We start from the raw sequence: 55800 nt of genomic DNA on the forward strand, positions 1-55800 counted from the left end.
GCCCACCCAGGTGTCCAATACGTACGCCGGCCGCCATCCATAGGCTGGAGATATGGATCAGCGACTCGAGCTCCGGCACCTGCGGTACTTCCTGGCGCTGGCCGAGGAGTTGCACTTCGGTCGTGCCGCCCGGCTGCTGCACATCGCCCAGCCGGCCCTGTCCCAGCAGATCAGGCAGTTGGAGAGGATCGTCGGTGTCGAGCTGTTCCGGCGGACCTCCCGGAGCGTCCACCTCACGGACGCCGGAGTGACGTTCCGGCCGCGGGCGAGGGACATCCTGGGCCGGCTGGCCGCCGATCTGGACGAGGCCGGCCGGGTCGGCCGCGGTGAGGCGGGCCGCCTGGACGTCGCCTTCATCACCTCCGCCACCGCGATCGTCAGTGAACGGCTCCGCGCCTTCTCGCTCCGCCGCCCGGACGTCCAGGTCAGGCTCCACGACGGCTTCACCGTCGACGTCCTGACAGCCCTGGAACGCGGCACGGCCGACATCGGGATCGTCCGGGACGCCGAGGAGCGCGACGACATCGACCTCGCCCTCCTGGCGACGGAACGGTTCGTCGCGGTCGTCCCCGCCGACCACCCCGCCGCGCGGGGGGAGCGGGTGCAACCGGCGGCGCTGGCCGCCGACCCCCTGATCCTCTTCCCGCGCTCGGCGGGGGCCCGCGCCTTCGACGTGAACACCCGGCCGATCCGGGACACCGGCAACGAGGTCCGGGTCGCGCAGGAGTGCTCGAACTGGCACACCATCACCATGCTGGTCGCCGCCGGTCTGGGCGTCACCATCGCCCCCCACAGCGTCACCACGCTGCTCCCCGAGGGCGCCCGGAGCCTCGAACTCGACGGTGCCTCCGCCGTGAGCCGGGTCTTCCTGGCCACCCGCCGGGGAGACGACCGCCCCCTCGTGCGGGCCTTCGTCGCGGTGTCCGAATCCGTGGCGGGCCGGGGTGAACGGTCGAACGGCGGGGGAGCGTGGGCCCGTTGAGCGGTCCGGTTCCTCGGTCGCCGGAAGGCCCCGTCGGTGTCTCCGGAGCCGGAGCCGGAGCCGTCGCCCGAGCCCGAGCCGTCGCCGGAGCCGTCGCCGCGACCGGACGGGCCGCCCGGCGGTGTCAGTGCCGCCTGCTTCGATGGCGGGGACAGACGGCGGCACCCTTCAGAGGAGACCTCGTGGGCACGTGGGGCAGTGGGAACTTCGAGAGCGACACGGCGCTGGACCACCTGTCGGTCCTCATCGACCGGCTCGTCACCGAGGTCGCCGAGGCGATGGCCGGCGATCCCGTCGAGCTCGAACCGGACGAGTACTGGGGCGTCGCCGTGCCGTGCAATCTGGAGCTGCTGCACGTCATGGCGCGGGCCGGCCACGGTGTCCACCAGCTGCCGGAAACCGACGTGATCACGGGCTGGAAGACGGCGTTCATGGCCGTCTGGGAGCGGACCGTCGACGACCTGGAACCCTCCCCGGGCTACAAGGACGAACGCCGGTCGGTACTCAACCGCACGTTCGACCAGCTGGCCGAGGTCACCGCCGGGGTCGGGGCGGAGGAGTCCGGACGGTAGCGGAACGCACGGCCGGCGCCGGCGGGGACACCGCGGCGGGTGGGCGGGGCGCTCCGTGAACCGCCCCGCCCACCCGCCGTCCGTCCGATCGTCAGGCGCTCATGACCAGTGGCGGTTTCAGCCGTACGTCGGTGCTGCCCCGTGCGGTGTGCTGGTCGGCCCAGGTGAGCAGGGCGCTGCGGCAGGCGTGGTCGAGGTGGCGCAGTTCGCTCCAGTCGAGGTCGACCGCGCGGTCCGTCGGCAGCGACTCCAGCGTGTCCAGCAGGCGGGGCAGCCGCAGGAAGGTGGCGTTGCCGCTCAGCCGGACCTGCAGCGGTCGACCGTCACCGTCGTCGGTGAGATCGATGTGCAACCGGGAGGTCTGCCAGGCGCTCTTGGCGACGGCGAGGGCCACCCCGAGCAGCACGCCCTCGAAGAGGTTGGTGACGACGATCGCGCCCGCGGTGGCGGTCAGCACCACGACCTCGCCGCGGTGTGCCCGCCACAGGTCCGCGCCCTGCCGCAGCGGGATCAGCTTGCCGCCGGCGTGGATGAGGACGCCGCCGAGGACGGCGAGCGGGATCAGTCCCAGGACGGCGGGCAGCAGTGCGGCGAACAGCAGCAGCCAGACACCGTGCAGGACGCGGGAGGTCCTGGTCCGGGCGCCGGCCTGGACGTTGGCGGCGCTGCGGACGATCACGGCGGTCATCGGCAGCGCGCCGAGCAGCCCGCACAGGGCGTTGCCGACGCCCTGGGAGGTGAGCTCCCGGTCGTAGTCGGTGCGGCGTCCGTCGTGCATCTGGTCGACCGCGGCGGCGCTGAACAGGCTCTCGGCGGAGGCGATGACGGCGAACGCGAGTACGGTGCCGAGGCCCGCCGCGCTCGCGACGGCCCCGAAGCCGTCCGCGGTCGGGACGGCGACGGCGCCGAGCAGGCCGTCCACGTCCACCCTGGGGACGTCCAGGTCGAACAGCGCGGTCGCACCGGCGGCGAGGGCGACCGCCGCCAGCGGGGCGGGCACCGCGCGGACGGGGCCGGGCAGCTTCTTCCAGCACATCAGCAGGGCCACCGTGGCGGCGGTCATGAGGACGGCGGTCATCGCGGCCCGGCCGGTCAGCCAGTCGCCGAGCAGTGCGGGGAGCCCGGCCACCTTGGCGGGGCCGGTGCCCGGCGCGGAGCGGCCCGAGACGGCGTACAGCTGGCCGAGGATCAGGATGAGACCGATCCCGGCGAGCATGCCGTGGACGACCGACAGGGAGATGGCGCGGAACCAGCGGCCCATCCGCAGCAGGCCCATCGTGACCTGGAGGACCCCGGCGGCGAGGACGAGGGGCCCCAGGGAGGCGAGCCCGAACTGCTGGACGGCGTCGTAGACGAGAACGGTCAGTCCGGCGGCCGGCCCGCTGACCTGGAGGCTGCTGCCGGGGAGCAGGCCGACGACCAGGCCGCCGACGATGCCGGTGATCAGGCCGCGTTCGGCCGGCACGCCGGAGGCGACGGCGACGCCCACGCAGAGCGGGACGGCCACCAGGAAGACGACCAGCGAGGCGGGCAGGTCCTGGCGCCAGTGCGCGAAGGGGCCGCGCGGCGCGGACGCGGCGGAACGGTCGGAGCCGTCGGGAACCCGGTTGCGGCCACGGGACCCGGAGCCGTCGGGAACCCGGTTGCGGCCACGGAGCCCGGAGCGGTCGGGGATGCGGTTGCGGTCGGGCGTGTTCACAGCGGCAGGAACCCCCGGTCCGAGCCGGCCAGGACGGTGCCGGTGTGCACCTCGTAGTACCAGCCGTGCAGGCGCAGGGTGCCCTCCGCCAGGCGGCGGGTCACGCCCGGGTAGGTGTGCAGTCGGTCGAGCTGGGCGAGCACGTTGCGCTGCACCGGCCCCGCGACGTCCGCCTCCTGGTCGTGGGCCGGAACGGGGGCGAGGTGGCGGGTCGGCGGAGCGGCGTGTTCGAGCCAGGTCCGCACGGCGGGGACGGGGGCCAGGTCCTCGGCCCGGACGAGGGCACCGATGGCCCCGCAGTGGGAGTGCCCGCAGACGATGATGTCGGGGACCCTGAGGATGTCGACGGCGTACTCGATGGTGGCCGCCTCACCGCTGGGGGCGGTGGTGTCGTAGGCGGGGACGATGTTCCCGGCGGTGCGCAGCTCGAACAGCTGCCCGGGGCGGGATCCGGTGATCAGGGCCGGAACCACGCGGGAGTCGGAGCAGGTGATGAACAGGGCTTCGGGGGCCTGCCCGGCCGAGAGCCGGCCGAGGTCGTGGCCGCCGGTGGCGAGCCGGTGCGGGAAGACGCGGGCGTGCGTCACGAGGGACTGCATGAGAGGTCTCCTTCTGCCCGCCCGGGTGGTGCCGGGCGGGCAGCTGCTGTCATGGGGCAGCGGCGGGCTGACGCGGGTGCGGCGGAGCGGTGCGCCGGTCCGGGCCGCGGATCGCCGGCCGAGGGCATGGCGGGGCCGCGCGTGCCCGTACCGGGCGCGCGCCGGATCGCGTGCGGGGAGCGTCAGCTCGCGGGAGCTGTCAGCAGCGGAACACCTGGAGGCGCGCGAGCGCGGCCGGTCTCGACCCGTTCGCTTCCGGTACCGGCCCGGTGGGCACCGTGGCGGGTGTGGCCGCGACGCCGGTGCCGACGGGGGCGAGGAGGGCCGTGCGGACGGCCGTGCCGCCGCACGCGCGGTGGCGGACCGCGGCCCGGCCGGTCAGGGACTCCGCGGCGTGGTGGGCCTTGCAGGTCGGGTCCCCCTCGGCAGCCGCCGCGGGTTTCGGCAGCGGCTCGGCGGCGTACGCCTGGGCGCCGGTCCCGAGGACGGCGAACAGGGCCGAGACGAGCGCGGCGAAGAGGAGGGCGAGCCGCTTGCCGCGCGAGATGCGCCGTGCCGTCACCGCCGCCTCCCCTCGGGTCCGTTGCCGATCACCGTTGTCCCCCAGCGTACCGACGGTGTGTAACCACGACGTTAGCTCCGGGCTCCGCCGAGGTGAGATTTCCCCAACATCGCGTGAAGGTTCTGTCAGGGCCAATCGAGCTTCTTCCACAGGAATATGAGGATCCGTCATCAATTTTCGGAAGCCGCGGCCGATGCAGTAGCCGGCGGCGCCCGCCGAGGGAATCCGCTGGCCGGGCGGTGGACCCGCCGTCATGATGCGGACATGCGTACCTTCGAAGAGCTGATCGCCGAGGCGGAGTCCGTGTCCGTGGACGGCTGGGACTTCTCCTGGCTGGAGGGCCGGGCGACCGAGGAGCGGCCCTCCTGGGGTTACCAGCGGCTGCTGGCCGGACGGCTGGGTGCGGCGACGGCGGCGCTGGACGTCCAGACCGGCGGGGGCGAGGTGCTCGCGGGCGCCGTACGGCTGGGCGGGCGGCCGCCCGTGCTCGCGGCCACCGAGTCCTGGCCGCCCAACCTGGCCCGCGCCACGCGGCTGCTGCACCCGCTGGGCGCGGTGGTGGTCGCGGACCCGGACGAGCCGCCGCTGCCGTTCGCCGACGGGGCCTTCGACCTGGTCAGCAGTCGGCACCCGGTGCGGGCCTGGTGGACGGAGATCGCCCGGGTGCTGCGCCCCGGTGGCACGTACTTCGCCCAGCACGTCGGCCCGGCGTCGGTCTTCGAGCTGGTCGAGTACTTCCTCGGGCCGCAGCCGGAGGCACGGGAGGGCCGCCGCCCCGAGGTGGAGGGTGCCGAGGCGCGGGCGGCCGGGCTGGAGGTGGTGGACCTGCGGTCCGAGCGGCTGCGGACGGAGTTCCGGGACATCGGCGCGGTGGTGTACTTCCTGCGCAAGGTGATCTGGATGGTCCCGGGGTTCACCGTCGAGGCCCACCGGGACCGGCTGCGCGAGCTGGACGGGCGGATCCGCGCCGACGGGCCGTTCGTCGCCCACTCGGCGCGCTTCCTGATCGAGGCGCGCAAGCCGTAGCCGGGCCGGGCCGGCCCGCCCGCCGGGAGGAAGCCAGGCGGGCGGGCACCGGTCCTCAGGACCGCGTGACCAGGTCCAGGTAGGTGTCGTGCCAGAGGTCCTCGTCGCCGTCCGGGAGGAGGAGCACGCGGTCCGGCCGGAGCGCCTCGATGGCGTCCGGGTCGTGGGTGACCATCACGATCGCGCCGGGGTAGCCGCCGACCGCGGCCAGGACCTCCGTGCGGGAGGCCGGGTCGAGGTTGTTGGTCGGCTCGTCGAGCAGCAGCACGTTGGCGCCGGAGTGCACCAGGGCGGCCAGGGCCAGCCGGGTCTTCTCGCCGCCGGACAGCACCCCGGCGGGCTTGTCGGCGTCGTCGCCGCGGAAGAGGAACGCGCCCAGCACGTGCCGCAGTTCGCCGTCGGTCAGGCCGGGCGCGGCCGCGGCGAGGTTGTCGCGCACGCTGAGCGCCGGGTCGAGGGTGTCGTGCTCCTGGGCGAAGTAGCCGAGCCGCAGGCCGGTGCCGGGGACGACGCGGCCGGCGTCCGGGGCCTCCCGGCCGGCCAGGACGCGCAGCAGGGTGGTCTTGCCGGCTCCGTTCGGGCCGAGCACGACCAGCCGGCTGCCGCGGTCCACGGCGAGGTCCAGGCCGGTCAGCACCGGCCGGCCGCCGTAGGACTTGGCGAGGCTGATCGCGCCCAGCGGCATCCGGCCGCACGGGGCGGGCTCGGGCAGCCGGATCCGGGCGGTGCGCTCGGCCTGCCGGACGGGTTCGAGCTCGGCGAGCATCCGGTCGGCCCGGCGGGCCATGCTGCGGGCGGTGGTCGCGGTGGCGACGTTGGCCCGCATCCGGTCGGCCTGGGTGTGCAGGGCGGCGGCCTTGCGCTCGGCGTTGGCGCGCTCCCGGGTGCGGCGGCGCTCGTCGGCGGCGCGCTGGTTCAGGTAGGTCTGCCAGCCGGTGTTGTGGACGTCGATCGTGGCGCGCTGCGGGTCCAGGTGGAAGACCCGGTTGACGGTCTCCTCGAGCAGTCCGAGGTCGTGGCTGATCAGGACCAGTCCGCCGCGGTGGGTGGCGAGGAAGCCGCGCAGCCAGGCGACGGAGTCGGCGTCCAGGTGGTTGGTCGGCTCGTCCAGCAGCAGGGTGCCGTGGTCGGCGAACAGGATGCGGGCCAGTTCGACCCGGCGGCGCTGACCGCCGGAGAGCGTGCCGACAGGGGAGTCCATCACCCGGGTGGGCAGGCCGATCCCGGCCGCGATCCGGGCCGCCTCGGCCTCGGCGGCGTAGCCGCCCCGGGACTGGAACCCGGCCTCGGCCCGGACGTACGCGTCCATCGCCCGGCGCTCCTCGGCGGGCGACCCGGCCCGGGCCATCGCGGCCTCGGCGGCGCGCACGGCGCGGACGGCGGCGTCCAGGCCGCGGGCGGACAGGACGCGGTCGGTGACGGTGGCCGACGGGTCGGCGGCGCGGGAGTCCTGCGGGAGGTAGCCGACGGCCCCGGTCCGGGTGACCGTGCCGGCGGCGGGCGCGAGCTGCCCGGCCAGGGTGGCGAGCAGGGTGGTCTTGCCGGCGCCGTTGCGGCCGACCAGGCCGATCCGGTCGCCGGGGGCGATGTGCAGGGTGACGTCGGACAGCAGCAGGCGGGCGCCGACGCGCACGTCGACACCACGGGTGGTGATCATGGGATAACGCTCCGAAAAAGCTTGCGGACACACGGGTTGCGTGGAAGTGGGTCCGCGAGCTAGGAGATTCGGGGCGTAGACATGTCGGGCAGGCTAGCGGGCGGGCGGAGCGGGCGCATCCGAATTAACCGGGCGACGAAGCGGACGGCTCGGAGCGGGGCGGCACGGTTGCGGATACCCGGTTTCGGCCACCCCGCCGGGCCGATGGCGCACGAGGCCGCCTTGTCGTGATCACGCCGCACTCGCTTGCATGTCCGCATGCCCCGACGCGATCTCGTACTCCTGACCGATCACAGCTCGACCGAAGGCAGTCGGCAGGTGCTCGCCGCCGCCGCCCGGACGCTGACCGGCCGGGAACCCGTACAGCTGGACGCCCGGCACTTCCTGACCGGCGGCAGCGGCCTGATCGAGGCCGACGACGCGGGCGGGTTCCGACTGGAGGCGGGCGGCCGGACGGTGACCGCCGAGACGGTGATCGTCTACGAGATCCCGCCGCACCGGCGCCGCGCGTTCGAGGACTTCCAGCGGCGGCTGCGCGGATTCGGCGCCCGCTCGCTCGGCACCGACGCCCAGGCGTGGCGGTCGGCCACCGAGAAGGACCTCACCGTCGCCCGCTTCGTCCGGGACGGCGTGCCGCACATGCCCAGCATCGCGCTCCGCGAGCCGAGCCCGGAGGCCGCCGCCGAGGCCTTCGCGGAACTCGGCGGCGACGTCTGGGCCCGGCCCTGCGTCGGGATGGGCGGCGACGACGTCTTCCACGTCACGACCCGCGCCCAGCTCGACGCCGCCGCGCGGCACTACGCGCGGGCGCCCTGGCTGCTCGCCCGTGACGCCCGCAACATCCTCCCGGACGGGCGCCGCCACCAGTACCGGGTGGTGGTGCTGCACGGGCGCGTGGTCCGGGTGGTCGAGCACGTCCAGGCGGACCCGGACGCGCCCTGCAACGAGAGCCGGGGGGCCGTCTCCACCGTGCTCGACTACGCCGAACTGCCGGACGGGCTCGCGGAGTCGGCCGTCGCGGCGGCCGCCTCCCTGGGGCTCGACCTGGCCGGGGTGGACCTCGCGGCCGAGAGCGGCGGCGTGGTCTTCGAGGTCAACGTCCACCCCGCCTTCGGCCTGCGCGGCCTGGAACAGGTGGCGCTGCCGTACGTCGCCGCGCACCTCGGGGCGTAGCGCTCCGGAGCGCTGCGCACCTCGGGATGCAGCGCTCCGGAGCGCCGCGCCGGCGCCGCGCCCCCTCACGCCCGGAGCGCCGCGCCGGCGCCGCGCCCCCCAAGCCCGGAGCGCCGCGCCGGCCCCTCGTTCCCGTGCCCCCTCAGGCCCGCAGGACCGCCGCGAGCACCGACGGCCGGAACAGCAGCGACGGCGGCTCCACCAGCGACATCACCTCGTGGAACGCCGCGGTGACCGCCGGGTCCCGGGTGCTGGCGGCCAGCACCTTGTCGAAGAACCGGTGTTGGAGCCCGACCAGGGCCCCGGAGGGCGCGCCGGCGGTGGCGCGGAAGCGGGCGTCCTCGGCGCAGGAGATCATCCACGGCACCGCGGAGGCCGCGGCGACGGCGCGCCGCGCGGCCCGGGCCGCGGCGTGCCCGATGCCGCCGTGCCGCTTCGCGGAGCGGCGCAGCTCCCGGGCGCAGAACAGGGCGACGGTGACGCCCTGCCCGTACACCGGGTTGAAGGTGCTCGCGGCGTCGCCGACCACCACCAGCCCGTCCGGGCCGCCGCGCTCGTAGTGCCGGCGCACGCCCGGGCCGGGGAGGAACCCCCGGACCTCGCCCGCCGGTTCGGCGCCCTGCAGCACCTCGTGCAGGAGGGGGTCGCGCAGCTGCCCCAGGTGCTCGGCGAACCCCTCCGGGCCGGCCGCCGGTTCGGCGCCGCGCATCCCGGCGAGGCTGACGATCCAGCGGTCGCCCTCGACCGGCAGCAGGACGCCCATCCGCTGCGCGTCCGGGGCCTTGGTCTGGAGGTAGACCGCCTGGTCGCCGAGGTCGGACCCGGCCGGGCGGTGGAAGATCCGGGAGGCGTACGCGACGCCCGCGTCCACCCGCTCTTCGGGCACCGGCGGGCAGCCCAGTTCGGCCAGCCACTTCGGCACCGAGGTCGAGCGCCCGGCCGCGTCCACCACCAACTCGGCCGGTATCTCCCGGACCTCGCCGCGCTCCGGGCCGCGCTCGCGGACCTTCACCCCGGTCACCGCCGTCGCCGAGCCGAGCAGCCCGACCACGTCCGTCCCCTCCAGGAACTCGATCGCGGGGTGGGCGCGGACCCGGTCCAGCACGAACGCGTCGAGCAGCGGCCGGGTGCAGGAGAGGAAGGCCATCTGCGCCGGGTACTCGGCCAGCCACCCCGCGGAGCACAGCCACCTGACGTCCGAGGCGGCCACCCGCTGCGCGCCCGCGTCCATCAGCTGCTGCTTGATGCCGGGCATCATCTCGTCCAGCAGCCGGTGCCCGGCCTCCAGCATCAGGTGGGCGTGCCGGCCCTGCGGCACCCCGGCCCGGAACTCCGTCCCCGCCGGGTACCGGTCGCGCTCCACCACGACGATCCGCTCGGCGATCCCGCGCAGCGCCCAGGCGGCCGCCAGCCCCGCGAGTCCGCCGCCGACCACCACCGCAGTACCCCGCCCCGGGGCCTTCTTCGAAGAAGTCATGACACGTAGCGTAGTGGCGTGGTCGCCGATTCGTGACGGCTTCGCTGTGGACGAACAACCCCGCCCGGTGCGGCCGTTGAGAGGGCGCGGGAGCGGCGCCGGGCGCTCCGTGGAACACCGGTGCGGGCGGTGGACGCGTGCCCAGCCCGGGGCCCTGGTCGGAGGCCGGGGCGTACGGGTACTAGACTTGGCGGGGTTGTGCTGGCGCCCCTCCCGGTGCGTGAGCGCGCGGAGCCGAGGAGGTGAGAGCCGTGGAGTGCAGTAGTACGGGTCGAAGTCGGCCCCGCCCCCGGTTGTCCCGCACCACTCGCAGCCCCCGGCACACCTCCTCCCGTACGGCTCCCGCGCGGCACTGACCTCGTCCTCCCGGCGAGGCGCCGCCGGTCGCGCCGTGCGCGTGGCGGCCGGCCGGGCGCCTCCGGTCCGCCGTGTTCCCGTACGGCGGCCGGGCATCCCCCGTGGAGGTCTCCGCCATGTCCGACTGGCGTGTGCGCGCCGTGCGCGCGAGCAAGCGTCCGTTCTCCCGTTCCGTCGTCCGGCCCTCGGACACCCAGCCGGCGCCCGAGCACTCGATGGACCCGCGCCCCGACCAGCCCGTCGAACCGGTGACGCTGGAGCGTTCCGTCGTGGACGCGGCGGTCTACCGCGACGGCCGCCGGATAGACGCGCCCACCGACCTCGCCGACATCTACCGCACGCTGCCCGACCGGCCCGGCACGATGGCCTGGATCGGCCTGTTCCGTCCGGCCGAGGCGCAGCTGCTGGAGGCCGCCGACCGGTTCGACCTGCACGAGCTGGCCGTCGAGGACGCCATCGTCGCCCACCAGCGGCCGAAGCTGGAGCGCTACGGCGACACCCTGTTCGTCGTGCTGCGCGCCGCCCGCTACCTGGACGAGGCGGAGGAGGTCGACTTCGGCGAGATCCACCTCTTCGTCGGCCCCGACTTCGTGCTCACCGTCCGGCACTCCCAGGCCCCGGACCTGTCGGCGGTGCGCCGCCGTCTGGAGGACGACCCGGAGCTGCTGGCGCTCGGCCCCGAGGCGGTGCTGTACGCGGTGCTGGACGCCGTGGTGGACGGCTACGCGCCGGTGATCGCCGGCCTCCAGCACGACATCGACGAGATCGAGACCGAGGTGTTCGGGGGCGACCCGCAGGTCTCCCGCCGCATCTACGAGCTGTCCCGCGAGGTGATCGAGTTCCAGCGGGCCACCCGCCCGCTGCTGGAGATCATGAAGAGCCTGGAGGCGGGCTTCGGCAAGTACGGCACCGACGAGGAGCTCCAGCGCTACCTGCGCGACGTCGCCGACCATGCCACCTACGCCGCCGAGAGGGTGGACGGCTTCCGGCAGATGCTCCAGAACATCCTGACCGTCAACGCGACGCTGGTCTCGCAGCGGCAGAACGAGGAGATGAAGCAGCTCGCCGAGGCGGGGCACGTCCAGAACGACGAGATCAAGAAGATCTCCTCCTGGGCGGCCATCCTCTTCGCGCCGACCCTGATCGGCACGGTGTACGGGATGAACTTCGAGACGATGCCGGAGCTCCAGTGGGCCTTCGGCTACCCGTTCGCGATCGGGCTGATGGCACTGGTGTGCACCGGGCTGTACCTGGTGTTCAAGAAGCGGAACTGGCTGTAGGCCGGAGCTCCGGACCTCCGCGGGGGTGGCCGCGTCAGGGATTCGTCAGGGCGTCGGCGCGGCGCTTGCCCGGGTGGGGGAGCGTCGGTTGGATGAGGAGCATGAACCGCCCGGTACGCCATCACGACCGTCCGCCGCATAGGCGGCCGACGGTCCGCGCTGCCGTGGCCGTCATCGCCGTGCGCTGATCCGCGCCTCCCCGCCGGAGGGCACGGTGCGCGCCGTACCCCGTCCCGGCGCCGTCGCGGCGCGGGCGGGGGCGGGCGCGCGCGGGCCTCGTCCGGGGGGCCGTCGCGATCCGTAGAAGGCGCTCGGCGTTCCTCTTCTCCTCATTCCATCGGGCCAGTTGAGCCCGCACCCCGGTCCGGTCAGGGCCGGCGGTGCCACGCACCCTGGGAACGGTCATGTCCGACTCCGTCCTGTCCATCTCCGCCGTGTCCGAAATGTCCGGCACCGTGCTGTCCGGCCGCACCGCCCTGGTCACCGGGGCCTCCTCCGGGATCGGCTGGGAGACCGCCCGGCTGCTCGCCGGGCTGGGCGCCACCGTGCTGGTGCACGCCAGGACCGCCGCCGAGGCCGAGGCGGCCGTCGGGCGCCTGGTCGCCGCGGGCGCCCGGCGGGACCAACTCCTCGAACTGGCAGCCGACTTCACCCACCTCGCGGAGATCGCCGTGCTGGCCGGCACGGTCGTCAAGCACTACCCGGCGCTGGACCTGCTGGTGAACAACGCCGCGGCGATGGCACCCGAGCGCTGCACCCTCACCGAGGACGGCAACGAGGTCTCGCTCCAGGTCAACTTCCTGGCCGCGCACCTGCTGGCGCGGCTGCTGCGGGCGCCGCTCTCGGCGGCCGGCGACGCCCGGATCGTCAACGTCTCCTCCTCGCTGCACCGCACCGCCTCGATGAACTGGTCGGACCCGCACCGGACGAAGCGGTACTCGCGGGTCGCCGCGTACGCGCAGTCGCAGCTCGCGCTCACCATGGCGACCGCCGAGATGGCTCCGGCCGGTTCCGGCATCACCGCCGTCAGCCTCAACCCGGGTCAGTGCACCACCGCGCTGCTGCCGCTGTACGGGCGTACGGGAGCGCCGGCCGCGGAGGGGGCGGCGGCCGTGGTCCGGCTCTGCCTGCCGGGTGTCGCGGTCGCCAACGGCGCCTACTACGACGGCGGTTCGGTCGCGCAGACGGCGCTGGTCGCCCAGGAGGAGCGTTCGTTGAAGCGGCTGGCCCGGCTCGCCGACCAGCTGGTCGGCCGGGCGGCCTGAGCCGGGCCGACCCGACGACCACGAGGAGGACCGCCATGTCCGAGCGCGCCCGCAAGAAGAGGGCCCGTCGGAAGAAGACGGCGAACCGCGGCGGCAGGGCCGGCCAGGGCTGAGCCGCCCGGCCCTCGCCGGAGGGTGACGGCTGCCGGGCACCGGAGGGCGCGCCAAGAGCGCGTCAAGAACGGTGCCCGGCGGCGTCAAGGAGCCGTCAGGGAGCACCTCGTCGCCGGTGACGCGGCACTAGCGTCGCGCGGCGGAAGTGGAGAAACGGTTCTGTGCTTTGGTTCCGGCCGGGGCGTCGGCAGACCGTGCGACGGGGGAAGGGACGGGTGGTCATGACGACCTCCATGGAGCACCGGGCGAGCGCCCCGCGGGAGGACGACCCTGCCGGGGAGGGCCGCGCCGGGGAAGGCCGGGGCCGGGAGGAACGGGCCGAGGAGGGCCGAGCCGGGAAGGCGCCGGGCGCCCCGACCCGCCTGGGCCGGGCCGTCCGCAGGACGGGCAGCCGGTCCTACTGGACCACCCCGCGCCTGGTCCGCGGCCTCACCGCACTGAGCCTGGCCGCCCTGCTCGCCCTGGGCGCCACCGCCACCGCCGTGCTCGGCGGAGCCCGCGACGGCACCGACACCATCGGCCACCGGGCCGCCCCGCAGGCCACCCGCGCCGCCGACCTCTACTTCGCGCTCAGCGACATGGACGCCCAGGCCGCCAACCTGCTGCTGGTCGGCGCCGACCCCGACTACACCGCGCTGCGCCGGCAGACCCTGGACGCCTACGAGCAGCGCCGCGCCCAGGCCGACGACGACCTCCAGCAGGCCGCCCAGGCCGCCGCCGACGATCCGGCCGGGCAGCGCGCCGTCCAGCTGGTGCTCGGCCGACTGGGCGGCTACGAGGCCCTGGTGGCCCAGGCCCGGCTGCTGGAGGAGCAGGCCAAGGCACCGGCCGGACAGCCCTCCCCGGCCGCCCTGGACACCTACCGGCAGGCCACCGACCTGCTGCGCCGACAGCTGCTGCCCGCCGCCGACCAGGTCACCGCCGCCAACGAGGCCACCGTCGAGCAGGTGTACTCCGGGCAGCGCCGGGCGCTCGGCGGCGGCTGGTGGTGGCTGCTCGCCGTCGGCCTGCTCGCGCTGGCCGCGCTGCTGGGCCTCCAGCGCGCCCTCGCCGTGCGCTACCGGCGGGTCCTCAGCCCGGCGTTGGCCGCCGTCACCGTGCTGACCGGCGTGGCGCTGGTGACCGCGCTCGCCCTGGCGGGCCGTGCGGACGACCGCCTGGTGACGGCGAAGAGCAACGCCTACGACTCGGTGATCGCGCTCAGCCGGGCCCGCGCCGTGGCGTACGACATGAACGCCGACGAGAGCCGCTACCTCACCGACCCGAGCCGCGCCGCCGCCTACGAGCAGGGCTTCCTCGACAAGGCGCAGGCGATCGTCCGCCTCGACGGGGCGGCACTGCCGGACTACGGCGCCCGGCTGGCCGACGCCGCCGCCCGGCACCGCGCGGACCGTACGGTGGTCCCCTTCGGCGGCTACCTGGGGAGCGAGCTGCACAACATCACCTTCGCGGGCGAGCAGGACGCCGCGGAGCGGGTGCTGGACGCCTTCCAGCAGTACCAGCGGACCGACCGCGGGATCCGCGAGCTGCGCGACGCCGGGAGGCTGAAGGAGGCGGTCACGCTCAACACCGGGCTGTCGAAGGGCCAGTCCGACTACGACTTCGGGCAGTTGAGCACCGGGATCGGGGACGCCATCGCGATCAACGCGGGTGCGATGGACCGGGCGGTCGCCGCGACCGACGACGACCTCGACGGCACCACGGCGGCGCTGGCCGGCGGGGCGCTGGTGCTGGCGCTCGGCCTCACCGCGTTCGGGGTGCGGGCCAGGCTGCGCGAGTACCGGTAGCGGGCCGCGCTTCCCGCCCCCGTTGCTCACCGTTGCTCACTGCTCGGTGACAACTCGGCCTCGGTCCAAGGACGTTCGGTGCCGCCGCGGGGCCGGCGGGGGAGTCTCCCCGGCGACGGGGAGGAGGCCCGGATGCGGGCGATCGCGGGGATGATGACGGCGGCCGTGGCGGCCGGGCTGCTGTTGGGCGGGGCGGTGGGCCTGGTGCTGTTCGTCGTCACGGACTGGTCCGAGCCGATCGTGCGGTCGCTGTACGAGCAGGGGCCGTTCTTCTGGTTCCTCGGCACGCCGTAGCTGTTCGGACCCGTAGACCTCAGCCGGGCAGCAGCCGCTGGTACTCGGCCTCCGGGTCCAGTTGGCGCCGGTACTCGACGTGCAGCCGGACGGTGCCGTCCGCTCCGGCCAGGCGGTCGAGCGGGCCCTGCCAGGCCGGCAGCGGTCGGGGCCGCGGCCACTGCTGGGCGAGGACGGCCAGCGGGGTGCCGTCGGCGGCGCGCACCACCCAGGTGGCGAGGCCGCCGCCGATCAGCGGGAGCCGGGGCCGGGGGAGCCCGAGGGCGGTGAGCGCCGCCGGGGCGTCCAGGCCGTCGGGGAGCGTGACGGTCCCGGCGTGCGGGGCGTCGGCGTCGTCGCCGGCCGCGACGCTGTCCCGGGTGAGGTGGATGCGCATGACGCGAGGATAGGCGTCGGGGCCGTGGACGCGCCCCGGGGGCGTGACCCGCAGGGGTGGCGGAGCGGTCCTCACCCGTGTGCCGGATTGACAAGGGTCCTTGCCGTACCGGCAAATGGCAGGCATGGCCGACGAAGAGTTCGAGAACGTCCTCACCACGGTGGGCCCGCGGCTGCGGGCGCTGCGCAGGGAGCGCGGCACCACGCTCGCCAAACTGGCGGCCGCCACCGGCATTTCGCTCAGCACGCTGTCCCGGCTGGAGTCCGGGCAGCGCAAGCCGACGCTGGAGCTGCTGCTGCCGCTGGCCCGGGAGTACCGGGTGCCGCTGGACGAACTGGTCGGCGCCCCGGCCACCGGAGACCCGCGGATCCACCCGCGCCCGGTGACCAGGAACGGCCAGACCATCGTCCCGCTCACCCGCCACCTGGGAGGCCTGCACGCCTACAAGCACATCGTGCCGCCCGGCCGGAACGCCGGGCCGGACCTGGAGCTGAAGGTCCACGAGGGGTACGAGTGGCTGTACGTGCTGTCCGGTCGGCTGCGGCTGGTGCTCGGCACCCACGACCTGGTGCTGGCGGCCGGTGAGGCCGCCGAGTTCGACACCCGCACCCCGCACGCCTTCGGCAACGCGGGCCCGCAGCCGGTGGAGTTCCTCAGCCTGTTCGGTCCGCAGGGCGAGCGCATCCACGTCAGGGCGCGCCCGGGAACCTCTGTTCGGTAGGTTCGTTCCTGACAGGGGGTCTTCCTACCGGCTCCCGCCAGGCCGTCGGAGGGGCCGAGGAAATGACTGTGCAGCAGAGCGCGGAGTCCGGCGAGAGCGGCGGAGCCGCGGAGCGCGAGGGGGCCGGGGACGGCCGGGCGGGGGCGGAGGCGGGTACGGGCACCGCGGTGGCGGAGGGGGCGGACGCGGTGAACGCGGGCGCCGACGCTCCCGGGAAGGCCGACGAGGAGGCCGAGCGCCCCCGGAAGAAGCGCCCGTTCTGGCAGGAGCTGCCGATCCTGCTGGTGATCGCGCTGCTGCTCTCGCTCGGCATCAAGACCTTCTTCGTGCAGGCCTTCTCCATTCCCTCCGGCTCGATGGAGCAGACCCTCGCGATCGGCGACCGGGTGCTGGTCGACAAGTTCACCCCGTGGTTCGGCGCCAAGCCCGAGCGCGGCGAGGTGGTGGTGTTCCGCGATCCGGGCGGCTGGCTGGAGGGCACGCCGGCGAGCTCCGGCGACTCCGTCATGGGCAGTGTCCAGAAGGTGCTCAGCACCGTCGGCCTGATGCCCTCGGCGGACGAGAAGGACCTGATCAAGCGGGTGATCGCGGTCGGCGGGGACACCGTCGACTGCGAGGCGGGCGCGCCGCTGAGGGTGAACGGCGTCGCGCTGGACGAGCCGTACCTGTTCCCCGGTGCGACGCCCTGCGACAACGACCCGGTGGGCACCGTCACCGTGCCCAAGGGCAAGCTCTGGGTGATGGGCGACCACCGCAACAACTCGCGGGACTCCCGCTGGCACCACAACGAGACCGGCGACGGCTTCGTGCCGGTGGACAACGTGGTCGGCCGGGCCTTCGTGGTCGCCTGGCCGCTGTCCGACTGGTCCACCCTGCCCGTCCCGGACACCTTCGACAAGGTGCCGGCCGGGGCGGCGGGCGCGGCCGGCGCGCCGTTCGAGGCGCCGCCGGCGCCGGAGGCCGCCGCGCTGGCCGGGATCGTGCCGCTGGCCCTGTGGCAGCGGCGGCGGTCGGCGCGCAGGTCGTCGGCGCGCACGCCGTCGGTGCAGGAGCCCTCGATGCGGAAGGACCGCTGAGGTCGGCTCGCCCCGGTACCCCGACCCGGCCGGTCCTCCGGCCGGGTCGATCGTCTTCGACGGAACTCCTCCCGCTGACCTCTACACGCCTGTAGAGTTCAGGAGGTGAGCTGCACCCCGGCCGTCGGCCGCCCCCGAGCGGGGCGTCCGGCGGCCGGGTCCGGGTCGGGAGACGGAGCCGTGATGGAGAGTCAGTGCAGTCCCGTGGGCGCCGGAGGTCCGGTGGGAACGGAACCGGCGGACCGGGACGTCCAGTGGGTCTACCAGCCGGTCGAGGTGGACCTCGGGGGCGGTGCCTGGGCGCTCGGCCGGATCAGCGGGTGGTGGCAGGACGCGGCCGGGCAGCGCTGGTGCCGGCTGCGGATCGGCCGCAGCGGGCAGCCCGCGCGCTGGCAGCCGTTCGATCCGGCACGGGTACTGCTGCTGCCGGTCACCGGGCTCTGATCGGGGACGGTCGAACGTTGTTGGCGGAACCGTTCGATGGGCCCTATCGTCCCTGGGAGCGACCGCTGACAGGCCATTGAGCGACCGGGGACGACGTGAGTTCGGAGATCTACTTCAGCAGCAACTACCGCGACATGTGCGAGCAGCACGGCACCGGCGCGGGCTTCCAGTTCGAGTTCTACTGCTATCGCTGCTCGGACACCTGGCGTTCGACGTTCGAACCGTTCCGGACCGGCCAGATGGCCGGCTGGATAGGCAAGGGCGTCAGTGCGGCCTGGAACCTGATCGGCGGCAACGCCAACACCATCAGCAACGCCGCCGACGGGCTGGCCGGGCAGACCTGGGGCACCTCGCGGGACGCCGCGTTCCAGCGGGCCATCACCAACGCCCAGTCCCACTTCAACCGTTGCGCCCGGTGCACCCAGTACACCTGCGGGCGCTGCTTCGACCCGGCCCAGGGCCTGTGCCACAACTGCGCCCCGGACACCGCGGCCGAGGCGGTGGCGGCGCAGCACCGCGGTCTCAACGACGCGGTCACCGAGCGCGCGTTCAAGGCCGGGCAGCAGTCCGGGGCCGGGTACGACGTCAGCACGCCGCGGCAGCTGGTCTGCCCGCAGTGCCACACCGAGACCCACGGTACGCCGTTCTGCCCGGGCTGCGGCTTCCGGCTGGCGCAGCCCGTCCAGTGCACGGGCTGCCGCCAGGACGTCCCGGACGGCGCCGCGTTCTGTCCGTCCTGCGGGACGAGGCGCTGACACCCCTCGGACGTACGACGGCGGGGCGTCTCCGGAGCGATGATCCGGGGGCGCCCCGCCGTCGTACGGGGGGACCGCTGTGCGAGCGGGCCGGGCTCAGCCGTACGAGAGGTTGGCGCAGGGGTCGTCGTCGGCCGAGCGGGCGGCGCCGCTGATGCTGGTGGGCAGCGGGGCCGGCGCGGTGGCGGCGCCACCGGAGGCCGGCGTGGCCGGGCCCGCCGGGTTGGCGGCGGCGAAGTCGTGGCCGAGGACGACGCTGACGCCCCGGCCGCCGGGCTGCACGGTCGCACCGGGGAAGAGCTTGGCGACCGACTCGGCGGCGGTGCGCTCGCCGGTGCCGTACTCGACGACGGTGGTGCTGCGCGGCTTGCCGACCGCGTTGCCGACGCCGGTGACGGTGTAGCCGGCGCCCTTGACGGTCTCCGCGGCCCGGCCGCCGAGCCCGGTCTCGCCGGTGCTGTTGAGTACGGAGACCTTCACCTCGGCGGCCTTGGCGTCCGGGGCGGCCGTCGGGGCCGGAGCGGCCGCGGGGGTGGTGGCGGGATCCGCGGCGGGGGAGGCGGAGCCGGCTTCGGCCGGGGCGCTCGCGTCCTGGCCGTCGATGGTGCGGTCGGCCTTGAGCGCGGCCCAGAGCTGGTCCACGTCCGGGTGGACCAGGGCGACCCGCGGGCCCTCGTAACGCCACGGCACGGTCAGGAACTTGATGTCGTGCAGGTCCACGTCCTTGAGTTCCATGGCGAAGGAGAGCAGCTTGGCGGCGGAGCCGAGGCCGGGGTCGACGGTCAGCGACTTCGTGGCCGCGTCGGCGAGCGGCAGCAGCGTGGTCGGGTCCATGCCGTGGGACTTCACCTCCTTGATGAGGGAGGAGAGGAAGGCCTGCTGGCGCTTGGTGCGGCCGATGTCGGAGCCGTCGCCGATGCCGTGCCGCACCCGGACGTAGTCCAGCGCGCTCTGGCCCTCGACCTTCTGCTTGCCCTTGGCGAAGAGCAGCTTCCCCTTGTGGCCGAGGTTGGGGTTGAGGTCCCCCTCGTGGATGTCGTTCGGCAGGCAGACCTCGACGCCGCCGACCGCCTTGGTCATCGACGCGAAGCCGTTGAAGTCCACCACGATGGTGTGGTCGACGCGCAGGTTGGTGAGCTTCTCGACGGCGTTCTGGGTGCAGGCCGGGTTGCCCTGGTCGCTGTCGCCGACCGAGAAGGCGCTGTTGAACATCACATTGGTCTGTTCCTTGGTCCACTTGCCGTTGGGGAGCTTGCACGGCGGGATGGTGACCAGGGAGTCGCGGGGGATGGAGATGCCGACGGCGTGCTTGTGGTCGGCGTAGACGTGCAGCAGGATCGCGGTGTCCGAGCGGGCGCCGCCGTCCCCGCCGCCGCCCAGGTCGCTGTTGCCGTTGCCGCGGCTGTCCGAGCCGATCATCAGCACGTTGACCGGAGTGCGGCCCTGGGAGTCCGGGGCCGCGGCCTCCGGGCGGTCCTTGCTGAGGGCGTCGCCGTCGAAGGTGCTGATGTTGCTGTTGAGCCGGTAGTAGAGGGCGGCGCCGCCGAGGACGGCGAGGGCGGTGCAGCCGGCGGTCGCCCAGAGCACCTTCTCCTTGGTGCCGCGCTTGGGCTTCTTCTTCGCCCGGCCCGCCGCACGGCCCTCCGCCGGGCCCTCCGCTATGTCCGAGCTGTCCGGGTTCTGACCGGTTCCGGTCCGGTCGGCCCTCCGGCCGGTGCTCCGGCGCCCGCCCGCCCGGTGCGGCGAATTCTCGGCTCCGGGGGAACCCTTGCGGCCAGACACGTCGTCATCCTCCACAGTTGCCACGCGCCCCCCGTCGAAGCGGCGGGTTCGCGTGGCCGGGGGCCGGAGCCGATCCGGGCAGGGCCCGTCGCTAAACTTTTACACCGCTGTAGAACTTCAGTGGAGCATACTAGGCGCGGATGGGAAAACCAGCTGGTCAGACCATGAGAAATTGGTCAGATCGGCGGGGTCCGCGCTGCTCCGGAACCGCTTTGAGGAGCACGATGACTAGTCGGATCATACGTTCGATGGCTGGCGCCCTGGTGGCCCTGCTGGCCGCCACCGGCCTCACCGCCGTGGCGTCGGGCGCGGCGGCGGTGGCCGCACCCCGAACCGTCGCGGCCGCCGCCGCGAACCCGGGGGCGGCCGTGGGGGCCTCCACCGCGGACGCCGGTACGGAGGTCCGTACCGGGGCGAGCGCCGCCTCCGGTGCCTCCGTCACCACGGTCGCCTCCGGTGCCTCCACCGCCGAGGCCGCGAACCTCGCCAAGGAGGAGAAGAAGAAGTCGGGCTTCTTCGCCAAGCTGGGCAAGTTCCTGCTGGTCGTGGTGATCCTGATCATCCTGTTCGTGGTGCTGCTGATCGTCGGGATCGTCTACGCGGCCAAGCGGATCTTCAGCCGCCGCAAGTAGCCGCGAGTAGCCGCGAGGCGTCGGGAGTCTCTCGCCGCCGCCGGGAGCCACCCGCCGTGGTCGGCAGCCACCCGTCGTAGAGGGGAACCACCCGCCGCCGCGACCCGGGCGTCGCCACCGCCTCCGGGCGGTGGGCCGGAACGACCGCCCGGGCAGGCCACTCGACGGCGATTGGCCATGGCCCGGGCGCCAGGACCGCCCGAGGATGAACGCCATGAGCGACCACCACTCCCACGAGGCCCCCGACGAGCTGCGCCCCGAGAGCCGGGTCGTCCACCCGCCGCTCACCGAGGTCACCGGCAGCCGTCCGCTGGGCGTCCCGCTGCACCAGAGCCACCTGTTCGCCTTCGACACCGGCGACGCGCTCGCCGGAGCCCACGGGGGACCGGACGGCGCCTTCTTCTACAACCGCTTCGGCAACCCCACCGTCCGCTCGCTGGAGCAGGCCGTCGCCGGACTCGAGGGCGGCACCGGCGCCCTCGCCACCGCCTCCGGCATGGGGGCGATCAACACCGCGCTGCTCGCCCTGCTGCGCGCCGGCGACCACGTGATCGCCCAGCGCAGCCTGTACGGCGGCACCGTCGGCGCGCTGACCGACCTCACCGAGCGCTGGGGCGTCGAGGTCGGCTACGTGAGCGGCGACGACCCGGCCGGAGTGGCGGCCGCACTGCGCCCCACCACCCGGGTGCTGTTCCTGGAGACCATCTCCAACCCCACCACCCGGGTCACCGACCTGCCCGGGCTGATCGCCGTCGCCAAGCGGGCCGGGGTGGTGAGCGTGGTGGACAACACCTTCGCGACCCCGCTGCTGTGCCGCCCGATCGAGCACGGTGCGGACATCGTGATCCACTCCGTGACCAAGTACCTCGGCGGACACTCGGACGTCCTCGGCGGGATCGCCGTCTTCGCCGACCCGGCGCTGCACCACCGGGTCTGGCGGCGCTCGCTCGACCTCGGCGCCGCCGCCGACCCGTTCGCCGCCTGGCTGACCCTGCGCGGGATGCAGACCCTCGCCCTGCGGGTCCGCCGCCAGTGCGAGACCGCGCTCGACCTGGCCGGCCGGCTCGCCGCCCACCCCGCGGTCACCGCCGTCCACTACCCGGGGCTGCCCACTCACCCCGACCACGACCTCGCCCGCCGCCTGCTGCCCGACGGCCACGGCGGAGTCCTGGCCTTCGACCTGGCCGGCGGCCGGGAAGCGGCCGCGACGTTCACCGAGTCCGTCCGGCTCGCCTCGCTGGCCCCGTCGCTGGGCGACGTGCACACCCTGGTGCTGCACCCCGCCAGCACCTCCCACCGGCAGCTGTCGGACGAGGAGTTGGCGGCGGCGGGCATCGGCCCGGGGACGGTGCGGGTGTCGGTGGGCATCGAGCACCCCGAGGACATCTGGGCGGACGTCCGGCGGGCGCTGGCGAAGGTGTGAGCGGAGGTGCGGGGGCGGGGGGAGGTGCGGGCGGAGTGCAAGGGGAGGTGCGGGCCGAGGGGCCGTCAGGGCCGGGCGGCTGTCGCGGTGAGGACCGGCGCGCGGCGGCCCGTCAGCGCTGCCGGGGGCGGGCCACCAGCAGGGCGATGTCGTCCTCGGCGGCGGCCGGGGGCGGGGCGAGGGAGTGGAGGACGGCGTCGAGCAGCTCGTCGAGGTTCCCGGTGGCGGGCAGGCGCAGGGCCGCGAGCCGCTCGAGTGAGGCGTCGATGTCCTCGTCCCGCCGCTCGACCAGGCCGTCGGTGTAGAGCAGCAGGGTCTGGCCCGGCAGGAGCGGGTGGGCGGTCTGCTCGTAGCCGCCGAAGCCGGTGCCGAGCGGCGGCCCGGTGGGGACGCGCAGCAGCTCGGTCGGACGGCCGGGGGCGATCAGGGCGGGCGGCAGGTGGCCCGCGCTGGAGAGGGTCCAGCGGCCCCGGCCCGGGTCGGCGAGGGCCAGCAGGCAGGTCGCCGGGCGGGCGGAGTCGTCGGCGGAGATGACGTTGTCGAGCTGGCGCAGGATCCGGTGCGGGGGCAGGTCCATCCCGGCGAGGTCGCGCAGCGCGGAGCGGTAGTGGCTCATGTCGACGGCGGCCTCGACGCCGTGCCCCATGACGTCGCCCATCGCCAGCAGGGTGCGCCCGAACGGCAGGCGGACCGTCTCGAACCAGTCGCCGCCGACCACCGAGGAGCTCCCGGACGGAAGGTACCGGGAGGCGAGGGAGAGGTTCTGGTGGGGGTTGCCGGGCTCGCTCAGCAGCGCCCGCTGGAGCTCCAGGGCGATGCCCTGGGACCGGGCGAAGCTGCGGGCGTTGTCGAGGGCGGTGGCGGCGCGGGCGGCGAGATCTCCGAGCAGGGCGGCCTCGTCGGGGGTGAAGGCCGGGCCGGCGGCGGTGCGGCCGAGGGTGAGCAGCCCGATCAGGCGGCCCCGGGCGGCCAGCGGGAGGACCAGCAGCGAGGCGGTCCCGGCCGGGCAGGAGTCCTCGGGCCCGGGCTCGGTGAGCACGGCGACGCCGCCCGCCAGGCTGCGCGCGGCGGCCGAGCCCTCCCGGTGGCGGATCGATTCGCCGGGCCGGGGCAGCTCGGCGAGGGCGTCGGCCAGCGCGGGTACGGCCCGGGCACCGACGCGGTGCAGCCGCTGGGACGCGCCGTGGCCGACCCGGGCCGGCTCGACCGCGGGCGGCAGCACGTCCACGGTGGCGAGATCGGCGAGCCGGGGGACGGCGAAGGCGGCGAGCTCGGTGCCGGTGGTGCCGACGTCGAGGGTGGTGCCGATCCGTTCGGTGGCGGCGTCCAGCAGGGCGAGCCGGGCCCGGGCCCGCTCCAGCTCGCGCAGCTGCTCGCGGGCCGGGTCGGGGTCGTCCAGCACGACGACGATCACGCCGGTGGTCCGCCCGGAGTGCCGCAGGGCCCGGTAGCGCACCCGAAGGCCGGGCGGTACGGGGGCGCCCGCGCCGTCCGGCCCGCCGGTGGCGTGCTCGCGGGCGAGCCCGTCGGCGAGGACCCGGCGCAGGATGCCGAGGGCCCCGGCGAAGGCGGTGGTCCCGGCGGCGCGGCCGAGCAGGTCGGCGCGGCGCAGCCCGGTGGCGGTGGTGAAGGCCGCGTTCAGGTACTGCCAGCGCAGCCGCTCGTCGAGCAGCGCGACGCCGACCGGGGCGGCGGCGAGGACCTCACGGAGCCGCTCCGGATCGTCGCCCGGGCCGTCGCCGCCGGCGCTGCCACCGCCGGTGCTGTCACCACTGGTGAAGGCGCCGAGCCGTGCGGCGAGGGCGGCCGCGGTCGCCGCCAGGGACCGGGAGTCCGGTGACGCGGGCCGCGGCCCCTCTGCTCGGTTGCCGTGCCGGAAGTGCATACGCCCATGATCACGCGCCCGGGCGCGGCACGCCCACAAGTGGGTGAAACGTTGACCGGTCGGAGACGGTGCTGTAACGGGGTGCGGCCGGCTCCGCACGGAGCCGGCGGCGAGGCCGCGGGGGAGTGGGGAAGTGGTGGGGAGGCGTGGGTGGGGCCGTGGGGATACGGCAGGCGAACGCCGGATGATCACCGGTCATACTTGGGCGGCGGCGCCCGCCCCGGACGCCGCGGCCCGGGCCGGGCCCACCCGGCCGTACCGGCCCGGACGTACCGACTCGGCCGCACCGGCCCGGACGTACGACCCGGCCGTACCGACCCGCGCCCGAAGACCCAGACCGGAGGAACCCGATGAGCCCCCACCAGCCGACCAGTCGCCCGGCGGCCGGGGCCCCCGGGGTGCCGTGGAACCGGCAGCGGCTGCGCAGCAACAACGAGTGGCTGCTGCTGGAGCTGCTGCGCACCGGCGGCGGCTCCACGCGCGCCCAGCTGGCCCGGGACACCGGTCTGTCCAAGCCGACCGTCTCGGCCGCGCTGGCCGAGCTGGAGCGGGCCGGACTGGTCCGGGAGGCCGGGCGGCTGGCCCCCGAGCGCGGCCGCACCGCCGTGCTGTACGAGGTCGACCCGACGGCCGGGCACGTGCTCGGCGTGGACATCGGCCGGGCCCGGCTGCGGGTGGCGGTGGCGGACCTGGCCGGGACGATGGTCGCCCGCCGGGACGTGGCCAACCGGGGCCGCTCGGCGAACGCCGTCGCCGACGCCGTGGTCGCCGCCGCGCACGAGGCGATCGCCGAGGCGGGCCCGGCGGCCGGGGACATCGTGCACGCCGTGATCGGCACCCCGGGGGTGTGGGACGAGCAGCGGCGCGGGGTGCGCTACGCCAACAGCCTGCCGGGCTGGGACAGGCCGGGACTGTTCGACCGGATAGGCGAGGGCCTGGGGACGGCCGTCTCGGTGGCCAACGACGCCAACCTGGCGGCGCTCGGCGAGTACACCCTGGGCGCCGGGCGGGGCAGCCGGATGTTCGCCTACCTGCTGGTCGGCACCGGGCTCGGGCTGGGCGTGGTGAAGGACGGCGAACTGCTGCTCGGCGCACATGGCGGGCTGGGCGAGATCGGCCTGGTGCCGCTGTCCGGGCGGCCCGGCGAGCCGCCCGCGACCATCGAGCAGGACGCCGCCGCGGACGCCGTGGTGCGCGCCGCCCGGGACTTCGGGCTGGACGGGGAGTCCGCGGCGCGGCAGCTGACGGCGAAGCAGGTCTTCGAGCGGGCCCGGGCCGGGGAGCCCGCGGCGGTCCGGGCGGTGGAGCGGGAGGCCGAGCGGCTCGCCTACGCGGTGGCCGTGCTCTCGGCCGTCCTGGACCCGGACCTGGTGGTGCTGGGCGGCGGGATCGGCAGCAGCGCGGACCTGCTCCTGGAGCCGCTGGAGCGGGCCCTGCACGGGCTCGCCCCGATGCGGCCGACGCTCGCGCCGAGCCTCCTGGGGGAGGAGGCGGTGCTCCTCGGCGCGGTCGCCACGGCGTTGGAGACCGCCCGCCCCGCGGTGTTCGAGCGCCGGACGGCGGGGCTGCGGTGACGGCGGGGCCGCGCTGACGGCCGGTCTGGTCGGACGGTCGAACAGGGCGGGACTGGCCGGTGGGCGGCCGGGGTTCGGGGCGGGGTGGCGACGGTCGGTGACCGGAAGGTCTCGATCTGCCAACGAGTGGGGATTCGGTGGACGGTCCGTGTGCGATTCCTGCTTCAATCGCACGACTCATCCAAACGGAACGGAGCGTTCTCCTCCCATGCCTTCACGGATACCCGGTCGCCGTCGGGCCGGCCTGGCCGGATTCGCCGGACTCGTGCTCACCGTCGGCCTGGCGCTGACGGGTTGCGACCCGTCGGCGGCCGACGGCGGTGCCACGGCCTCGGCCACGCCGACCGCCGCCACCACCCCCGCGGCGACCACCCCGCCGGCGACGCCCGCCGCGGCGGTCCCGCCGGCGGCCCCGGCCAGCACCCCGCCGGCCCAGCCGGCACCCGCGGCACCGGTGGCCACGCCCCCGCCCGCGGCCCCTCCGGGCCAGCCCAGCGCCCCCGCGCAGCCGCCCGCCACCAAGGCGCCGCAGCCGAAGGTGACCACGGCCCAGCCGCCGAACGACCCGGAGCCCCCCGCGGCGGCGGCCGGTGCCGGCGCCGGATGCGAGATCCGCTCGAACGCGGGCAACTGCTACGAGGCGGGCCAGTTCTGCCGCAACGCGGACCTGGGCAAGAGCACCCACGAGGCCGGCGGCCGGGTGATCTACTGCCGGATGGTCAGCGGGAAGCCGCACTGGCAGGCCTGAGGCCTCCTGGCGCCGGGGCGGGCCGGACGGTTCGCCCTCAGGCGTCGATGACGCCCAGGGTGTCCCAGAACAGGTGCTCGTAGGCCTGGAGCAGCAGCCCGTACTCGTGCGCGGTGGCCAGGGTCGGTTCGTCCAGCCGGTCCGGGCCCAGGGCGTCGGCGGCCTGCTGCTCCAGCTCGGGCGCGGGCTGGGCGAAGAAGTCGAAGAACGCGCAGGACTCGTCGGAGAAGCCGTACTGGCGGCGCAGCGCCTGCGCGATCGTGGCGCAGTAGCCGCCCCAGGCGGCGAAGTTGGCGACGAGCGCGGCGGCCGCGGCGGCGGGCTCGCCGTTCAGGGCGAGCCAGGCGAGGTAGTGCGGGTAGGCCTGGCACCCGGGCAGCGGCGGGCGGGCCTCCAGCGCGCCGTGGTCGAGTCCGACGGCGGCGCCGAGCGCGGGCAGGGTGCGCAGCGCGGCGCTCTCGCCCTCGGCCAGGGTGGCGAACCAGGCGCTGACCGGCCGGTCCGCGGTGCGGCCGGCGAGCAGCAGCAGGCTGCGGCGGTCGGAGCGGATGATCCGGTGCTGCTGGGCGGCGAGTTCGGCCAGCGCCGAGCGCGGCGCGGTGCCGTCGGCGAGCGCTGTGACCAGCGCGGGGGCGGTGTCGCCGGGTGCCAATTCGGCCCACAGGTGCTGGATCTGGTCGAGGATCGGGTGGTTCACCGGTGCCTCCGGGGTGCGGTTCGGTCCGGTGCCATTCCTACCGCCTGGCGGTGCCGGTGCGGCGGCGACAGGCCGGGGCCCGAGGCGGGGACCGGCTCCCGGCCGGGGCGGCGCCGGGCCGGGAGCTGGTGGCGTGGGGAGACGGGGGGTGCCCCCCGTGCGTCAGGAGTCGGCGCAGGCCTTCCCGATCTCGCCGGCAGCGTCGGTGATCGGTTTGAAGTCGGGCTGCTTGCCCTTGGAGACCCGGTCGATGGCGTCGTTGACGGCCTTGGAGAGCCGGTCGGCGGCCGCGTCGATCTTGTCCCCGTTACCCTCGCGGATCTTCTTGGTGTCGTCGGCGACCTTCCGCAAGGCCTCGACGGTGTGGTTGCGGCGGCTCTCGTCGGTGATCTGCCCGACGTTGATCGCCGAATCCGCGAGGTCCTGGACGTCGCCGGTGAGGCTGATCGCCCGCTTTCCACAGTCCAGGGCCTGGTCGGCGTCGCACGCGGTGAACAACGGGGCCGCGAGCAGCAGTGCGAGCGTGGTGGCGGCCAGACGGTACGGCTTCCTTGTCATGTCTCTATCCCTCCCGCCTTATCAACGCCGGTCCGCCGTGCGGAGGTTCCGGAAGACTGCATGAACCGTTGGGAAAGTCTTTGCTTCCATCGGAATATGATGTTCCGTCAGTTTTGTGCGGGAGGGATGCGGGCGTTCACCCCGCGGTGCCTTCCGCGGGGTGAACGCCCGGGCGGGCACTACCGGGTGGCGGATTCGGACAGGTCGTGCACCAGGCGGGCGATGGTCGGAACCGCCACCGCGTGCGCGTCGGCCGCCCGCAGCACGGCGCCGCCGATGGCGTCCAACTCGGTCGGCCGTCCGGCCTCCACGTCGCGCTGCATCGAGGACCTCATCGTCCCGGGGATGCGGTCGAAGGAGGCGAGCAGCGTCTGCGCGTCCGCCGGCGCGCCGACCGCCCGGGTGACGGCGGTGATCTCGTCCAGCACGGCGAGGAGTTCGGCCCGGTGCTCGGTGCGTACGGTGCCGATCCCGCTCGCGTGGCGGGTGGTCAGCAGGGCGAACGGGGCGAGGAAGGAGAGCTTGCTCCACAGCATCGCCGTCTCGTCCTCGCGCAGTGCGACGTCCAGACCGGTGTGCCGCAGCTGCTCGGCGAACTCGGCCACGGGGGAGTCGGGTTCGGCGTTCGCACCCAGCTCGATGGCGGCGAACGGGCTGGTGTGCTCGATCAGTCCGGGCGCCGTCCGGGCGGCCTCGACCCGGATCGTGCCGGCCACCACCCGTGCGGCCGGGTAGCGCTCGCGCAGCACGGCCATGTGGTCCAGACCGTTGAGCAGCGGCACCACGATCCCGGTGCCGAGCACCTCCGCGGGCAACCGGTCCAGCGCGGCGGCCAGCGCCGTCTCCTTGACCGTCACGAAGACGGCGTCGACCGGCTCGCGCAGCTCGGTCGCCGCCTCCACCCGGACGGTGAACTCGCCGAACTCGGCGCTGCGGACCCGCAGTCCGTCCCGCGCGATCGCGGCCGCGGTCGTCTCGCCGGCCAGGCAGACGACCCGGTGGCCGTCGCGGGCGAGCAGCCCGCCGATCAGTCCGCCGACGCCGCCGGGGCCGAGGACGGCGACGGTCAGGGGGGTGGTGGTCATGGTGACTCCTGTGGGTGGGTGGCGTGGTGAGGGATGGGGAAGCGGGGGCCGGGTGCGGTTACGGTGAGCGGCAGGATGCGCTTGCCCGGCTGGAAGAGCAGGCCGTCGCCCGGGAGCAGCCACGGACGAAGGTGCCGCGCACCCCGCCGGGCGGCAGTCCGCCGTGCGGGGTCGGCAGCCCGCACACCTCCGCCTCGGTGGGGCCGAAGCGCGGCTCGGGCAGCAGGTCGATGGTCACCGGATCATGATTCCCCGTCGGGCGGGCCCGGCGGGAGGCGGGGGCGTAAAGGGGAGGGCGTGCCCGGCTCCGGCGGGCTTAGGGTGCGCCGGTGGAGGCTGTGCGGCGAGGGGGGAGTCGGCGGATGACGGCGGACGGGCGGCTGGTGGCGGCGGTACGGGCGCGGGATGTCGACGCCGTGTGGGAGGTACTCGCCGCAGGCGCGGATCCGAACGCCTGCGATGCGGACGGGCCGCCCCTGCTGTGGGTGGCCGTGAACGGGTTCGACCACGAGGTCGCCGGTGTCCTGGTCGACCACGGTGCCGATCCGGACCGTCCGCTGCCCGACGGGACGACCCCGCTGCTGCGCGCGGTGGACCTCGGTTCGTCGGCGCTGGTCGGGGCGGTGCTGGGGAAGGACCCGGCGCTGCGGTTGCCCGCCGACGCCCGTGAGCACCTGCTCGCCCTGGCCAGGGCCTGGTACGAGACGGGGACGGAGGAGGAACTGCGGCGACGGACCGGGGCCGTGGGGCCGGCGGAGCGGGTGTGGGTGACCGAGCAGTACGCGGATGTCGAGCAGGTCTCCCTCGGCGGGCTGACCGTGCGCGCCGGGCACGGGGCCGTGCTGACCGGGCTGGAGTGGAGGTTCCGCCTCCTCACCCCGGTCGACGAGTTGGTGGCCAGGGCCGTCCGGCACCGGGAGCCGGGGCACGTCGGGCAGCAGGCCGTCCGGTTCGTGCTCGGGGAACGCCGAAGTCGGGAGACCTGGTCGGCCCTGACGGCCCACCACCGGCACCCCGACCCCGCGCACCGCCGCTTCCTCGCGGCCTTCCTGTGCGACGCCCCGCTCCTGGGGATGGGGCACGCGGTCGAGTACGAGGCGGAGGAGACGGAGCTGCTCGTCGCCTGGGCGTCGGCCGAGCCGGACGGCGGGGTGCTCGCCGAGGTCCTCCGAGCCCTGGGCGGTCGTGAGTGCCCGGAGGAGGAGGCCGTCGGGTTGCGGCGCGCTGCTGCGTCCGTCCTGGCCCCGTCCGCCGACCGGACGCCCGAGGTCGCCGACGCCCTGGCGGCACTGCTGGACGTGGACGACCGGCCGGTGCGCCTGGAGGCGACCTACGGCCTCGCCCCCCGGGCCTGGGAGGCCCGCAATCCGCCCGAGGGGACGTAGCACCACCTGCGAGGTTCGGTTTTCCGAACCCCGGATTCGGGTGCCAGCACAATCGATCTCCCGGCCCCGGACGCCCACGATGGAGGGCATGAACGGGATGACGACAGCCGCCGCCACGGCGGCGCACGACGGGGTGACGGACGCGGCCCTGAGCGCGGTCGGGCTGCACCGGCAGTACGGGCGGGGCACGGCGGCCGTACAAGCGCTGCGCGGGGTCTCGGTGGCCTTCGCGCCGGGGACGTTCACGGCGGTGATGGGGCCGTCGGGCTCCGGCAAGACCACCCTGCTGCACTGCCTGGCCGGGATGGACCGTCCGACCGGGGGCACTGTGCGGTGGGGCCGCACCGAGGTGTCCGGGCTGCCCGAGCGGCGGCTGGCGGAGCTGCGCCGCACCCGGGTGGGGTTCGTGTTCCAGGCCTTCAACCTGATGCCGGCGATGACGGTCGGGCAGAACGTCGAGCTGCCCGGCCGGCTCGCCGGGCGGCCGCCGGAGCGGGCCGCGGTGCGGGAGGCGCTGGCCCGGGTCGGGCTGGCCGGGCGGGAGCGGCACCGGCCCGGGCAGCTGTCGGGCGGTCAGCAGCAGCGGGTGGCGATAGCCAGGGCGCTGGTCTCCCGGCCGGAGGTGCTGTTCGCCGACGAGCCGACCGGCGCGCTGGACCGGGCCACCGGGCAGGAGGTCCTCGGCCTGCTGCGTTCGGGCGTCGACACCGACGGACGGACCTGCGTGATGGTCACCCACGACCCGGTCGCCGCCGGGTACGCGGACCGGGTGCTGCTGCTGGCCGACGGCCTGCTGGTGGACGAGCTGACCGCGCCGACGGCCGCGCAGGTCGCCGAGCGGCTGAGCCGGTTGGGCGGGTGAGCACGATGAGCAGTCCCGTACTGGGCCTCTCGGCGGGGCAGATCCGCCGCCGCCCGGCCTCCTTCGCCGGGCTGGGGACGGCGCTGTTCCTGGCGGTGGCGGCGGTGACGCTGTTCGGGTCGCTGGTCGCCGCCCAGGTCACGGCGCCGGCCGCGGTGGCGCGCACGGCGGTGTCCGGGCCGGGCCTGGTGCTGATCGCCGGGGCCTTCGGCGAGATCGCCGTCCTGGTCGCGCTGTTCGTCGTGGTCAACGCCCTCGGCTTCACCCTGCGCCAGCAGCACCGCGACCTGGCGCTGCTGCGCACCGTCGCGGCGACACCCCGTCAGGTCCGGCGGGTGGTGCGCGCGCAGGTGGTGGCGACCACCCTGCTGGTGTCCGGGCCGGGCGGCCTGGTGGGCTTCCTCGCCGCCCGGGCCTTCCTCGCAGCACTCCAGCGGCGCGGCATGGCCGCACCCGGGCTGCGCATACCCGGGGCGCCGGTGCCGGCGCTGATCGGGCTCGCGGTGGCGCTGCTGGTGGGCCTGGCGGCCAGTGCCGTGGCGGCCCGCCGGATCACCCGGCCCGCCCCGGCCGCCGCACTGACCGAGGGCGTGGGCGGGCCACGGCGGACGCCCGTGCCGCGGGTGCTCGCCGGGCTGGCGGTGCTTGCGGGTGGTGGGCTGCTGCTGCGACTGGCGGCGAGCCGGCCGGCCGGAGAGCTGGACAAGGCGGGGCAGGCCGCGCTGCTCGGCTCGCTGGTGCTGCTGGTCGCGGTCGGACTGCTGGGGCCGGTGGCGGCGCGGGTCCTGGCGGCGGTGCTCGGCGCCCCGGCGCGGGTGCTCGCGCCCCGGGCGGGCTGGCTGGCGGACGCCAACCTGCGCGGCTACGCGGTCCGGCTCTCCTCGGCGGTGGTGCCGGTCGCGCTGCTCGTCGGGCTCTCCGGCACCCTGCTGGTCCTGACCGGCACCGCCGAGCACGTCGTCCGGGCGACGGGCGCCGCGACCAGCGTCACCAAGCAGAGCGACATCTGGCTGCGCGAGGCGGAGCTCGGGATGCTGGTCTGCTTCGCGGCGGTCTCCACGGTCAACACCCTGGTGGCGCTGACCGCCGACCGGCGCCGCGAGTTCGCGCTGCTGCGCCTGGTCGGGGCGACGCGGCGGCAGCTGCTGCGGATGCTCGGCGTGGAGGCGGTCCTGACCACGGCGATCGGTGTGCTGCTGGGTGCGGCGGTGGCGGCCGCGGCCTCGGGGGCGTTCAGCCTGGCGGTGACGGGCTCGGTGGTGCCGGTGGTGCCGGGCACGGCGTGCGCCTGGGTGGTGCTGGGGGCGGTGGTGCTCACGGTGCCGGGGATCGTGGGCACGGGGCTGTGGGCGGTCGGCGGTTCGGCGGTGGAGACGACGGGCGGGGAACGGGGGTGAGGCGGAGGCCGGCGTCCACGGCGGGTGGGCGTGGGGTCGGTGCCATGGCTGTCCGAGGGGCCGTGCGGACGGAAGGGCAGGTGGATGCGGTGGTCCGGGCGGGTCCTGGTGGATGCTGGGGGCCGGTCGGCGGCTGAATGCCGGTCGGTGAGTGCTGGTCAGTGATTGTCGGTGGGTGTCGGTGGGCGAGTGGTGAGGTGGACGGTGGCTGAGCGGCGGCGGTACCGGTCGGTGCGCGGTGGTGAACTGGCCTTCGCGGTGCTCGGGTTGCCGCTCGGGGTGCTCGGCGGCGTGTACGCCGTCGCCGTCCTCTACGCGGGGGCCTTGTTCTCGCTCACCGTGCTGGGCCTGCCGTTCGTGGCGGCCGCGCTGCTCGGGGCGAGGAGGCTCGGCGGGTTGCACCGGTGGCTGGTCGCGCGGCTGCTCGGGGAGGAGGTGCCGGCACCGCGGCCGCTGCCGCGTCCGGCCGGAGTGTTCGCGCGGGGCCGGGTGGTGCTGACCGATCCGGTGGCCTGGCGGGCGCTGCTCTACCTCTTCCTCCGGCTGCCGCTGGGCGTGCTCGGCTTCCTGGCCGTGGTCGGGCTCCCGCTCGGAAGCGTCTGGCTGGTGGGCTTCCCGCTCTGGGTGCGGATGATGGAGCCGGGCCCGAGGTCGATCGGCCTGCTGGACCTGGGCGCGATCCCGATCGGCCTCGCGGTGCTGGTCGCCGTACCAGCGGCGGTGCAGGCGCTCGGAGGGGCGAACCGCACGCTGGCCCGTACCCTGCTCGGGCCGGTGCGCTCGGACCAGCGGGTGCGTCAGCTGGAGAAGGCCCGGTCCATCCTGCTGGCCGAGGGCACCGACCGACTGCGGCGCCTGGAACGCGACCTGCACGACGGCACCCAGGCGCAGCTGGTCGCGCTCGCCATCACGCTGTCGCTGGCCGACGACGTGCTGGGGGCGGGCGCGCCGCCGGTGGGCCTTCCGCCGGTGGGCCTTCCGGCCGAGGGTGGCTCGGACGGGCTCGACCTCGGGCGGCTGCGGACCCTGGTGGACCGGGCCCGTGGGCAGGCCGAGGACACCATCACCGGTCTGCGCCGGCTGACCAGGGGCATCCACCCGGTGGCGCTGGAGGGCGGGTTGGCCGAGGCGCTGCCGGGGCTGACCGCCACCTCGCCGGTGCCGGTCGACGTCCGGCTGGACCTTCGGGAGCGTCCGGAGGAGGCGATCGAGCGGGCCGTCTACTTCTGTGCGGCCGAACTGCTGACCAACGTGGCCAAGCACAGTGGCGCGCGGTCGGTGGAGCTGAGCGTGAGCGCCGCCGAGGGGAGGGTCCGGCTGACCGTGCGCGACGACGGGCACGGCGGCGCCGTGATCGGTGCGGGTAGCGGGCTCACCGGCCTGGCCGAGCGGCTCGCGGTGCTGGACGGGACGCTGCGAGTGGACAGCCCGCCCGGCGGGCCGACGGCGGTCAGCGCCGAACTGCCCGGCCGGCTCTGACGGGCGGCCACGGCCCGGGCGGTCGGGGTCGCCGTCCCGGGAGGTGCTACCTCAGGAGGCGCCGCTCTCCGAGAGGTAGGCGAGCACGGCCTTGACCCGCCGGTTGTCGGCCTCGGTCGCGGGCAGGTCGAACTTGCCGAACACGGCGGCCACGTGCTTCTCCACCGCCCGCTCCGAGACCACCAGCAGCGTGGCGATCGAACGGTTGGAGTGCCCCTGCGCCATCAGCTCCAGCACCTCCCGCTCGCGCGGGGTGAGCGCGTCCACCCGGCTACGCCGTCCGCCGTGCAGCAGACCGTTGACGATCTCCGGGTCGAGGGCCGTGCCGCCTGCGGCGACCCGGTGCAGCGCGTCGACGAACTCGGAGGTGCGGGCCACCCGCTCCTTGAGGAGATAGCCGATGCCGGAGGCGCCGTCGGCCAGCAGCCGGGCCGCCCAGGCGGTCTCGACGTGCTGGGAGAAGACCAGGATGCCCACCTCCGGCAGGGTGGCCCGGATCTCCACGGCTGCTCGGATGCCCTCGTCGGTGTGGGTGGGTGGCATCCGGATGTCCACCACGGCCACGTCGGGCCGGTGCCCGGTGACGGCGGCGATCAGCTCGGGTGCCGTCCCGGCGGTGGCGACCACCGCGCACCCCCGGGCGGTGAGGAGTTCGACCATGCCGTCCCGGAGGATCACCGAGTCCTCGGCGAGGACGACGCGGAGCTGCTTGTCGATCATGCCGTCATTATCCGGGCCCGCCGCCGGGCCGGGGCACGGGTGGTGGAGGGCCCGGTCCACCCTCAGGAAATCTTCAGTTCAGACTGGACAGTCCAGACTGATGAAATTACCGTGGAACCGTGACCGAGAAGCGAACCGCCCGTACCGCCCCGGCCGACCCCGCCGGGCCCGCCGGGTCCGCCGAAACCGTGGTTCCCGACAGCGCGGCGCTGGCCGCCCGTGAACTGCGCGCCGTCTTCAGCCGGCTGCGCCGCACCCTCCGGGAGGCGAGCGGCACCAGCGACCTGACGCCCTCCCAGACCGCCGTGCTCAGCCGGCTGATCAACGACGGTCCGGCCTCCGCCAGCGCGCTGGCCGCCGCCGAGCGGGTCCGTCCGCAGTCGATGGCCGCCACCCTCGCCGCGCTGGAACAGCACGGACTGGTCGGGCGCCGCCCCGACCCCGAGGACGGCCGCCGTCAGGTGGTCAGCCTCACCGAGGTCGGCTTGGCCCGGGTCGCGGACAGCCGCCAGGCCCGTGAGGAGTGGCTGACCCGGGCCATGGCGGAGCACTACACCGAGGCCGAGCGCGCCACCGTGCTGGAGGCGCTGGCCCTGATAGACCGGCTGAACCGGTGACGACCGGCCCGGCCGCCCTGCTCGCCCGGCTCCGGCCGCGCCGCCGGCAGCCCGCTCCGGACGACGGGTTCAACCGCCGGCTGATCGCGCCGATGGTGCTCGGCTCGGTGCTCAACCCGATCAACTCGTCGATGATCGCGGTGGCCCTGGTGCCCGTCGGCGCCGCCTTCGGCGCGCCGCCCGCCGAGACCGCCTGGCTGGTCACCGGGCTCTACCTGGCCACCGCCATCGGCCAGCCGGTGATCGGGCGGCTGGTGGACACCCACGGCCCGCGCCGGCTCTACCTCGCCGGGACGGCCCTGGTCGGCCTCGCCGGACTGCTCGGTGCGCTCGCCCCGTCGCTCGGACTGCTGATCACCGCCCGGGTGCTGCTCGGACTGGGCACCTCCGCGGCCTACCCCGCCGCGATGCACCTGACCCGCAGCGAGGCCGAGCGGACCGGGCGGTCCAGCCCCACCGGGGTGCTGACGGTACTGGCCGTCGCCAACCAGACCGTCGCGGTGGTCGGCCCCACCCTCGGCGGTCTGCTGATCGGCGCGGGCGGCTGGCGCACGGTCTTCGCCGTCAACGTCCCGCTGTCACTGGCCTGCCTGGCACTCGGTGCGGCCCGGCTGCCCGTCACCGCCCGCCGCCTGGACCCTGCCGACGGCGGTGAGCGCCCCGGGCGTCCGGAACGCCTCGACCACCTCGGGATCGCGCTGTTCGCGGTCCTCCTGCTCGCCCTGATGCTGTTCCTGATGAAGCCCGGCCCTGCTCGCTGGTACCTGCCGGTGCTCGCCCTCCTGGCAGCCGTCGCCTTCGCCCTCCGCGAGCGGCGGGCCCGCGCCCCCTTCATCGACCTGCGGGCGCTCGCCGGCAACCGCCCGCTGGTCGCCACCTACCTGCGCCAGGTGCTCGGCTACACCGCCATCTACGCCTTCCTCTACGGCTACACCCAGTGGCTGGAGAAGGGGCGCGGCCTGTCCGCCGCCACCGCCGGACTCGTGCTGCTGCCGCTCTCGCTGACCGCGCTCGCGGCCGCCGGGGCCAGCGGCCGCAGCCCGGGCGTCCGCGGCAAACTGCTGGTCGGCTCCGCCTGCCAGATCGCGGCCTGCGCCGCCCTGCTGCTGGTCCACGCGAACAGCCCCGGCGCCCTGCTGATCGGAGTCGGCGTGCTGGCGGGTGTCTCACAGGGGCTGATCGGGCTCGGCACCCAGACCGCCCTCTACCACCAGGCGGACCCCGCCGCCATCGCCTCGGCGGCCGGGCTGCTGCGCACCTTCATGTACCTCGGCGCCATGGCGGCCTCCGCCGCGAACGCCGCCTTCTTCCCGCACGGCGCCACCACGGCCGGGCTGCACCACCTCGCCTTGTTCATGCTCGGCGGCGCGGCCCTGCTCTTCCTCCTCACCGTGCCCGACCGTTCGCTGGGGCGACTGGGAACGCCTCCGCGGCAGCAGAAGTGACGGCCGATCCGTTCGCCTGGACGTACTGACCGCGACGGTGGGTGACGGGGTTCAGTGAGGGCCTTTCCGGCTCGGTGCGGACTGTGACATCCGCACCGGCACCCGGAAGGCCCTCACGCCACACCGTGACCACCGCTGACCTTCACCGGACGCTGCCGCCTTGCCGACCTCCCACACCCGGACCGCGCCACCGGGCACCCGGTGCGGCGCTACGAACGCGCCGCACCGGGTGAGACGGTCGGGTTGCACCAGCTCGCGCTGGTCATGGTCGGCGGTGCGGCCCGGTCTTTCTTCTCGCTGTTCCCGACTGATCGTCCGTGCGGCTTGGAACGCTGGCGCAGTATTAGAGGTGACGATCGATCAACTCTCGTCGGGCAGGTTTCCGCGCCAGGCGTGGATGCCCGGGGAGAGTTCGACCACCTCGGCCGGGTAGGCACTGCGGACGAGGCGGAGCAGGGTGCGTTGCTCGGCCAGCCAGTTCGGTGCGGGGGAGAGTACGACCCGGAGGGTGACGCCGGATTCCTCCGCGTCGGAGACGGTCACCCAGAGGCCGCCGGGGCGGCCGGGTTCGATGCGTAGCTCCGGTCCGTGTTCCTCGTCCAGCCAGCGGACCGCGGAGCCGCGGCCGAGTCGGTCCAGGGCGGTCTCCCACTGTCTGAGGTGGCGGTCGGTCACCAGGGTGACGAACTGCCCGCGTACCGAGTCCGCGGTGACGGTGATCTCGCAGTCCAGCCAGTCGTGTCCGAGCAGTGAGCCCGGCGCGTGCCGTCCGAGGACGCGTACGCGGACGTTCCGGCCGCCGGTCCGTCCGTCGCAGCCGGGGGCGTCGTCGGTGCCGGGGCGGTCGGCGAGTCTTATCAACTCGTTCTGCTGCGAAGGGACTTCACTCACGGCGGACTCCTGTTGGCAGCGGGATCCAGGGGGTGACATCCTCGCGCAGGTGTTCGCCCCGGTGCCAGTCCGGGAGCGGGGCGTTCCGGCCGGGGCCGGCCCGTGGTGGGCCCCCCGGAATCGGCTGGTGCCCGTGGCCGCAGCCCCCGCGGGCGTCGTCGGCACGCGGACGGCCCGCCGGACCGGGAGGGTCGGGCGGGCCGTTCGAGCGTTGCGAGGGGGTACTCCGGAGGTCGGTGCGGCGGCGGTCGTCGGGTCAGCGGTGGTCCGGGTGGCCGGTGAGCACGGTGGTGAAGATCGGCTCGCCGTGCTGGTGGCCGGTCACGGTGGTGGTGAGGGCGTCCGGGTCCCCGCCGGGGGTGTGCTGGGCGGTGATCGTGGTGGGCGCGTCGTGCTCGGCGTACCGGTGGAAGGTGGTGGCCGCGGCGGTCGGTGTGACGGTGGCCGGGCTGCTCAGCGCGTTGGCCGCCTGCCGGGCCGCCTCCAACAGCACCATGCCGGGGATGTGGTCGTTGGCGTGGTCGAAGAGGATCGGGTGCCAGAAGTCGGGGGTGAGGTGCCAGGTGCCGGGGGCGTCCGCCGGGGCCAGCAGGACGTCGCACGGGCGGAGCCGGCCGACCCGGGCCGGCGGGAGCGGCTCGGCGGTCACGGTCGGCGCCGCCGGGAGCTCGGCGGAGTGGCGGCCCCGGCGCAGCCGCTGGTAGGTGGAGTCCGGAACGGTGGTGAAGCGGGCGTAGCCGGTGGCGGCCAGCTGGGCGCCCCGTCGGACGACGGTCTCCAGCGTGAAGTCGACGGTGGTGCCGGAGCGGCGCGGCTGGGCGAGGAGCTGGACCTCCAGGGTGAGGTCGGTCGGCGCCGCACCGATCAGCAACTGCCGCGACCGGGTGGTGTAGTCGAGGTTCCACATCATGAACTTGTGGTCGAGCGGTACGCCGAACCGGGTGTGGGCGAGGTAGAGCCCGGCTTGGCGGATCGTTTCAGCAGCTTGGATCGGGTCGTGCCGGGTGCCGTCCGGGGTGCTGAAGAAGGTGTGCGCCCGCGGCCACTGCGCGGTGACGGCGAAGGTGGTGTCCGTGAGCTGTTCGCTGCCGGTGAGGAAGACCTCGGCGTGGCAGGCCCGGTGGACGTACTCCTTGGCGACGGTGCTGGTCAGGCGAGGCGCCGGGGCTGCTGCGGCCGGGCCGGGGATCGTTCCGGAGTCCGTGCCGGTGGTGAGGACGGATGCGGGCGTACGGAAGGCAAGCAGAGTCATGGGGAGCGCTCCGAAAGGCCGTGACGGGCGGGGTGGGCTGCTCAGGGCTCGTAAGATACGTACCTACCGGTTTGGTTTTCAAGGAGCCAGAACAAAGGTTCGTCGGCGGCCGAGCGTGGTCGGACGGGCACGGTGGGTGGGTGTCGATCACTGCCCGGAGATCGGCTCCGACGGGTGAACCTCCTTGACCTGTGGGGATGTCGGCGCACAGGCTTGACAGGTTCATGGCTATTATGTGGTCGTTCGTTGCCATCCCGGCCACAAGTGAGAGCTGGTATTCCGCTTAAGGGGGCTGGCGGCGAGATGTCGGCCATCTGTTCGTCTCATACCGTCTACGCGGTTTTAGTCCGCTCGAGGACGGCCCTATGTGACCTGGGACGCAGGGATCCCCGCCGACCTCGGCGGGTAAGATACGGGGTGTTTGGTTTTGTTTGCCGAGCGTTTCGGGTGGGGTGGTTGCGGTGGTGCGACAGGAACGGGCGGTCCGGACGCGTCGGCTGATCCTGGAGGCGGCGGCGTCGGTCTTCGACGAGTACGGGTACGAGGGGGCGACGATCGGTGCGGTCGTGGCTCGCGCCGGAGTGACCCGGGGCGCGGTGTACTTCCACTTCGCCTCCAAGCGGGAGCTCGCCCAGGGGGTCGTCGAGGAGCAGTTCGGCCGGGACGAGATTCCCGAACGGCACTGCAAACTCCAGGAGTTCGTGGACCTCGGGATGGTGGTCGCCCATCTCATGCCGCGCGACCCGGTGTTGAGCGCCGGCGCGCGGCTCTCCCTCGGCCAGGACGTGTTCGGCGACTTCAGCGGCGGCGCGGCGCCCGGCTGGATCCAGCGGGCCGAGACCGTGCTGGAGACGGCCGGCCGGCGCGGCGAACTGCTGCCCCAGGTGGTGCCCGCCGAGACGGCGTGGCTGGTCACCGGGGCCTGGACGGGCGTGCAGATACAGTCCCAGAAGATGTCCGGCCGGTCGGACCTGGAGCGCCGGGTCGCCTCGCTGTACCAGCATGTGATGCCCAGCATCGCGGTGCCCGGGGTGCTGGCCACGCTCGACCTCGCGGCGGACCGGGGCGGCCGGGTGGTCGCGGAGCTGGCGGCGGCCCGGGCGGCCGAGGCGGAGGCCGGGGCGGCCGCGGGCGAGGCGGCCGGGACGGGTGCGGGCGGGGCCGGTCCGGCCTGATTCGGGGTGATCCGGGCGGGCTCCGGGCGGGTCCGAGTGGTCCGCGGGGGTCTCGGGCGAAGCCTTTCGAGGCCGGACCGGCGGTCCGGTGTCCTACTCCCACGGGCTTGCTCCGCCCAGAAACAAACAGCGCGTTCGGTTTTGTATTGACAAACCGTCTGTCCTGTTTTTGGATAGGTGTCGGGTGCTCGACCGACCTTCCAGCGGATCTGCGCGGACGGTGAGCAGCGGAGCGCCCGCCCGACCGGCGGCCGTCGGGGCCGCCGATCCGTCTGGATGTGGGGTGGTCGTCGTGGAGATCCGCGTGCTGGGGGTCTTGGGGGTCCGACTGTGCGGGGTTTCGGTGGTGCCCTCGGCGCCGAAGCCTCGACAGGTGCTCGCCCTGCTGGCGTTACGGGCCGACCAGGTCGTCCCGGCGAGCGTCCTCGCCGAGGAACTGTGGTCCGGCCGTCCGCCGCGCAGCGCCCGCACCACCGTGCAGACCTATGTGCTCCAACTGCGCGACCTCATCGACCGGGCGCTCGCCCAGGGTGACGGCGGCCCGGGAGCCTCCTGCGCGAAGGACGTCCTGGTCACCTCGGCCGGCGGCTACATGCTGAACAGCGGTGGCGGGCTGGTCGACCTCCAGGAGTTCGACCGCCTCGCCGGGCACGGCTACCGCGCCATGGACGGCGGCGACTTCCCGCTCGCCGCCCGCCAGTTGGGCGAGGCGCTCGCGCTGTGGCGCGGCCCGGCCTTCGCGGATGTCCCGGTCGGCGGCCAACTCGCCGTCGAGGTCAGGCGGTTGGAGGAGACCCGGCTCTGCGCGCTGGACCAGCGGATCGAGGCCGACCTGCGCCTCGGCCGGCACCGCGTACTGCTCGCCGAACTCACCGTCCTGGTCGACCGCTACCGCACCCACGAGAGCCTGCACGGCCAGTACATGATCGCGCTGCACCGCTCCGGCCGCCGGGGCGAGGCGCTGGAGGCCTACCAGCGCCTGCGGAACACCCTGGTACGGGAGTTGGGCATGGAACCGTCCGCGGCACTGCGGCGACTCCAGCGCTCCATCCTGCTCGCCAGCCCGGAACGCCCGGACCAGGAGCAGCCGGGCGTGCTCGCCGAGGGAGCCGTCGCCCGAACCGCCCGCCTCACCCGGGTCGGCTGAGCCCGGCCAGCGACGTCGCCGCCCGACCGCTCCCGACCACACCGGGCTGCGACGGGCAGTGACGGGCGGCGCGGGGTGGCGGTGGAACCGGTGGCCGGCCGGCGGGCGCGTCGGTCAGTCGGTCAGCACACCGGTGTTCTGGCAGGCGTGCAGCAGCCACCGCCCGTCGTCCTGCCTGGTCATGACGTACAGCGGTGCACCCTCCGAGCCGCCGTCCGCGTCGCCGTTCGCCGAGTGGTAGACCTGGCGGACCTTGACGGCGGCCACGTCGGGGCGGAGGAACTGGATGTGCACCGGCTCGTACGTGACCCGGCCGTCCCAGGTCGCGGCGGGCAGGACGGCTCGGGTGAACTCGGCGATCGCGTCCAGGCCGAGGAGGACCTTGCCGTGCGCGGTGGTCCAGAGCGCCTCGGGGTGGAAGAGGGCGAGGAAGGCGTCCGGGTCCTTGGCACGTTGGGCGCGCTCGACGGCGGCCACGACCTGCTCGATGGCCGCGATGTCCGCGAGCTCGGTGTCGGACAGGGCGGCGTCGGAGGGGGCGCCGCCGGAAAGGGCGGTGTCGGCGGGCGCGGGCGTTGCGGATTCGGTGTTCATGAGGATCACTCTGGGACCTCAAGTTCCCTTGAGGTCAAGCCCGTCGGGGCACCTCGGGGCGCAGCGCCAGGTAGGTGTCGAGGCGGGCCGAAGCGGTGAGCATCGCGAGCCCCCGGGTGGTGAGGCGCTGTTGCCAGCCGTCGAGGGCGGCGGCCAGTTCGCCGGTGCCGCCCGCCGTGCGGATCTGCCGCAGCACGGTGGCGACGCGGTCCAGCAGGTAGCCGCCCCGGCGGAGCAGGTGGGCGAGTTCGGCGTCGCGGACGTCGGCCGGGAGGTAGCGGCGGTGGCCGGTGGCGCGGTCCCGGGCGGGGGTCAGGATTCCGGCGGCCTCCCAGGCCCGCAGGGTCGCGGGGGTGACACCGAGCCGGTGCGCGACCTCGCCGACGGAGCGGGGGCCGGGCAGTGCAGGAAGGGCGGGGCCGGGTGCGGAGCCGTCGCTCAGGTGGCCGACGGCCGCGCGGACGGCGGCGAGGGTCTCCCGGTCGCGCAGCAACTGGGCGTGGCCCCGGTCGAGTTCGGTGAGGGCGTCGCCGAGCCGGTCGGCGTGGACAGCGGTCATGACCGAGCCGGCGGTCGCGTGCCCGTATGCCGGGACGAGGGCGAGGTAGGCGCGCAGGGCGGCCGCGTGCGGCTCGGTGTAGATCCGGTACCCGGTGGGTGTGCGGTCGGCGGGCGGGAGGTAGCCGTCGCGCTCGTAGTTGCGGATGGCCTGGGTCGAGATGCCGTGCTCGCGAGCGAGGTCGGCGGGTCGCATGGTCGTCTCCGTTCGGGGTCGGGCGGGCGTTCGGAGTCGGCCGATGGTTCAGGGCCGTTTGAGGCTTTCGGCCACAGTTGGGCAATGCCTGGGCGGTGGTGGAGGGAAAAGTTTCAACCGTTCTTTCAAGGATACGCTTGAGGTTCATGAACCAGGACATCAACGATTTCGTCCCCCCGGCGTGCGAGCTTCTGGGCCTCGGTGAGCCGACGCACCAGGAGCCGGCGTTCGGGCGGGTCCGCAACGAACTGTTCGCCCGGTTGGTCGACCGGGGTTTCCGGTCGATCGCCCTGGAGACCGACCGGGTGGCCGCGTTCGCCGTGGACGCCTACGTCCGGGAGGGTGTCGGCACCCTCGACTCGGCGCTGGAGGAGGGCTTCACCCACGGCTTCGGGGAGCTCGAGCCAAATCGCCGACTCGTCGCCTGGATACGGGAGTTCAACCGGGACCGGGCGTCCGGTGCGCAGCTGTCCTTCCATGGCTTCGACATCCCGACCGAGAACACCAGCGCCCCCAGCCCGCGCCGCTACCTCGAACACGCCCGCGACTACCTGGGGCTCGACCTCGACCTCGCCGGGGTGGCGGGCGAGGACGAGCGCTGGAGCCGCACGGAGGCGGTGACGGATCCGGCTCGGTCGCCGGGTGACAGTGCCGAGGCCGTGCGGCTGCGCTGCCTCGCCGACGACCTCCTCCTCCAACTCCACATGCGGGCACCGGCATTGATCGCCAAGACCTCGTCCGCCGAGTGGTACGCGGCCCGCACCCGGCTGACCGCCGGGATCGGACTGCTGCGCTACCACGCGCAGTCGGCGGTCTGGGGCCTCGATCAGAGCGCCCGGATCAGCGCCCTGTCCGGCGTGCGGGACGCGCTGATGGCGCAGAACCTCCTCGACATCCGCGCGATCGAGGCCGAGCGCGGACCGACCCTGGTCTTCTCCCACAACCTGCACCTGCGGCGGAACCCGAGCGCCTGGTCGTCGGGCGAGCTGGACTGCCGCTGGATCGGCGCGGGCCACATCGTGGGCACGCTGCTGGGCGAGCGGTACGCCTTCGTCGCCGGGAGCCTGGGGCGCAGCGAGGCGATCGGGCTGGCCGAGCCGGCGCCGGGGACGTACGAGGCCCACCTGCAGGGGCGGGGCGCGGCCTGGGAGTTGACGGACACGGCGCTGCCGGCCGGGGTCCGGACGCGCACCGACACCGTCCCGCGGCAGGGCTACTTCCCGCTCGACCGGGAGGTGCTCGACGGTGCGGCCGCGCTGCTGCACATCGCCGACGGCGCGGCGGTACCGGCCGGAGCCTGAACGGGGGCCGGAGCCTGAGCGGCGGCCGGTCCCGGGTAGGCCCGCCGCAGGTGGGCCACCAGGGCGGCGGTCGGCGGTGAGGCGGGCTGCCCGGTCGGCCAGGTGAGCGCGATCCGGACCCGGGGGACGGGTCCGGTGAGCGGGCGCACCCGCAGACCGGGCAGCGGGCCCGGGTCCGGCAGGACGGCGACGCCCAGCCCGTGTGCGGCGAGTTCGGCCAGCTGCGGTGGCGCGGCCGCCTCGACGCCGACCGCCGGATCGACACCGGCCTCGGCCAGGGCGCACTCCAGCGCGGTGCGCAGACCGGTGCCGCGCGGGGTGCTGACCAGGGCGTGCCCGGCCAGCTCGGCGACCGGGAGCGCGCTCCGGTCCGCACCGGGGACACCGGGGCCAGCGCCAGAGCCCGGACTATCGGCGGAACCCGGGCCCGTACCCGCCGCGAGCGGGTGCCCCGACGCGCAGGCCGCGACCAGCGGGACCTCCAGCACGGTGTGCAGCGCGAGCCCGGTCAGCGCCGACCAGCCGTCGTCGCCCTCCCGCCCGCTCGCCGGGGCGGGCAGGCCGACGACGGCGAGGTCCAGCCGGCCGTCGCGCAGGGCGTCGAGCATCCGCGCGGTGGTGTCCTCGGTGAGCGAGAAGTCGATGCCGGGGTGCTCCTGGCGGAACGCCGCGAGCGTGGTGGCGAGTCCGGGGAAGGTCCCCAGCTCGGCCGGCGGGGTCAGGGCCGCCCCGGCGACCATGCCCAGGCGCACGTGCCCGCGCCGCAGCCCGCCGAACTCCTGGGCCGTGCGGCGGGCCGCGGCCGCGGCGGCGAGCGCCGCCCGGGCGTGCGGCAGGACCGCCTCGCCGACCGGGGTGAGCCGCACGGTGCGCCCCGAGCGGTCGAACAGCGGGTGGCCCAGCTCCCGTTCCAGTTGCCGGATCTGGGAGCTCACCCCGGGCTGGCTCAGGTGCAGCAGCTGCGCGGCCCGGGTGAAGCTGCCGTGCTGGGCGACGGTGACGAAGTACTGGAGCTGCCGCAGTTCCATAACTCCTGATCATAGGTGCCAGAACTTCCCGGTCTTGGACGGGCGTACGGTTCCGGCCGCAGGCTGGACGCATGGAAACCGTGCCGCAGGACCAGGACGCCGGGCAGATCCGGTGGATCCGTGCGCAGATCGCGGCCGAGCGCCGCGAACTCGCCGCCGTGTTCGCCGCCTTCACCCGGGAGCAGTGGAACTCGCCCTCGCTGTGCGCGGGTTGGCGGGTCCGCGAGGTGGCCGCGCACCTGAGCACCGGCTTCCGGCACTCGACGGCGCGCACGCTCCTCGAACTCGCCCGCTCCGGCGGCAACGTCCACCGGATGGCCGACCGGATCGCCCGCCGTGACGCCGCCGCCCTGAGCGAGCGCGAACTCGTCGCCGCCATGGCCGATCACGCCGACCACCCCTGGCGCCCGCCGGTCGGCGGCCGGATCGCGGCGCTCGCCCACGACGCCGTCCACGGTCTCGACATCACCGTGGCGCTCGGGCTGCCGGCCCGGCTGCCGGTGGCGCGTACGACCGCCCTGCTGGCCGGTGTCTCACCCCGCACGCTGCGGTTCTTCGGGGCGCGGGTGGACGGGGTCCGGCTGGAGGCGACGGACGCGGAGTGGTCCTACGGGCACGGTCGGCTCACCGTGGAGGGGAGTGCGGAGCACCTGCTGCTGGTGGCGTACGGGCGCCGGGTGCCGGAGGGGCTGCTGGCCGGGTCCGGCGCGGGACGGTTCACGGCGGGCGGTGCGTAGCGGGCACGTGAGCGGTGCCCCACCGGCGGGAGGTGCTCCACCGGCGGGAGGTGTTTCTCGGCCACCGGCGAGGGCGGCCGTCATGCGGGCCTCCGGGGCCCGTGGCTACGATCGGAAGGAGCACTTCCGGATGGTGGCGAGACGGAAGCCAGGTCGCCGATGGCCCCGAGGTCCGTGCAGTGGCCGCCGTACGTGCGGGTCGCGCCGTGGTTGCTGACCGTCGGCGGGCTGGTGTGGAACGCGCTGGACCCGACCGACTACTGGGGCGATCCGATGCTGGCGGCGGCCGCCGTGCTGGCGGGGGCGCTGCTGATGCTGGGGGACACCGTCGCGGTGGGGGCGGCCAACGCGCTGGGCATCCTGGTGCTGTCCGCCCGGGACGGGTCGCTCGGGACCCGGGCCGGCTTCCTGGAGCTGGGGAACACGGTGTTCGCGGCGCTGCTCGGGATCGCGGTGAACCGGGTGGTGGCCCGGCACGGGCGGCGGTTGGAGCGGGTGCGTTCGGTGGCCGAGGCGGCGCAGCGGGCGGTGCTGCCGGAGCCGCCCGCGCGGGTGGGGCGGCTGTCGGTCGCGGCCTGCTACCGGGCCGCCCAGGACGAGGCGCTGATCGGCGGGGACGCGTACGCGCTGCAGGTCACCCCGTACGGCGTGCGCGGGCTGATCGCCGATGTGCGGGGCAAGGGGCTGCACGCGGTCGGCGCCGTGTCGGTGCTGCTGGGCGCCTTCCGGGAGGGCTCGCACCGGCTGCCGGACCTGGTCGCGCTCGCGGACGCGCTGGAGGACTCGCTGCTGCGGGAGAGCGAGCGGATGAGCGAGGAGCTGCGCTTGGAGGGGTTCATCACCGCGCTGCTGGTGGAGTTCCCGCCGGGGGAGGAGAGCGTGCGCACGCTCGACTGCGGGCACCCCGGCCCGTACCTGCTGGGCCCGTACCCGCCGGGCGGGGCCGCGCCCCGGGTGCGCCGGCTGGACGCGGCGGACCCGGGGCTGCCGCTGGGGATGGGCGGGCTGGGCGTGGCGCGTCCGCTGCCGGAGGGGCGGCCGTTCCCGGCCGGGTGCACGCTGCTGCTGGTGACCGACGGGGTCACCGAGGCCCGGGACGCGGCGGGGGAGTTCTACGACCCGGTGCTCGGCCTGGCGCCGCTGGGGCCGTTCACCGGGCCGGGGGAGGTGCTGGACGCGCTGGTGGCGGACGTCGAGCGGTGGACGGGAGGGCCCCGGGACGACGACATGGCGGTGCTGGCGATCACCCGCCGCGCGGAGCCGGGGGCGGACAGTCGGCGCTGAGGGTCGAGGGCGGCGGCCGGCGGACCGGTTCGCGCCGGGGGCGGCTCGTATCCGCCCTGTGATCCCCTTCTACGGCTCGCTTCGGTCACGCCGGTATCACGATGAGGTGACGGTAGGGCTGCACTCCATGGAATCCGGCCAAGTTGAGCGCCTCCGTCCGGTGGCCGGAAAGGTCCCGTCCGAATAGCGGACGTCGAAATGGACCGGCGGGCCCCGGGGTGATCAAGGTGCCCGTCGGGCCGCGCCGCCTTGGCCGAGGGGCGCCGTCGGCGGCGCGGCCGCGCGGGACGCGTCCATAAGGAGCGCGCAAGGGTCCGGCGGGCGAGTGGCGGGATTCGGCCGACCTGCGGTCCGTCCGGAAACGGACCCGGTGCTTGCCCGGTGTCGAAGGGGTGACCGAGAGTCGCACCAATGAACGAGAAGCCCAGCTCCCGCCAGGCCCGTCTGCTCGGCCACCGCGATTTCCGGCTCCTGCTGACCGGAGCCGCGGCGGCCCAGACGGGCACTCAGGTCACCCTGGTGGCCCTTCCCTTGGTGGCGGTGATGGTGCTCGACGCCACGCCGTTCGAAGTCGGCCTGCTGACCGCCGCCGAGACCGCCGCCTTCCTGCTCATCGGCCTCCCTGCGGGCGCCTGGCTGGACCGGATGCGCAAGCTGCCGGTCCTGATCAGGGCCGACGTGGTGCGCTGCCTGGCCGTGGGGTCGATCCCGCCGGCCGCCGCGCTCGGCGTGCTGACCATGCCGCAGCTCTACCTCGTGGCACTGGTCACCGGGGTGGCGACGGTGTTCTTCGACGTCGCCCACCAGTCCTTCCTGCCCGCCGTCCTGCCGCGCGAGCAACTGGTCGGCGGCAACGGAGCGTTGGAGACGGTCCGCTCCTCGGCGCAGATCGCCGGGCCGGGCCTCGGCGGCGGGCTGGTCCAGCTGCTCGGGGCGCCGCTCGCCATCGTGGCCGACGCCTGCGGCTACCTCGTCTCCGCGCTGCTGCTCGGCCGGATCAAGGTCGAGGAGCAGCGGCCGGAACCCGAGCCGGGGCGCTCGCTGCGCGCCGAGGTCGGGGAGGGTGTGCGGTTCGTGCTCGGCCACCCGCTGCTGCGGGCGATCGCGACCGCCACCGCCACGTCCAACCTGTTCTCCGCCGTGCTGACCGCCGTGCAGACGGTGTTCTGGGTACGGGTGCTCGACCTGTCGCCGGGCGCCATCGGCGTGCTGCTGTCGGTCTCCGCCCTCGGCGGACTGGCCGGCGCACTGTGCGCCGGGCAGCTCGCCCGGTGGATCGGGCAGGCCCGGCTGATCTGGCTCTCCACGCTGGTGACGGCACCGTTCGCGATGCTGTGGCCGCTGTCCGGCGGTGGCGCGGGCGTGGTGCTGTTCGGCCTGGCCTCCGGGGTGGTGCTGTTCGGCGCGGTCGCCTACAACGTCGCCCAGGTCAGCTTCCGGCAGAGCCTCTGCCCGCCGGAGCTGCTCGGCCGGATGAACGCCACCATGCGCTTCCTGGTGTGGGGCACCCTGCCGATCGGCGCCCTGGTCGGCGGCGTGGTCGCCGACGCGGCCGGGCCGCGCGCCGCGCTCTGGGTCTGCGCCGTCGGCTTCCTGCTGGTGCCGCTGCCGCTGCTGCTCTCCCCGCTGCGGCGGATGCGCGAGCTGCCGGACCCGGACCGTACGGCGGGGCCGGGCGCGGGCGAGGGCGCGGACGTCAGCGAGGAGGAGAGCGCCGTGAGCCCGGGGGTGTCCTGACCCGCCTGCCTGTCTGTCTGCCCGTCTGCCTGCCCGCCTGCCCGTAGCAACCGGACCTGAGCAACGCCCCGATCGATCACCTCGACCGATCCCGACCGATCCCCGACCCGAGCCGCGACCGGAAACCGGAGACCGTTCCCGTGCACGCCAGCATCACCGCCGCCTACCTCGCCCGGTACCGCTCCGCCGCCGCCGAATCCCCGGTGGAGCTGCTCCCGCTGACCGGCGCCCAGCGACGGTTCCTGATCACCCGCCGGCTCACGCCGCAGAGCCGCAGCGACATCGTCCCGCTGATGTTCGCCTACCCGCGCGGCACCCTCGACCTGGAGCGGCTGGCCCGCGCCGCCACCGCGGTGGCCGCCCACCACCCGGCGCTGTGCGGAGGCTTCGCCACCGTGCGCGGCACACCCGTGCTGCGCGCCGGCGGCCCCTCCGCCGAGGCCGCCCGGATCCCCGTCGCCCCCGGCGGCACCGCCCGCGCCGCGCTGCGCGAGGCCCTGCTGGACTGGCCCGCCGACGGGCCCGCGCTGCGCCTGCTGGTGGCCGCGGACCCGGACGGGGAGCCGTCCGCGGACCCGTCCGGGGCCGAGGAACTGCTCGTCGTCGCACTGGACCACGCCGCCTGCGACGAGCAGTCGCTCGGGGTGCTCACCGCCGAGCTCAGCGCCGCGTACGAGCAGGACGAGACTCCCGCGGCCGGGCCCACCCCCCAGGCGCTGGCCGACTACCGGCAGGCCGTCGAGCTGCAGTTGGACGCCGAGGACGCCGCCGGCGGCCCCGCCGCCCAGGCCTACTGGGGCCGCCGGCTGGGCGGCCTGACCGGGGCGGGCGGCAGCGCGGCCACGTCCACCGGCATGCTCACCGAGCGGCTGCCCGCCGCCGAGGGCGCCGCCCGCGGCGCCGTCTTCCCGGCCCTGCTGGACGCGGTCGGCTCGGCCCTGCACCGGCTGCACCGGACGGAGGGGCTCTCCCGGCCGGAGACCGGGGGAGGGGCGCTCGCGCTCGGCTACCCGTGGGGCGGGCGGCCGGCGGGCGCTCCCGCCGCACTCGGCTGCTTCCTCAACACCCTGGTGCACCCGGCGACTCCGGGGCCGGTCGCGGACCTGGACGCGCTCGCGGACGCCTGGTGGGACGACCTGGACCAGGCCGGCACCCCCTTCGACGAGGTGGTCCGCGCCGCCCGCACCGCCGGGGCCCCGTGGTCGGGCGCCCTGGACGGCCTGCTCACCCTGGACGACCTGCACCGCCGCCCACCGCTGGTGCTCGGCGGCACCCCCGGCCGGGAGGCCCCGCTGGACGGGCGCCCGCTCGCCGCGCCGATGGCCGTCTCCGCCTCGCACGGCGACGACCTGCTGGTCCGGCTGGCCTGGGACCGCGACCGCTTCCCCGAGGCCGACGCCCACGCGGCCTTCGACGACCTGCTCGCCGTGCTGCGGCACCACCTGCCCGCCCGGCCGAGCCCGGCACCGCAGGCCTGAACCCGCCTGCCCCGCAGGCCCGACACCGCACGTCCGACACCGTACTTCCGAGACCGTACTTCCGACGCCGCCCGCCCGAGACCGTACGCCCGGAACCACCCGCCCGGGACCGTACGTCCGAGACCGAGACCGTACGCCCGAGACCGCGGGCGCCGAACTCCCACCCAGGATCCCGAACGGCGGATCCGCCATGCCCGTCCGCGCGCGTCCGACACGTCCCCGGACGGGACCCCCGGGCCCCGGGCCGCACCTCACCCCGGTGCGGCCCGGCCACCGGCCGGTACGGGAACACCCCACGCCCGCTTCCGGCCACCGCAGTGCCGACACAGCCCACCACACAAGGGAATCGACGATGTTCGCACTCTCTCCGTCACAGGAGATCGTCTGGCTGCACGAGCAGATGCTGCCGGGCAGCCGCGCCTACAACTTCACCGCCGTCCTCGACCTGTGGGGCGCTCTCGACCGGGACGCGCTGCACACCGGTCTGGCCGCCGTGCTGGCCCACCACCCGGGTCTGCGACTGGAGTTGGTGCCCAGCCCGGAGGGCCTGCCCGGCCAGCGGGTCGCCGAGGACTGCGAACCGGAGCTGCGCCACAGCGACTTCGCCGCCGAGCAGGACCCGGAGGCCGCCTTCCAGCGGCTGCTCGCCGCCGAGGCCGAGGAGCCGCTGGACACCGGCCGGGCGCCGGTGCTGCGCTGGCACCTGGTCCGGCTCGGCGAGGACCACCACCGGCTGATCCACGTCGAGCACCACCTCGTCCACGACGGCCACTCCTTCGCGATCCTGCTGCGCGACCTGTTCACCGTCTACCGCGCCACCGTCCTCGGCGAGCCGTACCACCTGCCCGTCGCCCCCTCGTACGAGGACCACGCCCGCGCCGCCGCCGACCTCCCCCGGGACCGCGGCCTCGACTTCTGGACCAGGGAGCTGGCCGACGCGCCGCGCGAGGTCACCCTGCCCGGGCTGGCCCGGCCGCGCGCCGAACGGCGCCACCACGGCGGCCAGTTGCGCCAGTCGATCGGCGCCGACCTGGCCGGGCGGCTGCGCGAGCGCAGCAAGGCGGACGGCCACACCCCGTTCAGCACCCTGCTCGCCCTGCTCGCCGAACTGCTGCGCCGGCACAGCGGCCACCGCGAGCTGGTGATCGGCACCGCCGTCGGCAACCGCCCGGAGGGCTTCGAGGGCACCGTCGGCATGTTCGTCAACACCGTCCCGCTGCGCCTGCGGCTCGACCCGACGGTCCCCGGCACCGAGGCCGTCGACGAGGTGACCGACGTCCTGCTGCGCGCGCTGCCGTACCAGGACCTGCCGGTCCAGGAGCTGACCCGCCGGCTCGGACTGCACACCAGCGGCGCCGACAACCCGCTGTTCAACGTGATGTTCAGCGCGCACGACGCGGCGCTGCCCGACGTCCAGGCACCCGGTCTCGAGGTCTCGCTGTACGAGGGCTTCAACACCGGCACCACCCGCTTCGACCTCGACCTGGTGCTGCTGCCCGACGACCGCCGGGTGGTCGGCGAGAAGCACGGCGCAGCCGGGATGACCCTGGTCTGGGACTACGACGCCGACCTGTTCCGCGAGTCCGACGCGGTGCTGCTGTCCGAGCGGCTGCTGGAGCTGCTGCGCTGCTACCTGGACCGCCCGCAGACGCCGATCGCCGACCTGGCCCCCGCACCCGAGGCCGCGCAGGCCACCCCGGTCGCCCCGGTCACCCCCGCCGTGCTCGACCCGGCCGCCGCCCACGACCCGGCCTCGCTCGCCCTGCTGGCCGGCACCGAGCGGATCAGCTACGGCGAACTCGACCGCCGGGTCACCGAGTTGGTCGAGCGAATGAGCGCCGCCGGCGTCACCCCCGGCCAGCCGGTCGCCGCCGTGCTGCCGCGCGGCGCGGACAGCGTGGTCGCGCTGCTCGCCTGCCTGCGCCACGGCGCCGTGTACGCGCCGCTGTCCACCGAGGACCCGGCCGCCCGGCTCGGGCTGCTGCTGGAGCGGCTGAGCCCGGCGCTCGTCCTCACCACCCGGCAGAGCGCGTCGGCACTGCCGGAGGAGGGCGTCACCCCGGCGCTGCTGGACGGCCCCGAATTCCCGAAGGCCGAGCCCGCCGCCGTGCTGGACGGCGCCGCGTACGTGATCCACACCTCCGGCTCCACCGGCGTCCCCAAGCCCGTCCTGGTCGGCCGCGAGGCCCTCACCGGGTACGTCGCCGCGATCGTCGACCGCTACCGCCTCACCTCCGCCGACCGGGCGCTGCTGTTCGCCCGGCCGTCCTTCGACGTGGCCCTGGAGGAGGTGCTGCCCGCCCTCGCGGCCGGCGCCGCCCTCGTCGTGCCGCAGCGCGAGGTGCCCACCGGGCCCGAGCTGGTCGCCGTGCTGGCCGCCCGCGGCGTGACCGTCGCCAACCTGCCGACCAGCTACCTGCTCGCCGTCCGCGAGGACCTGCGCGCGGCGCTGGACGACGGCCGCTGGGCGCCCCGGCTGCTGGTGCTCGGCGGCGAGCGGCTGCCCGCCCGGGCGCTGACCGGCCTCACCGGGGCCACCACCGTGCTGAACGCCTACGGCGTCACCGAGGCCACCGTCACCTCCACCGTGTACGAGATCACCGCCGCCGACGTCGCCGAGGACGGCGAGATCCCGCTCGGCGCCGAACTCGACGGCGTGAGCGTCCACGTCCTGGACGACACCCTGCGCCCGCTCGCCCCCGGCTCTGTCGGCGAACTCGTCGTCAGTGGCGGCCTGTTGGCCGAGGGCTACCTCGGCCTGCCGGAGCCCACCGCGGCCCGCTTCACGACCGTGCCCGCGCTCGGCGGCGCCCGGGTGTACCGCACCGGCGACCGCGGCTACCGCGACCTGGACGGGCGGCTGTGCTTCCTCGGCCGCGCCGACAACCAGGTCAAGCTGCGCGGCCACCGGATCGAGCTGGAGGAGATCGAGGCCGCCGCCTCCGCCGAACTCGGCGGCCGCTCCTGCGCGGTGCTGCTGCACACCGACCCGCGGACCGGCCCCCGCCTGGTCGGCTTCCTGGAGGGCGCCGACCGCCCCGACCAGGCCGCCCTGCACGAGGCGCTCGCCCGCCGGCTGCCCGGCGGACTCGTCCCGGCGAGCTGGACGGCCGTCGCCGCGATGCCGACCCTGCCCGGCGGCAAGCCCGACCGCGCCGCCCTCGCCCGCCTGGTGGAGCAGACCCCGGAGCCGCAGGAGGACGCGTCGGGCGAGTTCGCCGACCCCGGCCAGCGGCTGATCGCCGCCGCCTGGCGCGAGGTGCTCGGCCACGACCGCTTCACCGCGGACTCGCACTTCTTCGAGGTCGGCGGCCACTCGCTGCTCGCCGCCCAGCTCGCCGCGTACCTGGAGCCCCACCTCGGCAGCCGCCCGCCGCTGCGCACCCTGTTCCGCCACGCCGTGCTGGCCGACCAGGCCCGCGCCCTCGCCGCGGGCGCCAAGTGAACGCGCCTTCCAAGGCATCGAACTGACGGCTCGTCACTTTCTGTGGAGATGATGATGGAACACCTTGGCACGGAACTCCGGAGCACGGACAGCCCGAGTGCGGGCAACCCGGGTACGGACAGCCCGAGTACGGACGGCCTGAGCATCGGCTACGGCCGCCCGCACCAGGACGGCGCGGTGCTCGACCTGTTCACCGCCTGGGCGCACCGCACCCCCGACGCCCCCGCCCTGATCGACGGCGAGCAGGTCTACAGCTACGCCGAACTCGACCGCCTCGCCGACACCGTGGCCGAGGCGCTGCGCGGCAGGGTCGGCCCCGGCGACCTGCTCGGCGTCTGCCTCGCCCACTCGGTCTCGCTGGTCGCCGTCACCCTGGCCGCCGCCAAGCTCGGCGCCGTCCACCTGCCGCTCGGCCCGCGCCCCGGCGAGCGCCGGCTGCGCGCCGTCGCCGAGCAGCTGCGCCCGGCCTGCCTGGTCGGCGAGCCGGACCTGCTGCCGCCCGGCGGCGAGCGGCTGCCGCTGGACCTGCCCACCGCCGGCGTGGTGGCCGCCCTGACCTCCGGCGGGCAGGTGCGCGTCCCGGTCGGCACCCACTACGCGGTGCTCACCTCCGGTTCCACCGGCACCCCGAAGGCCGTCGCCGTCACCGAGCCCGCGCTCGGCGCGCTGCTGCAGTGGTACCGCGGGGCGACCGGCCTCGGCCCCGGGGAGCGGCACAGCCTGCTGATCGGCGTCGCCTTCGACCCGCACGTGCAGGAGCTGTGGGCCGGCCTCACCTCCGGCGCGGCCCTGGTCGTCGCCCCCGAGGCGGTCCGCTGGGACACCGGCGCGCTCACCGACTGGTGGCGCGAGGCCGGCATCACCGTGTCCATCCTGCCCACCCCGCTGGCCGAGCCCGTCCTCGGCCGGCCCTGGCCCGCCGGGCTGGCGCTGCGCCACCTGGTGATCGGCGGCGACCGGCTGCGCCGCGCCCCCGGGCCCGACGTCACCGCGACCGTCCACAACGCCTACGGCCCCGCCGAGGCCACCGTCACCACCACCATGCACACCATGGCCCCCGGCGGGGACCACGGCGCCGGCGCCCCGCCGATCGGCCTGCCGATCGACGGCGTCGTCGTCCTGGTCACCGACGAGGACGGCCGTCCGGTACCGCGCGGCACGGCCGGCGAGCTGCGGATCGGCGGCCGCGGCCTGGCCGCCGGGTACCTCGACCCCGAGCTGACCGCCCGCCGCTTCGTCGACGCGCCCGCCGGCGTGGTCGGCACCGACCGGGTCTACCGCACCGGCGACCGGGTGGTGATGCGGCCGGACGGCGTACTGGAGTTCCACGGCCGCCTCGACGACCAGGTCAAGGTCAGCGGCGTGCGGATCGAACCCGCCGAGGTCGAGGCCGCCTTCGAGCGCGACCCGCAGGTGCGCCGGGCGGTGGTCGCCGCCGAACAGGCGCCGACCGGCGGGGTCCGACTGCTGGCCTTCGTCCACGCCGAGGACGGCGCCGACCCGGCGGCGCTGCTCGACTCCGTCCGGCCCTGGCTGCCCGAGCAGGCCGTGCCCTCCGCCGTCCACCTGGTGGAGCGCTTCCCGCTGGACGCCAACGGCAAGGTGGACCGCCAGGCCCTGCTGGCCGACGTGGCGGTGCCGGACGCGGTCGTGGCGGACGCGGTGGAGGAAGGGCGCGGCCCGGTCGAGCGGACCGTGCTGAAGCTCTGCCGCGAGCTGATCGGCCGCGCCGACCTCGGCCCCGAGGACAACTTCCTGGCCGCGGGCGGCAATTCGCTCGCCGCCGCGAGACTGCTGGAGGCCCTGGAGAACGAGTACGGCGTCCGGCTGCGCGCCCCCCTGGTGCTGCGCCAGCCCGACCTGCGGGCCGTCGCCCGGCTGGTCGAGGAACGGGTGGCCGATCTGGCCGCGACCGCCTGACCCCGCCCGAACCTCCTCAGCGGGGCGCCCCGGCCCACCCGGCCGGGGCGCCCGGAAGGGAACCACCGTGACCACCATGTCCTCGCCCGCCGCGGCCCGGTCTGCTGCGACCGACCAGCTGGCCCTGACCGACCTGCCCGCCCTGGTCGCCCGGCAGGCCGAGAGCCGGCCCGACGCGCTCGCCGTGACCGACGGCTCCACCGTCCTCACCTACCGCGAACTCGTCGACGCCGCAGGCCGGTTGGCCGCCGTCCTGGCCGCCCGGGGGATCGGCCCCGGCAGCGCCGTCGGCCTGCTGTGCGCCCGCTCGACCCGGTACGTCGTCGCCCAGCTCGCCGTCTGGCGGGCCGGCGCCCTGGCCGTCCCGATCGACCCGGCCTACCCGCGCCCGCGGATCGCCGAACTCACCGCCGACGCGGACCTCCGGCTCGTTCTCGGTGACAAGGGGCTGCTCGCCGAGGCCGGGCTCCCCGAGGAGCTCACCCTGGTGCTGACCGAGCGCGGCACCGAGGCCACCGACGGCACGGCGCCCGACGCCGCCGACCCGGCCGC

Annotated in this window: 50 protein-coding genes (1 of these 50 running past the window's edge); 32 read left to right on the plus strand and 18 right to left on the minus strand. The window is 75.0% G+C overall.

Going from position 1 to position 55800, the window contains the following annotated elements; genetic code table 11:
- The first annotated feature begins 52 nt into the window (after nucleotides 1–52).
- Both ACLWS4_RS10275 and ACLWS4_RS10280 read left to right on the plus strand, forming a co-directional pair.
- Complete coding sequence (locus ACLWS4_RS10275; protein WP_416873863.1) at nucleotides 53–982, plus strand: LysR family transcriptional regulator; 930 nt, start codon at nucleotides 53–55, stop codon at nucleotides 980–982.
- A 182-nt stretch (nucleotides 983–1164) separates the two neighbouring features.
- Nucleotides 1165–1554, plus strand: coding sequence for a DUF4259 domain-containing protein (locus ACLWS4_RS10280; RefSeq protein ID WP_380737130.1), 390 nt, complete (start codon nucleotides 1165–1167; stop codon nucleotides 1552–1554).
- 91 nt (nucleotides 1555–1645) lie between these two features.
- On the opposite strand, the gene ACLWS4_RS10285 is transcribed toward ACLWS4_RS10280, so the two are convergent.
- From ACLWS4_RS10285 to ACLWS4_RS10295, 3 genes are all read right to left on the minus strand, one after another.
- Nucleotides 1646–3088, minus strand: coding sequence for a SulP family inorganic anion transporter (locus ACLWS4_RS10285; RefSeq protein ID WP_259317029.1), 1443 nt, complete (start codon nucleotides 3086–3088; stop codon nucleotides 1646–1648).
- 161 nt (nucleotides 3089–3249) lie between these two features.
- Nucleotides 3250–3852, minus strand: a complete 603-nt coding sequence (locus ACLWS4_RS10290) for a carbonic anhydrase (RefSeq protein ID WP_416873864.1) — start codon at nucleotides 3850–3852, stop codon at nucleotides 3250–3252.
- Nucleotides 3853–4051: 199 nt separating this feature from the next.
- Nucleotides 4052–4414 carry a hypothetical protein gene (locus ACLWS4_RS10295; RefSeq protein ID WP_074004824.1) on the minus strand — a complete coding sequence of 121 codons (363 nt, stop codon included), beginning with the start codon at nucleotides 4412–4414 and terminating at the stop codon, nucleotides 4052–4054.
- A gap of 264 nt (nucleotides 4415–4678) precedes the next feature.
- Here ACLWS4_RS10295 and ACLWS4_RS10300 point away from each other — a divergent pair, with 264 nt between their 5' ends.
- Nucleotides 4679–5440, plus strand: coding sequence for a class I SAM-dependent methyltransferase (locus ACLWS4_RS10300; protein ID WP_416873865.1), 762 nt, complete (start codon nucleotides 4679–4681; stop codon nucleotides 5438–5440).
- Between the two features lie 55 nt (nucleotides 5441–5495).
- Here ACLWS4_RS10300 and ACLWS4_RS10305 read toward each other — a convergent pair whose 3' ends face one another.
- Nucleotides 5496–7097 (minus strand): ABC-F family ATP-binding cassette domain-containing protein, encoded by a 1602-nt coding sequence (locus ACLWS4_RS10305; RefSeq protein WP_380737783.1) that lies wholly within the window; start codon nucleotides 7095–7097, stop codon nucleotides 5496–5498.
- A gap of 258 nt (nucleotides 7098–7355) precedes the next feature.
- Here ACLWS4_RS10305 and ACLWS4_RS10310 point away from each other — a divergent pair, with 258 nt between their 5' ends.
- Nucleotides 7356–8270 (plus strand): ATP-grasp domain-containing protein, encoded by a 915-nt coding sequence (locus ACLWS4_RS10310; RefSeq protein WP_380737781.1) that lies wholly within the window; start codon nucleotides 7356–7358, stop codon nucleotides 8268–8270.
- Nucleotides 8271–8412: 142 nt separating this feature from the next.
- Here the strand turns inward: ACLWS4_RS10310 and ACLWS4_RS10315 are convergent, their stop codons facing one another.
- Nucleotides 8413–9747, minus strand: coding sequence for an NAD(P)/FAD-dependent oxidoreductase (locus tag ACLWS4_RS10315; RefSeq protein ID WP_416873866.1), 1335 nt, complete (start codon nucleotides 9745–9747; stop codon nucleotides 8413–8415).
- A gap of 473 nt (nucleotides 9748–10220) precedes the next feature.
- Here ACLWS4_RS10315 and ACLWS4_RS10320 point away from each other — a divergent pair, with 473 nt between their 5' ends.
- From ACLWS4_RS10320 to ACLWS4_RS10335, 4 genes are all read left to right on the plus strand, one after another.
- Nucleotides 10221–11384, plus strand: a complete 1164-nt coding sequence (locus tag ACLWS4_RS10320) for a magnesium and cobalt transport protein CorA (protein WP_049654602.1) — start codon at nucleotides 10221–10223, stop codon at nucleotides 11382–11384.
- 404 nt (nucleotides 11385–11788) lie between these two features.
- Nucleotides 11789–12649 (plus strand): SDR family NAD(P)-dependent oxidoreductase, encoded by an 861-nt coding sequence (locus ACLWS4_RS10325; RefSeq protein ID WP_416873867.1) that lies wholly within the window; start codon nucleotides 11789–11791, stop codon nucleotides 12647–12649.
- A gap of 335 nt (nucleotides 12650–12984) precedes the next feature.
- Nucleotides 12985–14550, plus strand: a complete 1566-nt coding sequence (locus ACLWS4_RS10330; protein ID WP_416873868.1) for a hypothetical protein — start codon at nucleotides 12985–12987, stop codon at nucleotides 14548–14550.
- A gap of 132 nt (nucleotides 14551–14682) precedes the next feature.
- Nucleotides 14683–14844 carry a hypothetical protein gene (locus ACLWS4_RS10335; protein ID WP_158077757.1) on the plus strand — a complete coding sequence of 54 codons (162 nt, stop codon included), beginning with the start codon at nucleotides 14683–14685 and terminating at the stop codon, nucleotides 14842–14844.
- A 19-nt stretch (nucleotides 14845–14863) separates the two neighbouring features.
- Here the strand turns inward: ACLWS4_RS10335 and ACLWS4_RS10340 are convergent, their stop codons facing one another.
- A complete protein-coding gene (locus ACLWS4_RS10340) occupies nucleotides 14864–15220 on the minus strand; it encodes a hypothetical protein (RefSeq protein ID WP_380737773.1) in 357 nt (118 codons plus the stop codon).
- Nucleotides 15221–15344: 124 nt separating this feature from the next.
- Here ACLWS4_RS10340 and ACLWS4_RS10345 point away from each other — a divergent pair, with 124 nt between their 5' ends.
- From ACLWS4_RS10345 to ACLWS4_RS10360, 4 genes are all read left to right on the plus strand, one after another.
- Entirely contained in the window at nucleotides 15345–15941 is a 597-nt protein-coding gene (locus tag ACLWS4_RS10345) for a helix-turn-helix domain-containing protein (RefSeq protein ID WP_049654612.1), read from the plus strand.
- A 62-nt stretch (nucleotides 15942–16003) separates the two neighbouring features.
- On the plus strand, nucleotides 16004–17017 hold the full coding sequence (lepB, locus tag ACLWS4_RS10350) for a signal peptidase I (RefSeq protein ID WP_082345913.1): 1014 nt from the start codon (nucleotides 16004–16006) through the stop codon (nucleotides 17015–17017).
- 222 nt (nucleotides 17018–17239) lie between these two features.
- Entirely contained in the window at nucleotides 17240–17461 is a 222-nt protein-coding gene (locus ACLWS4_RS10355) for a hypothetical protein (protein ID WP_074004817.1), read from the plus strand.
- Between the two features lie 95 nt (nucleotides 17462–17556).
- On the plus strand, nucleotides 17557–18216 hold the full coding sequence (locus ACLWS4_RS10360) for a double zinc ribbon domain-containing protein (RefSeq protein WP_049654596.1): 660 nt from the start codon (nucleotides 17557–17559) through the stop codon (nucleotides 18214–18216).
- 96 nt (nucleotides 18217–18312) lie between these two features.
- On the opposite strand, the gene ACLWS4_RS10365 is transcribed toward ACLWS4_RS10360, so the two are convergent.
- Complete coding sequence (locus ACLWS4_RS10365; RefSeq protein WP_416873869.1) at nucleotides 18313–19998, minus strand: LCP family protein; 1686 nt, start codon at nucleotides 19996–19998, stop codon at nucleotides 18313–18315.
- A gap of 248 nt (nucleotides 19999–20246) precedes the next feature.
- Here ACLWS4_RS10365 and ACLWS4_RS10370 point away from each other — a divergent pair, with 248 nt between their 5' ends.
- The gene (locus ACLWS4_RS10370) at nucleotides 20247–20630 is read left to right on the plus strand and encodes a hypothetical protein (RefSeq protein ID WP_380737765.1); all 384 of its coding nucleotides are present in this window, start codon (nucleotides 20247–20249) and stop codon (nucleotides 20628–20630) included.
- Nucleotides 20631–20844: 214 nt separating this feature from the next.
- Nucleotides 20845–22053 carry a trans-sulfuration enzyme family protein gene (locus ACLWS4_RS10375; RefSeq protein ID WP_416873870.1) on the plus strand — a complete coding sequence of 403 codons (1209 nt, stop codon included), beginning with the start codon at nucleotides 20845–20847 and terminating at the stop codon, nucleotides 22051–22053.
- A gap of 112 nt (nucleotides 22054–22165) precedes the next feature.
- Here ACLWS4_RS10375 and ACLWS4_RS10380 read toward each other — a convergent pair whose 3' ends face one another.
- The gene (locus ACLWS4_RS10380; protein ID WP_416873871.1) at nucleotides 22166–23938 is read right to left on the minus strand and encodes a SpoIIE family protein phosphatase; all 1773 of its coding nucleotides are present in this window, start codon (nucleotides 23936–23938) and stop codon (nucleotides 22166–22168) included.
- Nucleotides 23939–24288: 350 nt separating this feature from the next.
- On the opposite strand from ACLWS4_RS10380, the gene ACLWS4_RS10385 reads away from it, so the two are divergent.
- Nucleotides 24289–25512 (plus strand): ROK family protein, encoded by a 1224-nt coding sequence (locus ACLWS4_RS10385; protein ID WP_416873872.1) that lies wholly within the window; start codon nucleotides 24289–24291, stop codon nucleotides 25510–25512.
- Nucleotides 25513–25720: 208 nt separating this feature from the next.
- Nucleotides 25721–26260, plus strand: coding sequence for a hypothetical protein (locus tag ACLWS4_RS10390; RefSeq protein WP_387826590.1), 540 nt, complete (start codon nucleotides 25721–25723; stop codon nucleotides 26258–26260).
- A gap of 37 nt (nucleotides 26261–26297) precedes the next feature.
- Here ACLWS4_RS10390 and ACLWS4_RS10395 read toward each other — a convergent pair whose 3' ends face one another.
- From ACLWS4_RS10395 to ACLWS4_RS10410, 4 genes are all read right to left on the minus strand, one after another.
- Nucleotides 26298–26957 (minus strand): transcriptional regulator, encoded by a 660-nt coding sequence (locus tag ACLWS4_RS10395; RefSeq protein ID WP_416873873.1) that lies wholly within the window; start codon nucleotides 26955–26957, stop codon nucleotides 26298–26300.
- A gap of 162 nt (nucleotides 26958–27119) precedes the next feature.
- Entirely contained in the window at nucleotides 27120–27515 is a 396-nt protein-coding gene (locus ACLWS4_RS10400) for a hypothetical protein (RefSeq protein WP_049658815.1), read from the minus strand.
- Nucleotides 27516–27694: 179 nt separating this feature from the next.
- A complete protein-coding gene (locus ACLWS4_RS10405; protein ID WP_416873874.1) occupies nucleotides 27695–28600 on the minus strand; it encodes a ketopantoate reductase family protein in 906 nt (301 codons plus the stop codon).
- Nucleotides 28601–28658: 58 nt separating this feature from the next.
- On the minus strand, nucleotides 28659–28838 hold the full coding sequence (locus tag ACLWS4_RS10410) for a hypothetical protein (RefSeq protein WP_416873875.1): 180 nt from the start codon (nucleotides 28836–28838) through the stop codon (nucleotides 28659–28661).
- 124 nt (nucleotides 28839–28962) lie between these two features.
- Between ACLWS4_RS10410 and ACLWS4_RS10415 the strand changes: the two genes are divergently transcribed.
- From ACLWS4_RS10415 to ACLWS4_RS10430, 4 genes are all read left to right on the plus strand, one after another.
- Nucleotides 28963–29985 (plus strand): ankyrin repeat domain-containing protein, encoded by a 1023-nt coding sequence (locus ACLWS4_RS10415; protein WP_416873876.1) that lies wholly within the window; start codon nucleotides 28963–28965, stop codon nucleotides 29983–29985.
- Nucleotides 29986–30082: 97 nt separating this feature from the next.
- Complete coding sequence (locus ACLWS4_RS10420) at nucleotides 30083–30847, plus strand: ABC transporter ATP-binding protein (protein WP_074004966.1); 765 nt, start codon at nucleotides 30083–30085, stop codon at nucleotides 30845–30847.
- Nucleotides 30848–30852: 5 nt separating this feature from the next.
- The gene (locus ACLWS4_RS10425) at nucleotides 30853–32244 is read left to right on the plus strand and encodes an FtsX-like permease family protein (protein ID WP_416873877.1); all 1392 of its coding nucleotides are present in this window, start codon (nucleotides 30853–30855) and stop codon (nucleotides 32242–32244) included.
- A 204-nt stretch (nucleotides 32245–32448) separates the two neighbouring features.
- Nucleotides 32449–33723 carry a sensor histidine kinase gene (locus ACLWS4_RS10430; RefSeq protein ID WP_416873878.1) on the plus strand — a complete coding sequence of 425 codons (1275 nt, stop codon included), beginning with the start codon at nucleotides 32449–32451 and terminating at the stop codon, nucleotides 33721–33723.
- A 51-nt stretch (nucleotides 33724–33774) separates the two neighbouring features.
- Here the strand turns inward: ACLWS4_RS10430 and ACLWS4_RS10435 are convergent, their stop codons facing one another.
- Nucleotides 33775–34443, minus strand: coding sequence for a response regulator (locus ACLWS4_RS10435; protein ID WP_416873879.1), 669 nt, complete (start codon nucleotides 34441–34443; stop codon nucleotides 33775–33777).
- 188 nt (nucleotides 34444–34631) lie between these two features.
- On the opposite strand from ACLWS4_RS10435, the gene ACLWS4_RS10440 reads away from it, so the two are divergent.
- Both ACLWS4_RS10440 and ACLWS4_RS10445 read left to right on the plus strand, forming a co-directional pair.
- Nucleotides 34632–35060, plus strand: coding sequence for a MarR family winged helix-turn-helix transcriptional regulator (locus tag ACLWS4_RS10440; RefSeq protein ID WP_049654197.1), 429 nt, complete (start codon nucleotides 34632–34634; stop codon nucleotides 35058–35060).
- 92 nt (nucleotides 35061–35152) lie between these two features.
- Nucleotides 35153–36505: an MFS transporter gene (locus ACLWS4_RS10445; protein ID WP_416873964.1), complete on the plus strand. Its 1353-nt coding sequence runs from the start codon at nucleotides 35153–35155 to the stop codon at nucleotides 36503–36505.
- 360 nt (nucleotides 36506–36865) lie between these two features.
- On the opposite strand, the gene ACLWS4_RS10450 is transcribed toward ACLWS4_RS10445, so the two are convergent.
- Nucleotides 36866–37396, minus strand: coding sequence for a DUF5959 family protein (locus ACLWS4_RS10450; protein WP_198959461.1), 531 nt, complete (start codon nucleotides 37394–37396; stop codon nucleotides 36866–36868).
- A 256-nt stretch (nucleotides 37397–37652) separates the two neighbouring features.
- A complete protein-coding gene (locus tag ACLWS4_RS10455; protein WP_079272588.1) occupies nucleotides 37653–38648 on the minus strand; it encodes a ScbA/BarX family gamma-butyrolactone biosynthesis protein in 996 nt (331 codons plus the stop codon).
- A gap of 461 nt (nucleotides 38649–39109) precedes the next feature.
- Between ACLWS4_RS10455 and ACLWS4_RS10460 the strand changes: the two genes are divergently transcribed.
- A complete protein-coding gene (locus ACLWS4_RS10460; protein WP_117493055.1) occupies nucleotides 39110–39823 on the plus strand; it encodes a ScbR family autoregulator-binding transcription factor in 714 nt (237 codons plus the stop codon).
- Nucleotides 39824–40115: 292 nt separating this feature from the next.
- Nucleotides 40116–40970: an AfsR/SARP family transcriptional regulator gene (locus ACLWS4_RS10465; RefSeq protein WP_082345890.1), complete on the plus strand. Its 855-nt coding sequence runs from the start codon at nucleotides 40116–40118 to the stop codon at nucleotides 40968–40970.
- 114 nt (nucleotides 40971–41084) lie between these two features.
- Here the strand turns inward: ACLWS4_RS10465 and ACLWS4_RS10470 are convergent, their stop codons facing one another.
- Nucleotides 41085–41564 carry an SgcJ/EcaC family oxidoreductase gene (locus ACLWS4_RS10470; RefSeq protein ID WP_416873880.1) on the minus strand — a complete coding sequence of 160 codons (480 nt, stop codon included), beginning with the start codon at nucleotides 41562–41564 and terminating at the stop codon, nucleotides 41085–41087.
- 34 nt (nucleotides 41565–41598) lie between these two features.
- Nucleotides 41599–42318: a TioE family transcriptional regulator gene (locus ACLWS4_RS10475; RefSeq protein ID WP_416873881.1), complete on the minus strand. Its 720-nt coding sequence runs from the start codon at nucleotides 42316–42318 to the stop codon at nucleotides 41599–41601.
- Nucleotides 42319–42464: 146 nt separating this feature from the next.
- On the opposite strand from ACLWS4_RS10475, the gene ACLWS4_RS10480 reads away from it, so the two are divergent.
- Entirely contained in the window at nucleotides 42465–43619 is a 1155-nt protein-coding gene (locus tag ACLWS4_RS10480; RefSeq protein WP_416873882.1) for an erythromycin esterase family protein, read from the plus strand.
- On the opposite strand, the gene ACLWS4_RS10485 is transcribed toward ACLWS4_RS10480, so the two are convergent.
- A complete protein-coding gene (locus ACLWS4_RS10485) occupies nucleotides 43532–44647 on the minus strand; it encodes a LysR family transcriptional regulator (RefSeq protein WP_416873883.1) in 1116 nt (371 codons plus the stop codon). The two genes, ACLWS4_RS10480 and ACLWS4_RS10485, sit on opposite strands and share 88 nt — an antisense overlap.
- Before the next feature lie 71 nt (nucleotides 44648–44718).
- Between ACLWS4_RS10485 and ACLWS4_RS10490 the strand changes: the two genes are divergently transcribed.
- From ACLWS4_RS10490 to ACLWS4_RS10520, 7 genes are all read left to right on the plus strand, one after another.
- Entirely contained in the window at nucleotides 44719–45384 is a 666-nt protein-coding gene (locus ACLWS4_RS10490) for a maleylpyruvate isomerase family mycothiol-dependent enzyme (RefSeq protein WP_416873884.1), read from the plus strand.
- Between the two features lie 159 nt (nucleotides 45385–45543).
- Entirely contained in the window at nucleotides 45544–46668 is a 1125-nt protein-coding gene (locus tag ACLWS4_RS10495; protein ID WP_049659093.1) for a PP2C family protein-serine/threonine phosphatase, read from the plus strand.
- Between the two features lie 411 nt (nucleotides 46669–47079).
- Nucleotides 47080–48405, plus strand: coding sequence for an MFS transporter (locus ACLWS4_RS10500; protein WP_380778027.1), 1326 nt, complete (start codon nucleotides 47080–47082; stop codon nucleotides 48403–48405).
- Nucleotides 48406–48545: 140 nt separating this feature from the next.
- On the plus strand, nucleotides 48546–49883 hold the full coding sequence (locus tag ACLWS4_RS10505) for a non-ribosomal peptide synthetase (RefSeq protein WP_416873885.1): 1338 nt from the start codon (nucleotides 48546–48548) through the stop codon (nucleotides 49881–49883).
- 352 nt (nucleotides 49884–50235) lie between these two features.
- Nucleotides 50236–53328, plus strand: coding sequence for a non-ribosomal peptide synthetase (locus tag ACLWS4_RS10510; RefSeq protein ID WP_416873886.1), 3093 nt, complete (start codon nucleotides 50236–50238; stop codon nucleotides 53326–53328).
- Between the two features lie 54 nt (nucleotides 53329–53382).
- The gene (locus tag ACLWS4_RS10515) at nucleotides 53383–55248 is read left to right on the plus strand and encodes an amino acid adenylation domain-containing protein (RefSeq protein ID WP_416873887.1); all 1866 of its coding nucleotides are present in this window, start codon (nucleotides 53383–53385) and stop codon (nucleotides 55246–55248) included.
- A gap of 76 nt (nucleotides 55249–55324) precedes the next feature.
- Nucleotides 55325–55800 carry the beginning of a non-ribosomal peptide synthetase gene (locus ACLWS4_RS10520; RefSeq protein WP_416873965.1) on the plus strand. Its footprint extends 1441 nt past the window's final position, so only the first 476 of its 1917 coding nucleotides appear in the window; it begins with the start codon at nucleotides 55325–55327; its stop codon lies beyond the right edge, outside the window.

It is taken from the genome of Kitasatospora sp. SC0581 (assembly GCF_048159585.1).
In the GTDB taxonomy this organism is placed as follows: Bacteria; Actinomycetota; Actinomycetes; order Streptomycetales; family Streptomycetaceae; genus Kitasatospora.

Excerpts from the sequence above, each read along its gene's own strand:
- ACLWS4_RS10490 (WP_416873884.1), top strand. The coding sequence starts at position 44,719 with ATGGAAACCGTGCCGCAGGACCAGGACGCCGGGCAGATCCGGTGGATC.
- ACLWS4_RS10485 (WP_416873883.1), bottom strand. The coding sequence starts at position 44,647 with ATGGAACTGCGGCAGCTCCAGTACTTCGTCACCGTCGCCCAGCACGGC.
- ACLWS4_RS10385 (WP_416873872.1), top strand. The coding sequence starts at position 24,289 with ATGAGCCCCCACCAGCCGACCAGTCGCCCGGCGGCCGGGGCCCCCGGG.
- ACLWS4_RS10435 (WP_416873879.1), bottom strand. The coding sequence starts at position 34,443 with ATGATCGACAAGCAGCTCCGCGTCGTCCTCGCCGAGGACTCGGTGATC.
- ACLWS4_RS10425 (WP_416873877.1), top strand. The coding sequence starts at position 30,853 with ATGAGCAGTCCCGTACTGGGCCTCTCGGCGGGGCAGATCCGCCGCCGC.
- ACLWS4_RS10470 (WP_416873880.1), bottom strand. The coding sequence starts at position 41,564 with ATGAACACCGAATCCGCAACGCCCGCGCCCGCCGACACCGCCCTTTCC.
- ACLWS4_RS10275 (WP_416873863.1), top strand. The coding sequence starts at position 53 with ATGGATCAGCGACTCGAGCTCCGGCACCTGCGGTACTTCCTGGCGCTG.
- ACLWS4_RS10415 (WP_416873876.1), top strand. The coding sequence starts at position 28,963 with ATGACGGCGGACGGGCGGCTGGTGGCGGCGGTACGGGCGCGGGATGTC.
- ACLWS4_RS10370 (WP_380737765.1), top strand. The coding sequence starts at position 20,247 with ATGGCTGGCGCCCTGGTGGCCCTGCTGGCCGCCACCGGCCTCACCGCC.
- ACLWS4_RS10345 (WP_049654612.1), top strand. The coding sequence starts at position 15,345 with ATGGCCGACGAAGAGTTCGAGAACGTCCTCACCACGGTGGGCCCGCGG.
- ACLWS4_RS10390 (WP_387826590.1), top strand. The coding sequence starts at position 25,721 with ATGCCTTCACGGATACCCGGTCGCCGTCGGGCCGGCCTGGCCGGATTC.
- ACLWS4_RS10445 (WP_416873964.1), top strand. The coding sequence starts at position 35,153 with ATGGTGCTCGGCTCGGTGCTCAACCCGATCAACTCGTCGATGATCGCG.
- ACLWS4_RS10340 (WP_380737773.1), bottom strand. The coding sequence starts at position 15,220 with ATGCGCATCCACCTCACCCGGGACAGCGTCGCGGCCGGCGACGACGCC.
- ACLWS4_RS10495 (WP_049659093.1), top strand. The coding sequence starts at position 45,544 with ATGGCCCCGAGGTCCGTGCAGTGGCCGCCGTACGTGCGGGTCGCGCCG.
- ACLWS4_RS10290 (WP_416873864.1), bottom strand. The coding sequence starts at position 3,852 with ATGCAGTCCCTCGTGACGCACGCCCGCGTCTTCCCGCACCGGCTCGCC.
- ACLWS4_RS10475 (WP_416873881.1), bottom strand. The coding sequence starts at position 42,318 with ATGCGACCCGCCGACCTCGCTCGCGAGCACGGCATCTCGACCCAGGCC.
- ACLWS4_RS10325 (WP_416873867.1), top strand. The coding sequence starts at position 11,789 with ATGTCCGACTCCGTCCTGTCCATCTCCGCCGTGTCCGAAATGTCCGGC.
- ACLWS4_RS10310 (WP_380737781.1), top strand. The coding sequence starts at position 7,356 with ATGCCCCGACGCGATCTCGTACTCCTGACCGATCACAGCTCGACCGAA.
- ACLWS4_RS10300 (WP_416873865.1), top strand. The coding sequence starts at position 4,679 with ATGCGTACCTTCGAAGAGCTGATCGCCGAGGCGGAGTCCGTGTCCGTG.
- ACLWS4_RS10400 (WP_049658815.1), bottom strand. The coding sequence starts at position 27,515 with ATGACAAGGAAGCCGTACCGTCTGGCCGCCACCACGCTCGCACTGCTG.
- ACLWS4_RS10420 (WP_074004966.1), top strand. The coding sequence starts at position 30,083 with ATGACGACAGCCGCCGCCACGGCGGCGCACGACGGGGTGACGGACGCG.
- ACLWS4_RS10480 (WP_416873882.1), top strand. The coding sequence starts at position 42,465 with ATGAACCAGGACATCAACGATTTCGTCCCCCCGGCGTGCGAGCTTCTG.
- ACLWS4_RS10455 (WP_079272588.1), bottom strand. The coding sequence starts at position 38,648 with ATGACTCTGCTTGCCTTCCGTACGCCCGCATCCGTCCTCACCACCGGC.
- ACLWS4_RS10375 (WP_416873870.1), top strand. The coding sequence starts at position 20,845 with ATGAGCGACCACCACTCCCACGAGGCCCCCGACGAGCTGCGCCCCGAG.
- ACLWS4_RS10515 (WP_416873887.1), top strand. The coding sequence starts at position 53,383 with ATGGAACACCTTGGCACGGAACTCCGGAGCACGGACAGCCCGAGTGCG.
- lepB (WP_082345913.1), top strand. The coding sequence starts at position 16,004 with ATGACTGTGCAGCAGAGCGCGGAGTCCGGCGAGAGCGGCGGAGCCGCG.
- ACLWS4_RS10500 (WP_380778027.1), top strand. The coding sequence starts at position 47,080 with ATGAACGAGAAGCCCAGCTCCCGCCAGGCCCGTCTGCTCGGCCACCGC.
- ACLWS4_RS10305 (WP_380737783.1), bottom strand. The coding sequence starts at position 7,097 with ATGATCACCACCCGTGGTGTCGACGTGCGCGTCGGCGCCCGCCTGCTG.
- ACLWS4_RS10330 (WP_416873868.1), top strand. The coding sequence starts at position 12,985 with ATGACGACCTCCATGGAGCACCGGGCGAGCGCCCCGCGGGAGGACGAC.
- ACLWS4_RS10405 (WP_416873874.1), bottom strand. The coding sequence starts at position 28,600 with ATGACCACCACCCCCCTGACCGTCGCCGTCCTCGGCCCCGGCGGCGTC.
- ACLWS4_RS10335 (WP_158077757.1), top strand. The coding sequence starts at position 14,683 with ATGCGGGCGATCGCGGGGATGATGACGGCGGCCGTGGCGGCCGGGCTG.
- ACLWS4_RS10315 (WP_416873866.1), bottom strand. The coding sequence starts at position 9,747 with ATGACTTCTTCGAAGAAGGCCCCGGGGCGGGGTACTGCGGTGGTGGTC.
- ACLWS4_RS10380 (WP_416873871.1), bottom strand. The coding sequence starts at position 23,938 with ATGCACTTCCGGCACGGCAACCGAGCAGAGGGGCCGCGGCCCGCGTCA.
- ACLWS4_RS10510 (WP_416873886.1), top strand. The coding sequence starts at position 50,236 with ATGTTCGCACTCTCTCCGTCACAGGAGATCGTCTGGCTGCACGAGCAG.
- ACLWS4_RS10320 (WP_049654602.1), top strand. The coding sequence starts at position 10,221 with ATGTCCGACTGGCGTGTGCGCGCCGTGCGCGCGAGCAAGCGTCCGTTC.